The sequence below is a fragment of the Mycetocola sp. genome, from assembly GCF_046716805.1.
In the GTDB taxonomy this organism is placed as follows: Bacteria; Actinomycetota; Actinomycetes; order Actinomycetales; family Microbacteriaceae; genus Mycetocola_A.
The window spans coordinates 1-57487 of record NZ_JBKJWH010000083.1; the positions used below are offsets into that span (position 1 = coordinate 1).

The 57487-nt window shown below is 65.9% G+C and carries 53 protein-coding genes and 2 pseudogenes (1 of these 55 cut by a window edge); 13 read left to right on the top strand and 42 right to left on the bottom strand.

Translation table 11 applies throughout. The annotated features are described in order from the left end of the window. From ACLQ62_RS06500 to ACLQ62_RS06600, 21 genes and pseudogenes are all read right to left on the bottom strand, one after another. Positions 1–1279 (bottom strand): annotated as a pseudogene (locus tag ACLQ62_RS06500) (hypothetical protein); the annotation flags it as partial. A 71-nt stretch (positions 1280–1350) separates the two neighbouring features. Further along, positions 1351–4869: a DNA polymerase III subunit alpha gene (gene dnaE / locus ACLQ62_RS06505; RefSeq protein WP_411720835.1), complete on the bottom strand. Its 3519-nt coding sequence runs from the start codon at positions 4867–4869 to the stop codon at positions 1351–1353. 35 nt (positions 4870–4904) lie between these two features. Beyond that, the gene (locus tag ACLQ62_RS06510; protein WP_411720836.1) at positions 4905–5825 is read right to left on the bottom strand and encodes an RluA family pseudouridine synthase; all 921 of its coding nucleotides are present in this window, start codon (positions 5823–5825) and stop codon (positions 4905–4907) included. Then, positions 5825–6454, bottom strand: a complete 630-nt coding sequence (gene lspA, locus ACLQ62_RS06515) for a signal peptidase II (RefSeq protein WP_411720837.1) — start codon at positions 6452–6454, stop codon at positions 5825–5827. The genes ACLQ62_RS06510 and lspA overlap by 1 nt, the downstream gene beginning before the upstream one ends. A 34-nt stretch (positions 6455–6488) precedes the next feature. Further along, entirely contained in the window at positions 6489–7103 is a 615-nt protein-coding gene (locus ACLQ62_RS06520; protein ID WP_411720838.1) for a DivIVA domain-containing protein, read from the bottom strand. 121 nt (positions 7104–7224) lie between these two features. Next, positions 7225–7527: a YggT family protein gene (locus ACLQ62_RS06525; RefSeq protein WP_411720839.1), complete on the bottom strand. Its 303-nt coding sequence runs from the start codon at positions 7525–7527 to the stop codon at positions 7225–7227. Between the two features lie 7 nt (positions 7528–7534). After that, complete coding sequence (locus tag ACLQ62_RS06530; RefSeq protein WP_411720840.1) at positions 7535–8041, bottom strand: cell division protein SepF; 507 nt, start codon at positions 8039–8041, stop codon at positions 7535–7537. 37 nt (positions 8042–8078) lie between these two features. After that, entirely contained in the window at positions 8079–8786 is a 708-nt protein-coding gene (locus ACLQ62_RS06535; RefSeq protein ID WP_411720841.1) for a YggS family pyridoxal phosphate-dependent enzyme, read from the bottom strand. 2 nt (positions 8787–8788) lie between these two features. Further along, a complete protein-coding gene (ftsZ, locus tag ACLQ62_RS06540) occupies positions 8789–9979 on the bottom strand; it encodes a cell division protein FtsZ (protein WP_411720842.1) in 1191 nt (396 codons plus the stop codon). A gap of 155 nt (positions 9980–10134) precedes the next feature. Continuing rightward, positions 10135–11082 (bottom strand): FtsQ-type POTRA domain-containing protein, encoded by a 948-nt coding sequence (locus ACLQ62_RS06545; RefSeq protein WP_411720843.1) that lies wholly within the window; start codon positions 11080–11082, stop codon positions 10135–10137. A gap of 2 nt (positions 11083–11084) precedes the next feature. Next, a complete protein-coding gene (gene murC / locus ACLQ62_RS06550) occupies positions 11085–12482 on the bottom strand; it encodes a UDP-N-acetylmuramate--L-alanine ligase (RefSeq protein ID WP_411720844.1) in 1398 nt (465 codons plus the stop codon). A gap of 66 nt (positions 12483–12548) precedes the next feature. Beyond that, entirely contained in the window at positions 12549–13625 is a 1077-nt protein-coding gene (murG, locus tag ACLQ62_RS06555; protein ID WP_411720845.1) for an undecaprenyldiphospho-muramoylpentapeptide beta-N-acetylglucosaminyltransferase, read from the bottom strand. After that, on the bottom strand, positions 13622–14833 hold the full coding sequence (ftsW, locus tag ACLQ62_RS06560) for a putative lipid II flippase FtsW (protein ID WP_411720846.1): 1212 nt from the start codon (positions 14831–14833) through the stop codon (positions 13622–13624). Before ftsW ends, murG begins: the two co-directional genes overlap by 4 nt. After that, entirely contained in the window at positions 14802–16322 is a 1521-nt protein-coding gene (gene murD / locus ACLQ62_RS06565) for a UDP-N-acetylmuramoyl-L-alanine--D-glutamate ligase (protein WP_411720847.1), read from the bottom strand. The genes ftsW and murD overlap by 32 nt, the downstream gene beginning before the upstream one ends. Further along, a complete protein-coding gene (gene mraY, locus ACLQ62_RS06570) occupies positions 16322–17416 on the bottom strand; it encodes a phospho-N-acetylmuramoyl-pentapeptide-transferase (protein WP_411720848.1) in 1095 nt (364 codons plus the stop codon). The genes murD and mraY overlap by 1 nt, the downstream gene beginning before the upstream one ends. After that, positions 17410–18825 (bottom strand): UDP-N-acetylmuramoyl-tripeptide--D-alanyl-D-alanine ligase, encoded by a 1416-nt coding sequence (locus tag ACLQ62_RS06575; RefSeq protein ID WP_411720849.1) that lies wholly within the window; start codon positions 18823–18825, stop codon positions 17410–17412. Before ACLQ62_RS06575 ends, mraY begins: the two co-directional genes overlap by 7 nt. Before the next feature lie 72 nt (positions 18826–18897). Further along, entirely contained in the window at positions 18898–20685 is a 1788-nt protein-coding gene (locus tag ACLQ62_RS06580; protein WP_411720850.1) for a peptidoglycan D,D-transpeptidase FtsI family protein, read from the bottom strand. Between the two features lie 40 nt (positions 20686–20725). Then, positions 20726–21313, bottom strand: coding sequence for a hypothetical protein (locus tag ACLQ62_RS06585; RefSeq protein ID WP_411720851.1), 588 nt, complete (start codon positions 21311–21313; stop codon positions 20726–20728). Beyond that, positions 21310–22266 (bottom strand): 16S rRNA (cytosine(1402)-N(4))-methyltransferase RsmH, encoded by a 957-nt coding sequence (gene rsmH / locus ACLQ62_RS06590; RefSeq protein WP_411720852.1) that lies wholly within the window; start codon positions 22264–22266, stop codon positions 21310–21312. The genes ACLQ62_RS06585 and rsmH overlap by 4 nt, the downstream gene beginning before the upstream one ends. A gap of 104 nt (positions 22267–22370) precedes the next feature. Then, positions 22371–22802: a division/cell wall cluster transcriptional repressor MraZ gene (mraZ, locus tag ACLQ62_RS06595; protein ID WP_196832242.1), complete on the bottom strand. Its 432-nt coding sequence runs from the start codon at positions 22800–22802 to the stop codon at positions 22371–22373. 283 nt (positions 22803–23085) lie between these two features. Next, complete coding sequence (locus ACLQ62_RS06600) at positions 23086–23472, bottom strand: DUF3040 domain-containing protein (protein WP_411720853.1); 387 nt, start codon at positions 23470–23472, stop codon at positions 23086–23088. 77 nt (positions 23473–23549) lie between these two features. On the opposite strand from ACLQ62_RS06600, the gene ACLQ62_RS06605 reads away from it, so the two are divergent. Further along, positions 23550–24644 carry a polyprenyl synthetase family protein gene (locus ACLQ62_RS06605; protein WP_411720854.1) on the top strand — a complete coding sequence of 365 codons (1095 nt, stop codon included), beginning with the start codon at positions 23550–23552 and terminating at the stop codon, positions 24642–24644. A gap of 30 nt (positions 24645–24674) precedes the next feature. Here ACLQ62_RS06605 and ACLQ62_RS06610 read toward each other — a convergent pair whose 3' ends face one another. Next, entirely contained in the window at positions 24675–25019 is a 345-nt protein-coding gene (locus ACLQ62_RS06610; protein WP_411720855.1) for an Rv2175c family DNA-binding protein, read from the bottom strand. Positions 25020–25170: 151 nt separating this feature from the next. Here ACLQ62_RS06610 and ACLQ62_RS06615 point away from each other — a divergent pair, with 151 nt between their 5' ends. Next, positions 25171–26205, top strand: coding sequence for a LysM peptidoglycan-binding domain-containing protein (locus tag ACLQ62_RS06615; RefSeq protein ID WP_411720856.1), 1035 nt, complete (start codon positions 25171–25173; stop codon positions 26203–26205). A gap of 129 nt (positions 26206–26334) precedes the next feature. Next, a complete protein-coding gene (pknB, locus tag ACLQ62_RS06620) occupies positions 26335–28275 on the top strand; it encodes a Stk1 family PASTA domain-containing Ser/Thr kinase (RefSeq protein ID WP_411720857.1) in 1941 nt (646 codons plus the stop codon). Between the two features lie 89 nt (positions 28276–28364). On the opposite strand, the gene ACLQ62_RS06625 is transcribed toward pknB, so the two are convergent. Genes ACLQ62_RS06625 through ACLQ62_RS06635 form a run of 3 tightly spaced genes read right to left on the bottom strand, consistent with a single transcriptional unit; the run spans position 28365 to position 31462 of the window. Continuing rightward, entirely contained in the window at positions 28365–29738 is a 1374-nt protein-coding gene (locus ACLQ62_RS06625) for a class II 3-deoxy-7-phosphoheptulonate synthase (protein ID WP_411720858.1), read from the bottom strand. A gap of 51 nt (positions 29739–29789) precedes the next feature. After that, on the bottom strand, positions 29790–30479 hold the full coding sequence (locus ACLQ62_RS06630; RefSeq protein ID WP_411720859.1) for a lysophospholipid acyltransferase family protein: 690 nt from the start codon (positions 30477–30479) through the stop codon (positions 29790–29792). A gap of 17 nt (positions 30480–30496) precedes the next feature. Next, a complete protein-coding gene (locus ACLQ62_RS06635; protein ID WP_411720860.1) occupies positions 30497–31462 on the bottom strand; it encodes an ROK family glucokinase in 966 nt (321 codons plus the stop codon). Positions 31463–31635: 173 nt separating this feature from the next. On the opposite strand from ACLQ62_RS06635, the gene ACLQ62_RS06640 reads away from it, so the two are divergent. Continuing rightward, complete coding sequence (locus ACLQ62_RS06640) at positions 31636–33462, top strand: AMP-dependent synthetase/ligase (RefSeq protein WP_411720861.1); 1827 nt, start codon at positions 31636–31638, stop codon at positions 33460–33462. Positions 33463–33554: 92 nt separating this feature from the next. Here the strand turns inward: ACLQ62_RS06640 and def are convergent, their stop codons facing one another. The 3 genes from def to ACLQ62_RS06655 form a co-directional block, all read right to left on the bottom strand. Further along, positions 33555–34046, bottom strand: coding sequence for a peptide deformylase (gene def, locus ACLQ62_RS06645; RefSeq protein WP_411720862.1), 492 nt, complete (start codon positions 34044–34046; stop codon positions 33555–33557). Between the two features lie 25 nt (positions 34047–34071). Then, positions 34072–35346, bottom strand: a complete 1275-nt coding sequence (locus tag ACLQ62_RS06650) for an AAA family ATPase (protein ID WP_411720863.1) — start codon at positions 35344–35346, stop codon at positions 34072–34074. 78 nt (positions 35347–35424) lie between these two features. Beyond that, positions 35425–38832 (bottom strand): pyruvate carboxylase, encoded by a 3408-nt coding sequence (locus ACLQ62_RS06655; RefSeq protein ID WP_411720864.1) that lies wholly within the window; start codon positions 38830–38832, stop codon positions 35425–35427. Between the two features lie 75 nt (positions 38833–38907). Here ACLQ62_RS06655 and ACLQ62_RS06660 point away from each other — a divergent pair, with 75 nt between their 5' ends. Continuing rightward, the gene (locus ACLQ62_RS06660) at positions 38908–39726 is read left to right on the top strand and encodes a ParA family protein (RefSeq protein ID WP_411720910.1); all 819 of its coding nucleotides are present in this window, start codon (positions 38908–38910) and stop codon (positions 39724–39726) included. A 473-nt stretch (positions 39727–40199) separates the two neighbouring features. Here ACLQ62_RS06660 and ACLQ62_RS06665 read toward each other — a convergent pair whose 3' ends face one another. From ACLQ62_RS06665 to pgsA, 4 genes are all read right to left on the bottom strand, one after another. Then, a complete protein-coding gene (locus tag ACLQ62_RS06665; RefSeq protein ID WP_411720865.1) occupies positions 40200–40745 on the bottom strand; it encodes a MerR family transcriptional regulator in 546 nt (181 codons plus the stop codon). Between the two features lie 153 nt (positions 40746–40898). Then, positions 40899–41633, bottom strand: coding sequence for a MerR family transcriptional regulator (locus ACLQ62_RS06670; protein WP_411720866.1), 735 nt, complete (start codon positions 41631–41633; stop codon positions 40899–40901). Positions 41634–41636: 3 nt separating this feature from the next. Then, positions 41637–42107 carry an FHA domain-containing protein gene (locus tag ACLQ62_RS06675; RefSeq protein ID WP_411720911.1) on the bottom strand — a complete coding sequence of 157 codons (471 nt, stop codon included), beginning with the start codon at positions 42105–42107 and terminating at the stop codon, positions 41637–41639. A gap of 51 nt (positions 42108–42158) precedes the next feature. Beyond that, positions 42159–42776 carry a CDP-diacylglycerol--glycerol-3-phosphate 3-phosphatidyltransferase gene (pgsA, locus tag ACLQ62_RS06680; protein WP_411720867.1) on the bottom strand — a complete coding sequence of 206 codons (618 nt, stop codon included), beginning with the start codon at positions 42774–42776 and terminating at the stop codon, positions 42159–42161. A gap of 130 nt (positions 42777–42906) precedes the next feature. On the opposite strand from pgsA, the gene ACLQ62_RS06685 reads away from it, so the two are divergent. Further along, positions 42907–43776: an SGNH/GDSL hydrolase family protein gene (locus ACLQ62_RS06685; RefSeq protein WP_411720868.1), complete on the top strand. Its 870-nt coding sequence runs from the start codon at positions 42907–42909 to the stop codon at positions 43774–43776. Between the two features lie 29 nt (positions 43777–43805). Here ACLQ62_RS06685 and ACLQ62_RS06690 read toward each other — a convergent pair whose 3' ends face one another. Genes ACLQ62_RS06690 through ACLQ62_RS06700 form a run of 3 tightly spaced genes read right to left on the bottom strand, consistent with a single transcriptional unit; the run spans position 43806 to position 46787 of the window. Then, complete coding sequence (locus ACLQ62_RS06690; protein WP_411720869.1) at positions 43806–44936, bottom strand: FAD-dependent oxidoreductase; 1131 nt, start codon at positions 44934–44936, stop codon at positions 43806–43808. Next, positions 44929–45654, bottom strand: coding sequence for a methyltransferase domain-containing protein (locus ACLQ62_RS06695; protein WP_411720870.1), 726 nt, complete (start codon positions 45652–45654; stop codon positions 44929–44931). Before ACLQ62_RS06695 ends, ACLQ62_RS06690 begins: the two co-directional genes overlap by 8 nt. After that, positions 45651–46787: a type III polyketide synthase gene (locus ACLQ62_RS06700; RefSeq protein WP_411720871.1), complete on the bottom strand. Its 1137-nt coding sequence runs from the start codon at positions 46785–46787 to the stop codon at positions 45651–45653. The genes ACLQ62_RS06695 and ACLQ62_RS06700 overlap by 4 nt, the downstream gene beginning before the upstream one ends. Before the next feature lie 177 nt (positions 46788–46964). On the opposite strand from ACLQ62_RS06700, the gene ACLQ62_RS06705 reads away from it, so the two are divergent. Beyond that, on the top strand, positions 46965–47504 hold the full coding sequence (locus ACLQ62_RS06705; RefSeq protein WP_411720872.1) for a Dps family protein: 540 nt from the start codon (positions 46965–46967) through the stop codon (positions 47502–47504). On the opposite strand, the gene ACLQ62_RS06710 is transcribed toward ACLQ62_RS06705, so the two are convergent. Further along, complete coding sequence (locus tag ACLQ62_RS06710; RefSeq protein WP_411720873.1) at positions 47501–47722, bottom strand: hypothetical protein; 222 nt, start codon at positions 47720–47722, stop codon at positions 47501–47503. The genes ACLQ62_RS06705 and ACLQ62_RS06710 overlap by 4 nt on opposite strands. Then, positions 47719–48048 carry an ATP-dependent DNA ligase gene (locus ACLQ62_RS06715; protein ID WP_411720912.1) on the bottom strand — a complete coding sequence of 110 codons (330 nt, stop codon included), beginning with the start codon at positions 48046–48048 and terminating at the stop codon, positions 47719–47721. The genes ACLQ62_RS06710 and ACLQ62_RS06715 overlap by 4 nt, the downstream gene beginning before the upstream one ends. A 204-nt stretch (positions 48049–48252) precedes the next feature. Here ACLQ62_RS06715 and ACLQ62_RS06720 point away from each other — a divergent pair, with 204 nt between their 5' ends. From ACLQ62_RS06720 to ACLQ62_RS06735, 4 genes are read left to right on the top strand one after another with little or no spacing between them, the layout of a single operon-like run. Then, a complete protein-coding gene (locus tag ACLQ62_RS06720) occupies positions 48253–48582 on the top strand; it encodes a hypothetical protein (RefSeq protein ID WP_411720874.1) in 330 nt (109 codons plus the stop codon). A gap of 31 nt (positions 48583–48613) precedes the next feature. After that, complete coding sequence (locus ACLQ62_RS06725; protein WP_411720875.1) at positions 48614–49450, top strand: MBL fold metallo-hydrolase; 837 nt, start codon at positions 48614–48616, stop codon at positions 49448–49450. A 9-nt stretch (positions 49451–49459) separates the two neighbouring features. Next, the gene (locus ACLQ62_RS06730) at positions 49460–49861 is read left to right on the top strand and encodes an RNA-binding S4 domain-containing protein (protein WP_411720876.1); all 402 of its coding nucleotides are present in this window, start codon (positions 49460–49462) and stop codon (positions 49859–49861) included. Between the two features lie 26 nt (positions 49862–49887). Further along, the gene (locus tag ACLQ62_RS06735) at positions 49888–51012 is read left to right on the top strand and encodes an acyl-CoA dehydrogenase family protein (RefSeq protein WP_411720877.1); all 1125 of its coding nucleotides are present in this window, start codon (positions 49888–49890) and stop codon (positions 51010–51012) included. A 6-nt stretch (positions 51013–51018) separates the two neighbouring features. On the opposite strand, the gene ACLQ62_RS06740 is transcribed toward ACLQ62_RS06735, so the two are convergent. After that, positions 51019–51396 carry a VOC family protein gene (locus tag ACLQ62_RS06740; protein WP_411720878.1) on the bottom strand — a complete coding sequence of 126 codons (378 nt, stop codon included), beginning with the start codon at positions 51394–51396 and terminating at the stop codon, positions 51019–51021. Positions 51397–51466: 70 nt separating this feature from the next. On the opposite strand from ACLQ62_RS06740, the pseudogene ACLQ62_RS06745 reads away from it, so the two are divergent. Next, positions 51467–51670 (top strand): annotated as a pseudogene (locus ACLQ62_RS06745) (glyoxalase); the annotation flags it as partial. A 72-nt stretch (positions 51671–51742) separates the two neighbouring features. Here ACLQ62_RS06745 and ACLQ62_RS06750 read toward each other — a convergent pair. Beyond that, the gene (locus ACLQ62_RS06750; RefSeq protein WP_411720879.1) at positions 51743–52099 is read right to left on the bottom strand and encodes a nuclear transport factor 2 family protein; all 357 of its coding nucleotides are present in this window, start codon (positions 52097–52099) and stop codon (positions 51743–51745) included. Positions 52100–52186: 87 nt separating this feature from the next. Here ACLQ62_RS06750 and ACLQ62_RS06755 point away from each other — a divergent pair, with 87 nt between their 5' ends. Continuing rightward, positions 52187–52693, top strand: a complete 507-nt coding sequence (locus tag ACLQ62_RS06755; protein ID WP_411720880.1) for an O-acetyl-ADP-ribose deacetylase — start codon at positions 52187–52189, stop codon at positions 52691–52693. A gap of 2 nt (positions 52694–52695) precedes the next feature. On the opposite strand, the gene treZ is transcribed toward ACLQ62_RS06755, so the two are convergent. The 3 genes in view from treZ to glgX are tightly spaced (at most 1 nt apart) and all read right to left on the bottom strand, a layout consistent with a single transcriptional unit that may run on beyond the window. After that, entirely contained in the window at positions 52696–54438 is a 1743-nt protein-coding gene (gene treZ, locus ACLQ62_RS06760; protein WP_411720881.1) for a malto-oligosyltrehalose trehalohydrolase, read from the bottom strand. Position 54439: 1 nt separating this feature from the next. Further along, the gene (treY, locus tag ACLQ62_RS06765; protein WP_411720882.1) at positions 54440–56767 is read right to left on the bottom strand and encodes a malto-oligosyltrehalose synthase; all 2328 of its coding nucleotides are present in this window, start codon (positions 56765–56767) and stop codon (positions 54440–54442) included. Next, positions 56764–57487: the end of a glycogen debranching protein GlgX gene (glgX, locus tag ACLQ62_RS06770; RefSeq protein ID WP_411720883.1), read on the bottom strand. Its footprint extends 1487 nt past the window's final position; the window shows 724 of its 2211 coding nt (coding positions 1488–2211); its start codon lies beyond the right edge, outside the window; the stop codon is at positions 56764–56766. The genes treY and glgX overlap by 4 nt, the downstream gene beginning before the upstream one ends.

Sequence of the window (57487 nt, forward strand, 5' to 3'; positions counted from 1 at the left end):
GCACCTCGGTGGCGACGAAACCGGGCGCGACGGCTTGCGATGGGTCGGCCGCATGCGTCGGCAGGGTTCGCGTGGCCCCGCCTGCGGCGACCTCCGCGGACGGCTGTTCGACCGCCTGGTGCTCAGCGGGAATGTCAACAGCATCTGCGGGCCGCTCGACGACGGGCGACTCGGCGTTCGGCTGAGCGGAGGCGTGTGCCTGATGCGCCGCGAATTGATCATTCGTACTCGGCATGGCGGGCGAAGCCGAAGAAGCCGCCTGATCGGGCTGGTAGGCGACCGCCGCGACCGCTGCCCCGGCCGCTGGAGCCGGGAAGAGGGGGGCGGCCCGGTCGTCGACCGGCAGCGGATCCGGCTGGGACCCCTTGCGCCGATAGGCGGCGAACTGGCCTGGCCCTGCCTGTGGCATGGGCATCCCGGGGTGCCCGGGGTGCGGTGCAGGCTGCTGCGGCGCTGCTGCCGGGCGTTCCGCGCGCGGGCGACGAGGCACAGCGGATGCTGGACGAGCGAGCGGGTGGGCGCTGGTTTCGTGCCGGCTCTCGAACTCCGCACCGAAGACGGGAAGTGCTGGGGCGAGCGTTGTGACTGCGACAGCCACGAGGGAGAACACCAGGCCGACGATCACGCCGGCTCCAGGTTCGAGGATGTCGGAGCCCCCGCCGAACCAGGCCGGGAATCCGGCGATGAGGAACAGCGCGCCGAGGTAGAAGCCGGCGGTCACCACGGATGCGGCGGAGGCGAACTGGTCCGCCGACAGGGAACCGACCGCAAGGCGCCTGACCGTGGTGAGCCTGCGGACCACGATCAGAGCAGCAGCGGCGACGAGAACGAGCGCGGCGGGGATGACGAGCCAGCCCGCAGGCGCCCAGGCGTTGGCGTAGCCGAAGACATCGGCGTAGTCCCCGCTGAGGAACGGCAGGAAGGAAGCGATGAGGACGAGTGCAGCCGCCCCGAGGAAGATCACCTCACGCAGCGTGAACGGGCCCACCCCGTACGGCACGCCGTTCGGGTCGGTCCTCGGCCGGGGCTGGCGTGGCTGGCGCTGCTGTGCCGGCAGGGCGGGGGCTGGCTGCGGGGGGTAGGCCGTGGAATACGGCTGCTGGAGCGCCTGCCCCTGAGCCGGATAGACAGGCTGCGGCGGTTGCGCCTCGGCCGGATATGGCTGCTGCGGGTATCCGCCGGGCTGAGCATGCGGCTGTTGCGGCGCGAACGGAGCCTGCTGCGGCTCCCCTGGGACCGGCCCGGTGCCTTGAGGCTCGGGTGTGTTCGGGTTCGACATGGGGAATCCTTCGTTTCTGGCAGTGCTGACGGTCGCCGCGCGGGCGGGAGGTGTCGGGTTAGAGCGTAGTGTCAACCGAGGCAGTTCGGCCCGAGCAGGGATTTCAGCTCGCCGAACAGGTCGGGCGTCACCTTCACCGGGTACGGGATTTCGAAGACGCGTGCGACGTCGCCACGGACCAGCTTCAGCCGCACCTCGGCGTCACCGGAGTGGCGGGTGAGGATGCCGCCCAGTTGCGTCACCAGTTCGGTCGTCGCACGGGCGTCCGGCATGGTGAGCGTCAGCGGGCCTGACACTCCGCCATGGTCGACCTCGGGCGAGAAGATGCTGTAGGCATGCAGATTCATGCCGTCGTCGCGCATGCTGACCCGGCCGCGAACGACGACCACGGAGTCATTGATGAGGGTGGGCGCGAACTCCAGGTAGGCCTTACCCATGAACATGACGGTGATTTCGCCACCGAAGTCCTCGACCTGGATCATCCCGTACTGGTTTCCGGAAGTCTTGGCGACCCGGTGCTGCACACTCGTGACCAGGCCGGCGATGGTGACCGTGTCGCCATCCTGGGTGTGTTCGGAGGTGAGCAGGTCGGTGATCGTCGTCGTGGCGTGCTTGGCTAGCTGCAGTTCGAGGCCCGCGAGCGGGTGGTCCGATACGTACAGCCCGAGCATCTCCCGTTCGAAGGCGAGCTTGTCCTTCTTTGACCACTCGGGTCGGTCGGGTGCGGACTCCGCCGGCGCATCGAGGTCGAAGATGCCTCCGAACAGATCCACCTGGCCGTTGGCCTCGTTGCGTTTGAGGCTGACAGCGCTGTCGACGGCGTCCTCGTGGACCTCGATCAGGCCACGGCGCGTCGCGCCGAGCGAGTCGAACGCCCCGGCCTTGATGAGCGACTCGATGGTGCGTTTGTTGGCCACCTGCAGCGGCACCTTGCGGAGGAAGTCATGGAACGAGGTGAACTCGCCCTCCGCCTCACGGGCGGCGCGGATCGCCTCGACGACGTTGAACCCGACGTTGCGGACAGCGCCGAGTCCGAACCGGATGTCTTCCCCAACGGCCGCAAAGAATCCGATCGACTGGTTCACGTCCGGCGGCAGGACCTGAATGCCCATCCGGCGGCACTCGTTGAGGTAGATGGCGGCTTTGTCCTTGGAGTCGCCGACGCTCGTCAGCAACGCAGCCATGTATTCGGCGGGGTAGTGGGCCTTGAGGTAGGCGGTCCAGTACGACACGACGCCGTAGGCCGCCGAGTGGGCCTTGTTGAAGGCGTAGTCGGAGAACGGCAGCAGGATGTCCCACACGGCCTTGATCGCCGGGTCTGAGTAGCCGCGCTCCCGCATGCCGCCGCTGAAGCCCTCGAACTGCTTGTCGAGTTCGGACTTCTTCTTTTTGCCCATCGCGCGACGGAGGATGTCCGCCTGGCCGAGCGAGAAGCCGGCCAGCTTCTGCGCGACGCTCATGACCTGTTCCTGATAGATGATCAGGCCATGCGTTCCACCGAGGATCTCCTCGAGCGGTTCCTCGAGTTCAGGATGGATCGGCGTGATGGCCTGCAGGCCGTTCTTGCGCAGCGCGTAGTTGGTGTGCGAATCGGCGCCCATGGGGCCCGGGCGGTACAGCGCGATCACCGCGGAGATGTCTTCGAAGTTGTCTGGTTTCATCAGCCGCAGAAGGCTGCGCATCGGTCCGCCGTCGAGCTGGAACACCCCGAGGGTGTCGCCGCGGGCGAGGAGTTCATACGCACCGGGATCATCGAGGGCGAGCTCCTCGAGTTCGATCCGGGTGCCGCGGTTCGACTCGATGTTGTCGAGAGCGTCGCTCACGATCGTGAGGTTGCGCAGTCCGAGGAAGTCCATCTTGATCAGCCCGAGGGCTTCACAGGCCGGGTAGTCGAACTGCGTGACGATCTGGCCGTCCTGCTCACGCTTCATGATCGGGATGATGTCGATCAGCGGGTCGCTCGACATGATGACGCCGGCGGCGTGCACGCCCCATTGACGCTTGAGGTTCTCGATGCCGAGCGCGGTGTCGAAGACGGTCCTCGCTTCGGCATCCGTCTCGACGATCGTGCGGATGTCGACGGCCTCTTTGTAGCGGGGGTGCGTCTTGTCGAAGATCCCGGTGAGCGGGACGTCCTTGCCCATGACGGGCGGCGGCATCGCTTTGGTGAGCTTGTCGCCCATCCCGAAAGGGAACCCGAGCACTCGGGAGGAGTCCTTGAGCGCCTGCTTTGCCTTGATCGTTCCGTAAGTCACGATCTGGGCGACGCGCTCATCGCCGTACTTCCTGGTGACGTAGTTGATCACTTCACCACGTCGCCGATCATCGAAGTCGACGTCGAAGTCGGGCATCGAAACGCGGTCCGGGTTGAGGAACCGCTCGAAGATGAGACCGTGAACGAGCGGATCGAGGTCCGTGATTTTCATCGCGTACGCGACCATCGACCCGGCGCCGGAGCCACGACCGGGGCCGACCCGGATGCCGTTCTCCTTCGACCACTTGATGAAGTCGGAGACGACGAGGAAGTACCCGGGAAAACCCATCTGCACGATGACGCCGGCTTCGTAGTTCGCGCGGGCACGCACGTCGTCTGAAATGCCGTTCGGGTAGCGCGCGACGAGACCGCGTTCGACCTCCTGAATGAACCAGGTCTCTTCGGTCTCCCCGGCCGGCACCGGGAAGCGCGGCATGTAGCTCGCGCTTGTGTTGAATTCGACGTTGCAACGCTCGGCGATCGCGAGCGTGTTGTCGCAGGCCTCAGGGTGATCACGGAAGATCTGGCGCATCTGTTGCGCGGATTTCAGGTAGAACTCGTCGGCGTCGAATTTGAACCGGTTGGGGTCGTCCAGGGTCGACCCTGACTGGACGCAGAGCAAGGCTGCGTGGGCCTTCGCGTCGTGCGCGTGCGTGTAGTGGAGGTCGTTGGTGGCAACGAGCGGCAGGTCCAGTTCTTTCGCCAGCCGGAACAGGTCGGTCATGGTGCGGCGCTCGACGTCGATGCCGTGGTCCATGACTTCGCAGAAGAAGTTTTCCTTGCCGAAGATGTCGCGGAACTCCGCGGCAGCGGCCTTCGCCTCCTCGTACTGCCCCAATCGCAGCCGGGTCTGGATTTCCCCACCGGCACAACCCGTCGTGCCGATGACGCCCTTGGCGTATGTGGCGAGGAGGTCGCGATCCATGCGCGGTTTGAAGTAGTAGCCCTCGATCGACGCGAGCGACGACATCCGGAAGAGATTGTGCATTCCCTCGGTGGTTTCCGAGAGGAGCGTCATGTGGGTGTAAGCACCGCTACCGGAGACGTCATCGCGGCTTTGCGCGCTGGTTCCCCATTTCACGCGCGTCTTGTCGGTGCGGTGGGTACCCGGCGTGATGTACGCCTCGGTGCCAATGATCGGCTTGATTCCCGCCGCCGTCGCGGTGCGCCAGAAGTCGAATGAGCCGAACATGTTGCCGTGGTCGGTGACCGCGACGGCCGGCATCCCTTCCGAAACAGCGGCATCGATCAGGGGTTTGACGCGTGCTGCGCCGTCGAGCATCGAGAACTCGCTGTGAACGTGGAGGTGAACGAATGAGTCGTCAGATGCGGGCAAGACTTCTCCGGAGAACTTTGGGGTGGATATCCAGCCTAATCCTCACGGAGGACATCGAGCGCGTGCTGCAGGTCCGCGGGGTACGCCGCATCGTAAGTGACCCATTCCGCCGAGCCGGGGTGAGTGAAGGAAAGCTGCGCGGCGTGAAGCCACTGCCGGGAGAGCCCGAGGCGGGCCGCGAGCGTCGGGTCGCCGCCGTACAGCGGGTCTCCGACACACGGATGCCTCTGCGCGGCCATGTGGACGCGGATCTGGTGGGTCCTGCCGCTCTCGAGGTGGATCTCGAGCAGAGACGCACTGGGAAAAGCTTCGACCGTCTGGTAATGCGTGACCGACGGTTTCCCCTCGGCGGTGACGGCGAATTTCCAGTCGTGCTTCGGGTGCCGGCCGATCGGCGCGTCGATGGTTCCGGCGAGCGGATCGGGGTGGCCCTGCACGACGGCATGGTAGACCTTGTCGACCTCGCGGTCGTGGAACTGGCGTTTGAGGTGGATGTATGCGCGTTCGCTCTTGGCGACGACCATCAGTCCGGTGGTTCCGACATCCAGCCGGTGCACGACTCCCGCACGCTCGGCCGAACCTGACGTCGACACGGTGTACCCGGCGCCGGCGAGAGCCCCGAGAACCGTGGGACCGGTCCAGCCGACCGAGGGGTGAGCCGCGACGCCGATGGGTTTGTTGACGACGATGATGTCGTCGTCGTCGTGGACTACAGCGAGATCACTCACGAGAACGGGGACGACGACCGGCTCCTGGCGTGGGGCCCAGGTGACCTCGAGCCAGGCTCCGGCGTGGAGTCGATCCGACTTGCCCGCCTGCCGTCCGTCGACGCTCACACCGCCGGCCTCAGCGACCTCGGCAGCGAAACTGCGTGAGAACCCGAGCACTTTGGCCAGGCCGGCGTCGACCCGCGCGCCTTCGAGCCCGTCGGGGACGGGCAGGCTTCTGGTCTCCATCAGGCGTCCGACCGGTGCGGTTCGATCTGAGGTTCAGCCGTTCCGGTACCAGGGACGGGCTGCGACCGAGTCGCGTCCTGCGCCGTGGCATCCGCGTCACGGGACTCCCCTGAAACGGTTCGGGTGCCGTCGAGGTTGATCCCGCGAATGGTGAGGAGGATGAACAGTCCCATGCTTGAGACGATGCAGATGTCGGCGATGTTGTAGATCGCCGGGATCATCCACGGAGTCGAGATGAAGTCGATGACGTGTCCGAGACCGAACGACGGCTCCCGGAACAACCGGTCAGTGAGGTTTCCGAGAACCCCGCCGAGCAGCAGCCCGAACACGACGGCCCACCCGATCGAACGGATGCGCCTGGCCAGGACGATGATCGCGACCGTGACAACGGCGGCGAGGATCGAGAAGATCCAGGTGCTGCCTGCCGCGAGCGAGAACGCCGCCCCCGGGTTCTTGACGAACTGCAGAATGAGCAGTTCGCCAAGAACCTTCACCTGCTCGCCGAGCGGCAGGGTGGAGACGACGAGGTGTTTCGTGAACTGGTCCAGTGCGAGTGCCGAGACCGCAAGGACTGCGAGCAGGACGAGCGCCCGGACGCTGGGAGGACCAGCCGGTGTTTTCTTGGGCAAGAACTTTATTCTGGCGAACTTTATTCTGGCGAGCTCAGGCGTTGGACTTTTCGCTGGTCACGTAGCCGGAGCCCGCACCCTGCGCGCCCGGACCGCCGTTGGCGTCGAGCTCCTTGAGCTGGCTCTCGATGTAGCCGCGCAGCTTCTGGCGATACTCGCGCTCGAAGATGCGCAGTTCGTCGATCTTCTTCTCAAGAGTTGAACGCTCCTCATTGAGGATGTTCATCTGTGCGCGCTGCTTGGCTTCCGCCTCGGCGACGACGCGAGCCGCGGTGGCGTGGCCCTCGGCGACGAGGGAGTCGCGCTTCTCGGCGCCTTCACGGACGTGCTCGTCGTGGAGACGGCGAGCCAGCTGGAGCAGGCTCGAGGACGACTCTGAGTCGTCCTGCGCCGACGCGGCGGGCTCGACAGGCGCTGCGACCACGGGGGCTGCGGCGGGTGCTGCTTCGGCGACGGGCTCGGCCTGGCGGCTCTCACCGGAGTCTGATCCTTCGAGGCGCGCCTTCAACTCCGTGTTTTCCTGCAGCAGACGACGCAGTTCGACGACGACCTCGTCCAGGAAGTCATCGACTTCATCCTGGTCGTAGCCCTCACGGAACTTGGTCTGCTGGAACTGCTTGTTGACTACATCTTCCGGAGTTAGCGCCATGGCTTCCCACCTCTTACTTGTTCGAGCTCGAATGGACGTGCTAACGCTAGCAAACACCGGCAGCGGCTGCTGGCAAAGAATCGGTTGGGCACGTGACTTACAGGATACCCCGCCGTGGGGATCAGCGCAGGAGCGCGTTCACCAGCGTCATCGCGACGATGACACACAGCATGGTGAGACTCCAGCCGAAGTCCAGGGCGAGGGCGCCGATCCGCACGGGGGGCAGGATGCGACGGAAGAACCGGATCGGAGGATCGGTCAGCGAGAAGACGATCTCGGCGGCGACCAGGCCGGTGCCTGTCGGCCGCCAGCGCGGCTTGAACGAGCGAGCCAGGTCAAGACCGAATCTCGCCCACATGACGAAGAAATACAGCAGGAGGGCGAAGTACAGAATGCCTCGGAGAAGCGAAAGAAAGGAGTCCACCCGTCAATTATTGCTGAGCGAAGAAGGTGGACTCTGCATCGGCGGCAGCGCCGCCTGCATCACCGAGCACAGCGACGTGTGCCGGGGACAGCAGGAACACCTTGCTTGTGACCCGTTCGATCTTGCCGTAGAGGCCCTGCGACAGGCCGCTGGCGAAGTCGATGAGCCTCTTGGCGTCGCCTTCGCTCATCTGGGAGAGGTTGATGATGACCGGGACACCGTCACGGAACGTCTCGGCGATGACCTGTGCGTCGCGGTACTGCTTGGGGTGCACGGTGAGAATCTCGTTGAGCTCGACCGGCGCCGCCTGCTTCGTCGCCGTTGGCCGGCGCAGCGGCGTCACAGGCGCACGGTTCTGCACCGCTGCCGGAGGCTGCGTGTTCGCGTTCGACGGGTTGTGCGCGACCGCCGCTGGCGGGGTCGTGGCGGGAGCAGTGGCCTGGTTATCCTCGTACTCGAGATCATCATCTGCGAGGCCAAGGTAGACCATGGTCTTCTTCAGCGGGTTGGACATCGCTACCTCCGTTTGTGCGGTTCCTACTTCTAGAACATTAACCGGGGACGGGCCGGTTACCCGTGATTGCGGTCCCAATGCGAAGGTGTGTCGCACCTTCGGCGATCGCCTCGCGGTAATCGTGAGACATTCCTGCCGAGATGCGGTCGGCATCCGGAGCCAGGGTCGTCACCGTCTCTGACAGTGCCCTGAGCCGGGCGAAAGCCCGCCTCGGTTCTTCGTCGAGCGGGGCGACAGCCATCACACCGAGCAGCCGGAGCGCCGGGGTGTCCAGCACCTGTTCGACGAGGAGCTGAAGCTCGCTCGGTGCGACGCCGCCGCGGGCCGGGTCGCTCGTCAGATTCACCTGGACGAAGCAGTCGAGCGGGTGGTCCCTCGGCGCGCCGAGGACCGTGACGAGCGCTGGGCGGTCGATGGAGTGCACGACGCCGGCGTACCCGGCGACCTGCCTGGCCTTCTTCGACTGGAGCTGGCCGACGAAATGCCACGTCAGGTCCTGAAGGTCAGCGAGCTCCTGAGCTTTCGCTGTTGCCTCCTGGTGCCGGTTCTCTCCGAAGTTCCGGAGGCCGAGCTCGTGCAGTTCGCGCAGCAGAGCAGCCGGGTGGAACTTGGTCACGACGATGGTCGTGATGTCGGATGCCGGCCGGCTGGCGGCTGCAGCGGCATCAGCTATTCCCGCCTGGACACGCGCCAGGCGCTCGGCCAGCGAGAGCTGGTCGAGCGCCTGGTCGTCGCCGTTCGGCATCGCTACTTGAGGAAGTCGGGGATGTCGAGTTCGTCCTCGTCGGCGAAGGCCGGGTCGGCTGACACCGGCGGAGTGGCGAGGGACTGTTCGGTCACCTTCCACGACTGAGCCGTCTCGGTGAGCACGGCGCCGCCCGCAGGCTTGTCGCTTCCACCGGCGGCCGCGGCAGCCACAGGAGCACTCGAGGAGACGCTGGCGGAGCTTGCAACGGCTTCACGGGCTGACTCGTTCTGCCGCGACGGCGGTTCGCCTCCGTCGAAGCCAGCGGCGATAACGGTGACCCGCACTTCATCGCCCAGGGTGTCGTCGATGACGGCACCGAAGATGATGTTGGCCTCGGGGTGCACGGCCTCCTGAACGAGCCGGGCGGCGTCGTTGATCTCGAAGATCCCGAGGTTGGAGCCACCCTGAATCGAGAGCAGCACACCGTGGGCGCCCTCGATCGACGCCTCGAGGAGCGGCGACGCAACAGCAAGTTCGGCCGCCTTGATGGCCCGGTCCGCCCCGCGCGACGAACCGATGCCCATGAGCGCCGATCCTGCGCCCTGCATGACGCTCTTGACGTCGGCGAAGTCGAGGTTGATGAGGCCGGGGGTGGTGATCAGGTCGGTGATGCCCTGGACACCGGCGAGGAGGACCTGGTCAGCCGTTGAGAACGCTTCGAGCATACTGATGCCGCGGTCGCTGATTTCCAACAACCGGTCGTTCGGAACGACGATGAGGGTGTCGACCTCTTCCTTGAGCTTCGCAACGCCGAGCTCGGCCTGCTGCTGGCGGCGGCGGCCTTCGAAGCCGAACGGCTTGGTGACGACACCGATGGTCAGGGCGCCGATCGACTTGGCGATGCGGGCAACGACGGGGGCGCCGCCGGTTCCCGTTCCGCCGCCCTCCCCCGCTGTGACGAAGACCATGTCGGCCCCGGCGAGGGCTTCTTCGATCTCTTCGGCGTGGTCTTCTGCGGCGCGACGGCCGACCTCGGGGTCGGCGCCTGCGCCGAGTCCACGGGTGATCTCCCGCCCGACGTCGAGCTTGACATCAGCGTCGCTCATGAGCAGCGCTTGAGCGTCGGTGTTGATGGCGATGAACTCGACGCCGCGAAGGCCGAGCTCAATCATTCGATTGACAGCATTGACGCCGCCGCCGCCAATGCCGACGACCTTGATCACGGCAAGGTAGTTCTGGTTTGTAGTCACGTCCGGCCTCCGGTAGAAACCCTCAACCTCAGGTTAAGGCTTAAAGTTATGCTCAGTATGCATTTCTTGAACCTGACGTTAGGCGCGACTTCACGCGAAAGCGGGATGAGCATCCGCGTGTCGCGAAGTCGGGAAATATTTCTGGGCGGCCGTCCTCAGCGGACGACGGCGACATCCGGTGATGTGACGTCGTATTCGGCGAAACCGGGTTGCGCTTTCATGAGCGCGGCAAGGGTGTACGCCTTCAGCGGGGCTTCCTCGGCGCTCCCCCAGACAACCGTCGTTTCGGCGTCCCGCAGCGTGAAGCGCACGTCGTCCTTCGTTGTCGCCGTGACCGTGTCGACCCGCGCGAAGAGGTCGCTCGGCAACGAGCGGAGCACGGCAGCGGCCGATGGAAAGCCCTCGGCATCGATTCCCCCGTCGACGGCGATCAGCGGGTATGCCCCCGGTCTGTCCGCTCCTGACTCGACCACCACTCCGGCGGCATCGACGAGAAGGAACCCGTCGCCGGTGTCGACCGCGCCCACCGGTGTGCGCTCGACCAGCCGGATCACGAGGGTGCTCGGCGGGCGGGCTTCGACGGAATAGGACTCGATCAGCGGGTAGCCGACCAATGCGGCCTTGATCGCGCTCTCGTCGACCATCGGAAACGGCGAGCCGAGCTGGCTCGAGAGGTCCGCGACGATCGCGTCGGAGCTGACACGCTCCGCTCCCTGGACCTGGATCGTCCGAACGGACAGGATCGGCGTGTAGGCGAGCAGGCACGCGAGCAACGCCAGGCCGACGATCCCGCCGAGAACCGACAGCCAGGTCCTGCGCCTGCGCCTGGACTCTGCGGTGAATCGTCGGACTTCCGCTCGTTCGATGCGCTTGCGTTGCTTCTGCGCCTCACGAAGATCCGGAGACCTCGGCGGCGTCGGACCCGCAGCCTGGTCGTGCTCGTTGGGCTCGTTGCGGGCAATCGGAGCGAACGGAATAGGGTCGGCGGGTGCGGCCGGCGCCGCAACGCCCTGTCGGGGCGCGCGCCCCGGGCGCGACGAATCCGGTCGGCTCGGCTCGGGTTTCGACGGTCGCTGGGGGGTGAACCCTGAGGGCCGCTTCACGTCTAGCGCCTGGCAGCGGTGAGGGAACCGAGCAGCTGGGGAACGATCCTGTAGACGTCACCGCAGCCGAGGGTGATGACGTAGTCACCGGGCCGGGCGATCGAGGCGACGTAGTCGGCGGCTTCCTGCCAGTCCGGAATGTACGCGACCCGGGAGGCGTCCTCGAACCGGCCGGTGACCAGTTCACCGGTCACACCCGGCTCGGGGTCTTCCCGCGCGCCGTAGACGTCGAGGACAACGGTCTGGTCGGCGTGGGACTCGAGCGTCGCTGCGAACTCACCGGCCATTAGCCGGGTGCGGCTGTAGAGGTGCGGCTGGTGGACCGCGATGATGCGTCCGCTGCCGACGACGGTCCGTGCAGCTGAGAGCGCAGCAGCGACCTCGGTGGGGTGATGGGCGTAGTCGTCGAAGACGCTGACGCCGTCGACAGTGCCGTGGAGCTCGAACCGGCGTTCGGTGCCGCCGAAGTCAGAGATGGCGGCGAGCGACTCGGAGGCGCCGAAACCGAGACCGACGAGCACGGCGAACGCGCCTGCGGCGTTGATGGCGTTGTGCTTGCCGGGGACACGCAGCGTGGCGCCGTTGTCCTGGCCCTCGTAGCTCACGATGAACGACACGGGACCTTCGGTGCTGATCGAGTGCACCCGCACGTCGGCGTCCGGCGCTTCGCCGAACGTGAGTACGCGTTTACCGGCGAGTTTCGTTGTGACGCGGACGGCACCTGGGTCGTCCGACGAGATGACGACCAGTTCGGATGCCTTCTGGGCGAACGTCACGAAGGCGTCGTCGAACGCCTCAAGGGACCCGTAGTGGTCGAGGTGGTCGGCGTCGACGTTGGTGACGAGGGCGACGGCGGTGTCGTAGAACAGGAAAGAGCCGTCCGATTCGTCCGCTTCGACGACGAAGAGGTCTCCGGTGCCCTGTGCGCTGGAGACACCGAGGGATTCGATGACGCCGCCGTTGACGAAGCTGGGGCTTTCAGACAGTCCGAGCAGGCCCGTGACGATCATCCCGGTGGAGGTGGTCTTGCCGTGTGCGCCGGCGACGGCGACGAGGCGTTGCCCACTGACCAGGGCCGCGAGAGCCTGCGACCGGTGGAGGACGGGGATGCCCCGTTCCTTCGCGAGAACGTATTCAGGGTTGGTGGGCCACAGCGCGCTCGTTACCACGACGGTGTCCGCGTCGCCCAGGTTCGCCGCATCATGTCCGATGATCACCGTGGCTCCCAGTTCCCGAAGGGCTCCGATGTTGGCCGAGTCGCGAACATCCGAGCCGGTGACGGTGTGACCGGCGCTGAGGAACAGCCGGGCGATGCCGCTCATCCCGGATCCACCGATCCCGACGAAGTGCACGGTTCCGAGCTCGTCCGGAATCTCGGTGGTGAAGTCGGGTTTGATCACGCTGGGTGTTCTCTTTCGTTCAGTGGGCTGTGCGGGACATTAAGTTATAACGCATCGGGCTGGGCGTCAGCGCCGCGCGAGCGCCTCGGAGATCAGGTCGATCATCCGGCTCGACCCCTCGAGGGTCCCCATCAGCCGGGACTGCACCGCCATGTCCTGTACCCGCATCCGGTCGGTGAGCAGGGGAACGAGCGATCTCTCGATCCACTCCGTGGTGAATCGCGCGTCGAGCACGATCACCGCGCCCCCGGCGTTGACCGCGTCGGCGGCGTTGTACCGCTGTTCGCCGTTTCCGACGGGGTATGGCACGTAAGCAGCGGGGATGCCGAGGGCTGAGAGTTCGGAGACGGTCGCGGCCCCGGCACGGGAAACCGCGAAGTCAGCGACGGCGAGGGCGAGGTCCATCTGATCGCAATACGACACGAGGTGGTAATGCCGAGTGCCTGGGTCGCTGAGTTTCGACTTGTCCCCGGCGATGTGAAGAATCTGGTAGCCGGCATCGACGAGCGTCTGGCGTGCCGCGAAGATCGTTTCGTTGACGCGTCGGGCTCCGAGCGAGCCGCCGGTCACGAGGAGGGTGGGCCGGTCATCCGCGAGGCCGAAGAACTCTCTGCCTGCTTTGCGCGCCGCGTCACGATCGAGTCGTTCGATCTCGCGGCGAAGCGGCATTCCGACGAATCGGGAGTTGCGCAGTCTGGTCCCGTGGAAGGCGACGCCGACGAATGGGGTGTACCGGGCGCCGAGTCGGTTCGCCAGGCCGGGCTTCGCGTTCGCCTCGTGGACGACGATCGGAATGCCGGCGCGCCGTGCCGCCAGGTAAGCGGGCGCAGCGGCGTAGCCGCCGAACCCGACGACGACGTCGATTCCGTGCTCGGTGATCATCGACTGGATGCTCCGAACCGCCGCCGAGAAGCGTGGACCGAAACTGAATGCCTTCCGGTTGATGCGCCGCGGGAACGGCAGCTTCGCGATGGTGAGCAGTTCGTAGCCGCGTTCCGGGACGAGTCGCGCTTCAAGCCCTTCCTTCGTGCCGAGGACATAAACGCTGGCGTCAGGTTCGCGTTCGGTGAGGGCATCCGCGACGGCGAGAAGCGGGTTCACATGGCCGGCAGTTCCGCCACCGGCGAGGAGATAGGTGGTCACGATCGGAACCGCCCCTCAGGAGCGAGGCGCGGGGGCGAGGCCTGCTCCCTGGCGAAGGCGAGCACGATACCGATGGCGGCGAGTGAGGTCAAGAGAGCGGTTCCTCCTGCTGAGATGAATGGGAGGGGGACGCCAAGCACCGGGAGCAGACGGAGGACGACCCCGATGTTCACGAATGCCTGGCCGATGATCCAGACCAGGATGGCGCCGGTTGTGATGCGCACGAACGGGTCTGAGCTTGCACGGATGATGCGGACGAAACCGATGGCGAGCAGCACGAACATGACGAGAACGACGACCGCGCCGATGAGCCCGAGTTCTTCTCCGATGATCGCGAAGATGTAGTCGTTGGACGCGGCGGGCAGCCACGAGTACTTCTCGCGCGAGTTGCCGAGCCCGAGACCGAACACTCCCCCATTGGCGAGTGCCCAGGTGCCGTGCAGCGGCTGCCAGCACAGGTTCTCGTAGTCGAGGCACTCGTCGTCGAGGAACGTCATGATTCGAGCCATGCGGTTGGGGCTGAGGATCGCCATGACGATGAAAAGGAGAAGACCGGCGACGACGGGTACGACGAGGAAACGGAGTTTGACGTTCGCGAAGAACATGGCGCCGATCACGAGTCCGGCCATGATCACCACGGTGCCGAGGTCCTGCCCGGCGAGCACGAGGCCGAGGGCGATCGCTGCCACGGGGAACACAGGGATCAGCGCGTGTTTCCAGTCCGACAGCAGATCCATTTTGCGTCCGAGGACGGCGCCGAGCCAGATCGCAAGGGCGAGTTTGAGCAGTTCGGAGGGCTGGCCGTTGATCGGGCCGAGGGCGATCCAGTTGCGGTTACCGCCACCGTCGAAGCCAAGCGGGGTGAAGACGAGCATCTGCAGGATCAGCCCGGCGGCGAGGACAAGCCAGGCCCAGCGCTTCCAGAAGCTGACCGGGATCCTGCTGATCACAAGCATCAACGGAATGCCGAGAACGGCATACGTCGCCTGCTTCCAGAAGCCGCCGAAGAATCCCTTGTTGTCGAGGAACGAGTCGACCGATGAGGAGGAGAGCACCATCACCAGTCCGACCCCGACGAGGAACAGCGTCGTGCCGAGCACGAGCAGGAAGTTGCGTGACTGCGGTGTGAGGGTTCGCCCCAGAAGGATTCGGGCGGAGGATGCGACGGTGTCGTCGCTACGCGGTCGGCTGGTCGTCGGGGCGCTCATCGGTCAACCCTCCCCATCGTTCCTGCACAGCCTCGCTGAATCGTCGTCCCCGTTCGGCGTAATCGGCGAACTGGTCCATGGATGCCGCGGCGGGGGCGAGGAGAACGACGTCACCTGACGCCGCCACCCCTGACGCCAGCTTCACGGCCTCGGTCATGACATCCCCAGTGTGATCCGCCGTCACCTCGAACACCGGGACTTCTGGCGCGTGTCGTTCGAATGCAGCGAGGACGGCGGCCCGGTCGACGCCGATCACCACGGCCCCGCGGAGCCTTTCGGCGTGGCGGGACACCAGGTCGCCCACGTCCACACCTTTGAGCAGCCCTCCGACGATCCAGACGACCGACGGGTAGGCACGCAGGGAGGCGTCAGCGGCGTGCGGGTTCGTCGCCTTCGAATCATTGATCCAGCCGATGCCGCCTGCGGTGAGCACGAGCTGGATGCGGTGCGCGTCGAGTGCGAAGCCGAGAAGCGCCTGCCTGATCACCGAGGGCGGGACGCCGAAGGATCTGGCGAGGGCTGCCGCGGCGAGGATGTTCGCAACGATGTGCGGTGCCGCCAGTCCGACCGCGGCGAGATCGTCGACCGTGGTCAGCTCGAGCGCGGAGGTGAATCGATCGTCGAGGAACGCTCGGTCGACGAGGATGCCGTCGACGATGCCGAGATCGCTCGGTCCGGGCACGCCCAGTCCGAATCCGATGGCGCGGGCGCCCTCGGCCACGTCGGCCCTGCGGACCATGTCCTCGGTGACCGGGTCTGACCGGTTGTAGACGCAAGCGACGCGGGTGCGCGAGTAGACCTCGGCTTTCGCGTCGATGTACGCCTCGAGGGAGCCGTGCCAGTCGAGGTGATCGTCGGCGATGTTGAGGCAGACGCTGGAGTACGGGGTGACCTTGGCCTGTCCCGCCTGGCCGGCGAGGTAGTGCAGCTGGTAGCTGGAGAGTTCGACGACGAGAACATCGAAGCCCTGCGGGTCGCGGATCGCGTCGAGGACGGGGACGCCGATGTTGCCGCACGGCGCCACTCGCAATCCCGCTTCGGCGAGCATGGCCGCCGTCAACTGAACAGTCGTTGTCTTGCCGTTCGTCCCGGTGACAAGGATCCATTCGGCTGGCCTGCCCACCTTGTCGCGCACGCGCCAGGCGAGTTCGACATCTCCCCAGACCGGGATGCCTGCCTCAGCTGCCCACTCGAGCAGCGGGTGGTCGGGTACGAAACCGGGTGAGACGACGAGCACCTCCGGCCGATGGGCGACAAGCTCAGCCGGCGGGGCGTCGAGGTCACTTCTCACGAGCCGGACGCCGATCACGTCCAGCAGCCCGGAGCGGGCATCCTCCGCTTTCGAAGCGACGACAAGGACGTCTGATCCGAGTTCAGCGAGGGTGTCTGCAACCGAGAAGCCGGTGACACCGAGCCCGAGAACGCCGACTCGAAGGCCGGTCCAGTCGGCGTGCCAGCTGGTCAGGGTGTCCAGTCGGTTCGCCACCACTACCTCAGGATCCACTCGAGGTAGAACGTGCCGACACCGGCGGCCACGAGCAGTCCGCCGACGATCCAGAACCGCACGACGACCGTGACTTCGGCCCAGCCCTTGAGTTCGAAGTGGTGGTGGATGGGACTCATCCGGAAGATCCGTTTGCCCCTGGTCACCTTGAAGTACGCCCGCTGCACGATGACCGAGCCGGTCTCGATGACGAAGAGCCCGCCGATGAGGACGAGGAGCAGTTCGGTCCGGGTGAGGATCGCGAGGGCGGCGATCGCACCGCCGAGGGCGAGGGACCCGGTGTCGCCGAGGAAGATCGACGCGGGCGACGTGTTCCACCACAGGAACCCGATGAGGGCACCGCAGATGGCGGCTGCGACAATGGCGAGGGCCAGCGGATCGCGCACCTCGTAACACTTGTACTTCACGTCGTCGGCAAGGGCAGCGCCGTAGCAGGACTGGTTGTACTGCCAGAAACCGATGATGACGTACGACCCGATGGCGAGGATCGACGCGCCCGTGGCGAGGCCGTCCAGCCCGTCAGTGACGTTCACGCCGTTCGACGCTGCAGTGACGATGAAGCTGGTCCAGATCAGGTACAGCGTGACGCCGATGACGGGGCCGAGGATCATGAGATCGATCGGCAAGTCCCTGGTGAGGGAGATCGCCGTGGATGCCGGTGTCACGGCATCCGCACTCGGGAAGTTGATGGCGAGGATGCCGAACGAAACGGCGACGAGCACCTGGCCGAAGATCTTCGCCCAGCCGGTGAGACCGAGGCTGCGCTGTTTGCGGGTCTTGGTGAAGTCGTCGATGAAGCCGACGGCGCCGAGGCCGACCATCATGAACAGCACGAGAAGGGCGGAGACACTGATGGCGTCGCCGGTGATGAGCATGGCGGTGAAGAACCCGAACAGGGTGGCAGCGATGATGACCAGGCCACCCATCGTCGCGGTGCCTCGCTTGGCGTGGTGGGACTTCGGGCCGTCGTCGCGGATGAACTGGCCCCACTCCAGCTTCTTGAAGAGTTTGACGAACAGCGGGGTGAGGAACAGCGAGAACGCCATCGCGAGTGCGCCGGCGGTGAGAAGTGCTACCACGAGAACAGTTCTCCTAATCGGTCGCCCAGGAATCGCAATTGGGCAGAGTTCGAGGACTTCACGAGAACCGTGTCCCCCGGGGTGATCTCTGCAGCGAGGTAATCGTAGGCTGCATCCATATCGCCAAAGTACACGCTCTCGCCGTCCCAGGAACCTTCGTTGATGGCACTGATGTGCATTCGGCGGGCTTCAGGGCCGACCACGACGAGCCGGGAAATGTTCAGGCGAACAAGCTGCAGCCCGATCCGGTCGTGTTCTTCACCGGAGTATTCGCCGAGCTCGCTCATGGCGCCGAGCACTGCGATGGTGCGCTTGCCCGGCTCGGAGATCTGCGCGAGGGTCTTGATCGCTGCAGACATGGAATCAGGGCTTGCGTTGTAGGCGTCGTTGATGATCGTGACGTCATCCCGGCCACCGAGTACCTCCATCCGCCAGCGTTCGGCGCGGGTGAGGGTTTCCAGGGCGGTGGCGGAGCGGGCCAGCGGCACACCGAGCGTGTGGGCGACCGCGATCGCAGCGAGTGCGTTGGAGACGTGGTGCTCGCCGAGGACACGAAGCTGGATGTGTACCGGATCCTCACCAGGAACGCGTGCTGTGAAAGCCGTTCCGGTCCGGGAGCCGGAGATGCCGCTTGCGCGGACATCCGCCGCGGCGTTCTCCCCGAAGCGGAGCACCCGCGCCTTCGTACGCGCGGCCATCGACGCTACACGCGAGTCGTCGGTGTTCAGAACGGCGACGCCGTCTGCGGCGAGGTCGGTGACCATCTCGGTCTTCGCGGCAAGGGTCGCCTCGATGCCGCCGAACCCGCCGGCGTGGGCCAGCCCGACCTTGAGAACGACGCCGATGTCCGGCCTGGCCATCGCCACGAGCCTCGCGATGTCGCCGACTCCGCTCGCACCCATCTCGACGATCAGGTAGCGGGTGGATTCGGTGGTACGGAGCATTGTGGTCGGGGCGCCGACCGCGTTGTTGAACGAACGGATCGGGGCGACGGTTTCGCCTTCGGCCGAGAGGATCCGCTCGAGCATGTTCTTGGTGGTGGTCTTGCCATTGGACCCGGTGATCCCCACGACGGTCAGGTTGCCATCGGCGCGGACCCGCTCGACGACGAAGCGAGCCAGTTCGCCGAGTGCCATCACGGCATCCGCGACGACGATCTGAGCCACGGCCGCATCGACCTCGTGCTCGACGATGGCGAGGACCGCCCCACGGTCAACCGCCGCATCGACGAACAGGTGACCGTCGGTGTCGTCGCCACGCTTGGCGACGAACACCCCGCCAGGCACGATCTCACGGGAGTCGGTCTCGACCGGGCCGTCCACGATCGTACTCCCGGTGGCATCCGTTCCCGCGGCGTGCAGGGTGCCGGAGAGCCGGTCTGAGATCTCTGACAGCGTCAATCGAATCATGTGAATGTATCTTTCCGGCACGCTCGGTGTCATGCGGCCTGCGCGAGTGGAGCATCGACTCGCGCCCTTGGTTTAGTAGGTCCCCGGGTAGTTCGCGCCGGGGGTCGTCGACGGTGGGATTCCGTACTTCTTGATCACCTGGAGGACCGCTTCTTTGAACACGGGTGCTGCCGCCGCTGACGACCGCTTGTACAGCGGGTCTTTCAGGGTGACGGTGACCACGTATTCAGGATCGTCGGCCGGAACCGCGCCTGCCATCGATGAATAGAACGTGTCTTGAAGTATACCGTCGATGATCTGCTCACCCGTTCCGGACTTCGCGGCGACGCGGTAGCCGGGGATCTCAAGCGACTCGGACCAGAAGCCCTCGGTGACGACCGTCTCCATCATGCCGAGGGTCTCCAGGGCCGCCTTCTCGGAGATCACGCGTTGGGCTTTCGGTTCCTCAGGCACCTCGGTCACGGTGCCGTCGGGGTAGCTGCATCCCTCGACCAGAGTGAGCGGAAGCTTCTCGCCCATGTTGGCGAGGGCCTGGTAGGCGCCGGCGAGTTCGATGCCGGTGACGTCTACGCCCTGTCCGAACATCGTCGTGTAGTACGTCTGGTTGTCCCATTCTCGCCAGGGATGGAGAACGCCCTTCTGCTCGCCAGGGAAGCCGATTGCGCTGCCGTGTCCGAAGCCGAACGCGTCCAGGTAGTTGTAGCGCTTCTCCGGGCTGAGCCGTTCGCCGAGTTGGCTGGTGCCGGTGTTGGACGATGTCTGAAGCACCCCGGCGAGCGTCAGCTGCTGACGCTCGTGGGGGTGTGCGTCCTTGATGCTCGCCCCATTATCGGGCTTGTAGCGGTAATCGGCGACGACCTGCGACGCCGGCGTCGCAACCCCGGCGTCGATGAGGGAGGCTGCCGTGAGCGGCTTGAAGACCGACCCCGGTTCGAAGCGATCCTGAAACACCCGGGATCGCCTGTTCTCTGAGGCGGTCGCGGACACGTCGTTCGGGTCGAGGGAGGGGGCCTCGGCGATGGCGCGGACCTTGCCGGTCTTCGCCTCGGTCACCGTGATAGTGCCCCACTTCGCGCCCTGCGCCTGGACCTGTGACGCGACGAGCTGCTGGAGGTACCAGTTGAGGTCACTGTCGATCGTCAGCTTGAGCTCTCCGCCGGGTTCGGGTTCCTTGGTGATTTCCGTTGTCCCCGGAAGCGCCACGTTGTCTTTGCTTCGCTGGAAGGCCTGCTGGCCGTTCACACCGGTCAGACACGTGTTCTGTGCGAGCTCGAGCCCCCCGAGCCCGGCATTGTCACTTCCGACGTAGCCGACGACGTTGCCGGCGACGGATCCGTTGGGGTACGTCCGGCCGGAGGTCTGCTGGGTGTAGACCCACCAGGTCCCCCGTTTCTTAAGGTCGATGAGCGACTGGTAGGTGGCATAGTCGACGCCCTTCGTCAGGTACGCGAAGTTCGACGACGGGTCGATCTTGAGAGCGTCTTTCACGATTTGTTGCAGATCTTCCGGCTTCTGGCTGGTGACGGCCGCGACCTCGGCCAGCGCTTCGGCCGCCGGTACGGTGACCGTCGTACCGTTCTCGTCCGTGCGGGTGATGTCGTCGACATCCTTCGGCGAAATGGTGACGTCGAACAGGGTAACGCTGCCTGCGAGCAGGACGCCGTTCGTGTCGACGATGTTCCCGCGCGGAGCGTACAGCGTGCCTGCACCCGAGGTCTTCTCGAGCGAGGCCGCGACGAGCTGGTCAGCCCGAACGACCTGGATGTCGACCAGCCGGACGACGAACGCTCCGACGATCATGACCACGCAGATGATCGAAACCGCCACTCGCCGTCGTGTCGAGACTGAGTGCTTCACCACGCGCTGTCCTTTGATCCGAGCCATCCTTCAGATCCGGCGCCTAACGGGTTTGTGGCGCGGGGATGCCATTTTCCAACGATAGAGGCGCGACCGGCTGTGCCGCGTCTGCCACGCCTGTTCCGCTTGCATTCGGGTCGACGGTCGCTCCTGGCACGGTGACGAGAGGAACGCCGTCGATCAACGAGTTCGCTACGAGGGTCGACGGGCCCACCGGGATCTCTGTCTCTTCCATCGCCGCGGCCGGCACGCCGATGACGGCGGCGTCTGAGAGACGGAGGTACGCGGGAGTGCCGTTGATGACCATGCCGAGTGCCTGGGCGTTGGCGGCGATGAACTGGGGCGAGGACACTTCGAGCAGGTCGTCGGAGGCCGCCTGCTGCTGCCAGGTGAGCGTCTGCTGTTGCTGCTGCAATGCTGAGATCTCGTATGCACCGTGGCTCAGCCCGACACTGAGGAGGAGCTGTGCCACCACCATCGCCAGGACACCGCCGATCGCGACGACCGCGTAGGCGAGCTTCGGCCGTGGGCGCGGGGTCGCGGCTGGAACGGCGCGAACCGGCCTCGGTGCGGTCTCGTGAGGGGTGGGAGCGAACGCCCCGCGGGGGAAACTGACTGCTGTGGCGCTCATGGGTTCCTCATTTTCAGTCGTTCAGCCGCGCGCAGCCGGACGGGGGTGGCACGCGGGTTATCTGCTTTCTCAGCGTCTGTGGCGAGCTCCGCTCCCCTGACGAGGAGCTTGAAGCGCGGGGAATGCTCGGGGAGTTCCACGGGCAGCCCAGCCGGCGATGTCGACGCCGCTGCGGCCTGCAGATCCCTCTTCACGATGCGATCCTCGAGCGACTGGTAGGAGAGCACGACGATCCGCCCGCCCACCTCCAGCGTTTCGAGGGCAGCGGGGATCGCCGCCCGGAGAACACTCAATTCGGTGTTCACCTCGATACGGAGGGCCTGGAAGACCCGCTTCGCCGGGTGCCCGGCGCGGGAGACCGCGGCAGGGGTGGCGTCCTGCAGAATCTGGACCAGCTGGCCCGAGCGGGTGATCGGCTCCACTCCGCGAGCCTCGACGATCTTCCGCGCGTAGCGGCCGGCGAGCTTCTCTTCGCCGTAATCCTCGAAGATGCGGCGGAGATCGCCCTCCCGGTAGGTGGCAAGGATCTGCGCCGCGGTGAGGTCGCTCGTGGCATCCATGCGCATGTCGAGTGGGGCGTCCTGAGAGTAAGAGAAGCCTCGCTCCACGCGATCGAGCTGGAGCGAGGAGACACCCAGGTCGAACAGGACGCCGCTGGCGTGGGCGATTCCCAGGGAATCGAGCGCCTCACGGATGCCGTCGTAAACGGTGTGCACGGGGTGGAAGCGGGTGGAGAAACGCTTCAGTCGCTCTTCCGCTATCGCCAGCGCGTCGAGGTCACGGTCCAGCCCGACGAGCGTCAGCTCCGGGAACCGCTCGAGGAACGCTTCCGCGTGACCGCCCATCCCCAGCGTCGCGTCGACGAGGACGGCGCCAGGCTTGCCGATGGCCGGGGCAAGCAGCTCGATGCACCGTTCGAGCATCACCGGGGTGTGGATGTTGTTCAATTCCATGATCATTTCCGGAGGGCCCCTGGATCCTGATCCCCATCCATTCCGACCTGGCACCGGGGAAGTGTGCCAGGGCGCGTGAACGGCTGGGAGTCAGGTTTCAGGGACTAGAAGAGTCCGGGAATCACCTCCTCGGCGGTGTCGGAGAATGCTGCTTCCTGCTCGGCCAGGTAGGCCTCCCAGGCTTCGGTGTCCCAGATCTCGGCGCGGCTCCCCGCACCGATCACGGTGAGGTCGCGGCTGAGGCCTGCGTAGTTGCGGAGCGTGGACGGGACTGTGACGCGGTGTTGCTTGTCCGGGGTCTCTGCGCTGGCACCGGAGAGGAAGACGCGGAGGTAATCGCGCGCCTGCTTGCTGGTGACGGGCGCCTGGCGGATCTTCTCGTGCAGAGACTCGAACTCGCGGTTGCTGAACACGTAGACGCAGTGTTCCTGGCCGCGGGTCATGACCACTCCCCCAGCCAGTTCGTCGCGGAACTTCGCGGGAAGGATGATGCGTCCCTTCTCGTCCAGCTTCGGGGCGTAGGTGCCAAGAAACATCGCTACGCCCCCCCTTTCGCTCCGGCCAACCCCGATGTACTCCACTTTACTCCACTTCGCACCACAAAGTCACGAAAATCGTGATATTGGCGCACTCATCGCCTCGGAGAGCCCGCCGTTTCAACGCGAAGCGAGGTGGAGGGAATTGGAGCACTTTTGCCCCGCCGTGGAGTCCTCCGGCAAGAGCACGCTTCTGTCGGCCGTCTCCCGACCGCTTTCGGGCACAAAAAAGGGCCGACCTGGCGGTCGGCCCTGAGTTCAGGGAAGAAAGTGGAGGATCCGCTTAGCGGTCGCCCTGGCGCTTGTCCCAGCGATCGTTCATGCGATCCATGAAGGTCGTCGAGCCCTTCGGGCGGTTGCCCGTCGAGGCGGATGCGAAACCGCCCTTGTCGCCGGACTCTCGCGCGTTTGCCTTGCCCGGCGAAATCGCCACAAGGACGCCGGCGAGCATTACTCCGAAACCAAGGATGCCAATCAGGGGCTGCTGCAGGACGACACCGAGCACGAGAGCAGCGGCACCCACAATGGTGATGACGCTTCCGAGCGCGATACTTCGATAGGTGGGGCGACCGCGCCGATCTCCGACGGTCGACACGAAGTCGGCGTCGTTCCGGTAGAGGTTGCGCTCCATCTCATCGAGAAGCCGTTGCTCCTGTTCAGACAGTGGCATGATGTTCCCTCCAACTCGGGTGCGACACAGGTCCATCGGGTCAATTCTAGCCATGCTCAGATCGCTAGGCTAGCCGTGTGAGTGAAACTGCCAACCTGCACGATCTGGTCCAGTCCCGAATCGACATTTTCCTGCAATCGCGTGAGCCCATTCTCGCTCAGGTTGGAGCCGATCTCGCGCCGTTTTCTGCCTTCTCTCGGGAGTTTCTCAGCGGTGGCAAGCGCTTCCGGGCAAGCTTCTGCTACTGGGGCTGGAACAGCGTCTCCGGGGCGTCGACAGACCCGGCTGATGACCTCGACGCGGTGGTGTCTGTCGCCGGCGCGCTCGAGATCTTCCACGCCGCCGCGCTCATTCACGACGACATCATCGACAACTCCGACACCCGCCGTGGCGCGCCTGCCGCACATCGACGATTCGAGTTCCTCCACCGTGAGTCCGGTTGGGAGGGCAACGGCGATCCTTACGGCCGCGCTGCAGCGATACTCCTCGGCGATCTGCTCCTCGGCTGGAGCGACGAACTCCTCGACGAAGGCCTGACCTCCCTTTCCCAGGCATCCCGGCTGGCCGCGAGGGCAGAGTTCGTCCGGATGCGCACCGAAGTCACCGCGGGCCAGTACCTCGACATCCTCGAGGAGCGCGCGTGGCGTTCACACCCGGAAGGCGAACAACTCGCCCGAGCCGAACAGGTGCTGACCTATAAGTCGGCAAAATACAGCGTCGAAAGCCCGCTCGTCATCGGTGCATTGCTCGGAGGCGGGTCGGAACAGCAGGTAGCGGCCCTGCGGGCGTTCGGCCTTCCTCTCGGCATAGCCTTCCAACTCCGCGACGACCTGCTCGGCGTCTTCGGGGACGCCGACGTCACCGGCAAGCCGAGCGGCGACGACCTTCTCGAGGGGAAACGCACGGTTCTCGTGGCGCTCGCCCGGACGGCGCTGCCCCCGACCGCCAGGCGCATCTTCGACGAACTTCTCGGAGACCCAGATCTCACAGCTGACCAGGTTTCGTCCCTCCAGGCGACCATCCGGGAATCCGGAGCGGTCGAGAAGGTGGAGTCGATGATCGCAGACAACCTCGGGCGCGCGACGAAGGCGATGCACGGTGCCGGCCTCAGCGAAGAGGCGACAGCCCGCCTGCTTTCGCTCGCGGAAGCCGTAACCCGCCGCAACTATTGAGCTGCCGACAGGCCGGTCGCGCCGAATCGGTCAGGCCAGCGCCTGGGCGACCCTCCGTACCTCGGCCTTACGGCCCGCTCGAAGAGCATCGATCGGGGCGGCGCCGAGGCTCTCCTCGGTGCTGAGCATCCACTCCATTGCTTCCTCATCGGTGAACCGGGCGTCTGCCAGCACGAAGAGGGTGCCTCTCAACTCACTGAGCGGCAGGTCCTCCTCACCGAGGAAGTCGGCAGGAACACTGAGGACACCGTTGCGCTTGATCGCGAGGAGCTGTCGTTCTTCGATCAGTCGGCGAATCCTGCTCGGTGTGAGGTTGAGCTTCTCAACGAGATCCGGAATCGTCAGCCACTGTCGGTCTTCATACACATTCGTCACCGTACGAGTGTGACAGATCGGTCCGCCCAGCCGGACCCTCCCCCATGTTTCGAGCGTGTTACGCCAAACCTCACCGGTCACTGTGATTGACTCCGAGCGCGGCGGTGTGGGAACGTGGGGGCTCGTGACACACGAATGGGGGGCCTTTTTCATGGCGCAGCGAACAGCGACACCGCGGTCAGCGGTCGACCCGCGCCAGCGGGCGCGCAATCTCACACTTCCGATTCTCCTGACCGGTTCACTCGCCGCCGGCATGCACGTCTCGGTTCCGACCGAGGCCGCTGCCGCGCCACAGGGTGTCCCCCGATCGAGCGCGCCGAGCCCGGCGCCGCTTCCGCAGGCGGTGGCGCCGGTCGCGGTCCAGACGCCGCCGGCCCAGTACACGGTGGCATCCGGTGACACGATCAGTTCGATCGCCTCCACCTTCGGCATTGCGACGGCTTCTCTGCTTGCTCTCAACGGTCTGGGCTGGTCGAGCCTCATCTTCCCCGGCCAAGTCCTCGAACTGACCGGGGCAACCGCGACGCCTGCACCGCCGACGGCAGCGACACCGGCATCGAGTTACACGGTTGCCTCGGGGGACACCGTCAGCGGTATCGCGTCCGACCACGGGGTAAGCGTGGCCGCAATCCTCGCCGCGAACGGCCTGGGCGGCGCAAGCATCATCTACCCGGGACAGTCCCTGACTCTTCCGGCGCCGGGCACGACTGCCGCCTCCGCCTCGCTGCCCGCTCCGACGCCGAAACCGTCGCCAGGAGCAACCGACGGCGCTGTCACGCCGCTCAGCGAGGAGATGGCGGCGAACGCGCGCATCATCGTCTCGACGGCGCGATCGCTCGGCGCGAGCGACGAGGCCATCGTCGTCGCCCTCGCCGCGGCCGCACAGGAGTCAAGCCTTCGTAACGTCCAGTTCGGTGACCGGGACTCGCTGGGGCTGTTCCAGCAGCGCCCGAGCCAGGGGTGGGGCACGCCGACACAGCTCCTCGACCCCGTGCGGTCGACGAAGGCGTTTCTCGGCGGCTCAGCGAATCCGAACCCGGGCCTGACGAACGGTCTCCTCGACATCCCGGGGTGGTCCTCGATGTCAGTCACCGAAGCGGCGCAGGCCGTCCAGAAGTCGGCACACCCGGATGCCTACGCCAAGTGGGAGACATCGGCACGGTCCTGGCTCAGCCGGCTCGCCTGACCCCCTGGGTCGCGCACCGAGCCGTGATCGATCCCTTTCCTCACAATCTGGTCACAAATTTGTCGCCATTGCGGTCGCCTGCGGTGTTTTGCCAGCGTGCATTGCACCTCGCTCCATAGACTTCAAACCGTGACAACCAGCCAGCGGACCGACCCCATGATCGGTCGTCTCATCGACGACCGCTATGAGGTTCGATCGCGGATCGCCCGGGGCGGCATGGCCACTGTCTATCTCGCGACCGACCGGCGCCTGGAGCGCCGCGTCGCGATCAAGGTGATGCATGGGCATCTGGCCGACGACAGCAACTTCCGCAACCGGTTCGTTCAGGAGGCGCGGTCAGCCGCTCGACTTGCCGATCCACACGTCGTGAGTGTGTTCGACCAGGGTCAGGATTCCGACCTCGCCTACCTCGTGATGGAGTACCTGCCCGGGATCACCCTGCGCGATTTGCTCCGCGACCACGGCAAGCTGACACCGCGCCAGGTTGTCGACATCATGGATGCCGTCACCAGCGGGCTTGCGGCGGCCCACCGCGCCGGGATCATTCACCGTGACCTGAAACCAGAAAACGTTCTGCTCGCCGACGACGGCCGGATCAAGATCAGTGACTTCGGTCTTGCCCGAGCCGCGAGCGCGAATACGGCGACCGGACAGTCCCTTCTGGGGACGATTGCTTATCTCTCCCCCGAACTTGTCACTCGCGGCGTTGCTGACGCTCGAAGCGACATCTACGCACTCGGCATCATGATGTACGAAATGCTCACTGGGGAGCAGCCGTACAAGGGTGAGCAGCCGATGCAGATCGCCTACCAGCACGCGAATGAGTCCGTTCCCCGGCCCAGTGTCGTCAACCCGTCTGTGCCGGATCCGCTCGACGACCTCGTGCTCTGGGCGACGGAGCGGTCCCCTGACGAACGCCCAAGCGACGCGCGTGAGTTGCTCGAACGCCTCCGCGAAGTCGAGAAGCAGCTCGGCTTCGCAGCGACGGGCGCGCACAACCCGACCATGCTGATGCCAGCCGCCGCACCGATCAGCGACACGGCCGAATTCACCCAAGCGCTGACCTCGGCGAACATGGCAACGGATCCGGTGGCGCCGGTCGACGCGACGTCCGCCCTGAGGACGACCACGGCCCGCCGCCGCCGCAAGGGATGGTGGATCCTCGCCCTCGTCCTGCTGCTCGCCGCCGCATCTGGAGGAACCGGGTGGTACTTCGGCGCGGGCCCCGGTTCTCAGGTCCTTGTTCCCAGCCTCATCAACTCGACGCCCGAAGACGCGAAGGCGACGCTCACCGAGCTCGGCCTCCAGGTCGTGCAGGGTGAGGAGCACAGCTTCGACGTTGCCGCTGGCCTCGTCTCGAGTACTGACCCGGCTTCCGGGACCCAGGTCGACCGTGACACGACGGTCACCGTCAACGTCTCGCTTGGCCGCCAGAGCGTCCAGATTCCGACCCTCACCGGAATGGCACAGAAGGATGTCGAGACCTTCCTCTCCGACAACCGGCTCACACTCGGCACGGTGGACCAGCAATTTCATGCCGACCTGGAATCAGGCGCCGTCATCGCCGCTACCGACCCCGCGACCGAAACGGATTACTCAGGCGGCGGAACGATCCTCCAGGGTGCGACGCTCAACCTGGCCGTCTCGGTCGGCGAGGTTCCCAATGTCGTCGGCCTGACCCCCGAAGCAGCACGTGCCGCCTTCGAGGAACGCGGCCTCGTCGTATCGGACGATGTGACCCAGAAATTCAGCGACGACATCGACAAGGGGCTCGTTCTTTCCGCTTCGGTTCCGAAGGGCACCGTGCGCCCGAACGACACCGTGAGTCTCGTCGTGTCGAAAGGCGTCGATCTCGTAGCGGTACCTGATGTCGTCGGCGACAACGTGGCAGCCGCGAAGAAGACTCTCGAAGATGCTGGATTCACCGTCGAAGTGATCAGCGACATCGCCGAACCGAACTGGGGAAGCCCGCTGCTCAGCGTGGACTCCACTGACCCGGTCGCCGGGGAAACCCTTCGGCGCGGATCGACCGTGACGATCACGGCATACCTCTTCGAGGAAGCCCCATAGGTCCCGATCGACGGCGTTGGCGACGCCACCAGCGTTGAGGCACGACGAAAGGCGCCGAGGGGAAACCCGGGCGCCTTCGTCGATTGTTGCTACTTGCCGAGTTCCTCGGCAACGAGGAACGCCAGCTCGAGGGACTGCATGTGGTTCAGCCGAGGGTCGCACAGCGATTCGTAACGCGTGGCGAGGGAAGCCTCATCCAGCATTTCGGACCCGCCGAGGCACTCGGTCACGTCGTCTCCGGTCAGTTCGACATGGATGCCACCCGGGTGCGTTCCCACAGCCCGGTGCGACTCGAAGAATCCCTTGACCTCGTCAACGACGTCGTCGAAACGCCGCGTCTTGTACCCGTTCGGCGTCGTGATCCCGTTGCCGTGCATCGGGTCCGTCACCCAGAGCGGGTTGGCGTCGGCCGCCTTGATCGCTTCGAGGAGCGGCGGGAGGGCATCCCGAATCTTCCCGGCACCCATCCTGGTGATGAACGTCAGCCGGCCCGGCTCGCGATTCGGGTCGAGCTTGTCGATGAGCTCCTGCATCGCCTGGGGCGTGGTGGACGGGCCGAGCTTCACACCGATCGGGTTCCGCACCCGGGAGAGGAAGTCGACATGGGCGCCGTCGAGGTCGCGCGTGCGTTCCCCGATCCAGATGAAGTGCGCAGACGTGTTGTACGGGGTACCGGTGCGCGAGTCGATCCGCGTCATCGGACGCTCGTAGTCCATCAGGAGGCCTTCGTGGGCCGTGTAGAACTCGACGCGCTTGAGCTCGTCGAAGTCCGCACCGGCGGCCTCCATGAACCGGATGGCCTTGTCGATCTGGCCGGCGAGCTGTTCGTAGCGGTGGTTCGCGGGGTTCGATGCGAAGCCCTTGTTCCAGCTGTGGACCTGACGCAGGTCAGCGAAACCGCCCTGGGTGAACGCGCGGATCAGGTTGAGCGTCGACGCGGCAGTGTGGTAGCCCTGCACGAGCCGATTCGGGTCAGCACGGCGGGATTCGGGAGTGAAGTCATAGCCGTTCACGATGTCGCCGCGGTATGCGGGCAGGGTGACGTCACCGCGCGTCTCGGTGTCGCTCGAGCGCGGTTTGGCGAACTGCCCAGCCATCCTGCCCATCTTGATGACGGGCATCGAGGCGCCGTAGGTGAGAACGACCGCCATCTGGAGGATCGTTTTCACCCGGTTGCGGATCTGGTCGGCGGTCGCGCCGGCGAAGGTCTCGGCACAGTCGCCGCCCTGCAGGAGGAACGCGTCACCGCTCGCGGCGCGAGCGAGACGCTCCCGAAGGATGTCCACCTCACCGGCGAAGACGAGCGGCGGGAACGAAGCGATCTGGGCAGACGCGCGGCCGACGGCATCCGTATCGGGCCATTCGGGCTGTTGCTTGATCGGCAGTTCGCGCCAATAGTCCAAACCGGAAATCACAGAATCATCTGCCAACACCACCGGATCAGTCAAATCTGCCACGAACATGTTCCTGTTTCTCTCTGGGGAAGCGGGCACAAAGAGGCCCATTTGCCAACCCTACCGCGAAAGAGTTGGTGCCTTTTCCTTGACGCTCGTGGCATAGACGTCGACATATTCCTGCTTGCTCAGCCGCTGCATTTCATACATCAGCTCGTCGGTGATCGAGCGAAGGATGAACCGGTCGCCCTCCATACCTTCGAACCGGCTGAAGTCGAGCGGTTCGCCGATGATGATCCCGATCCGCCGGAACCGGGGAAGCCGTGTACCGATGGGCATCATTTTTTCAGTGTCGACCATGGCGATCGGGACGATCGGCACACCGGCCTCGAGCACCATGCGGGCGACGCCGGTCCTGCCCCGGTACATTTTGCCGTCCGGGCTCCGTGTCCCCTCCGGGTAGATGCCGAGCAGGTCGCCGCCGCCGAGCACACGGAGTCCGGTGAGGAGCGATGCCTCTGACGCTTTACCGCCCGAGCGGTCGATCGGCAGCTGCCCGGTCATCTTCATGAAGACCCGGGTGACCCAGCCCTTGATCCCTTTGCCGGTGAAGTACTCGCTTTTCGCGAGGAACGAGATCCGTCGGTCCAGGTAGAGCGGCAGGAACACCGAGTCGATGACCGACAGGTGGTTGGATGCGATGATCGCGCCGCCGGTTTTGGGGATGTTCTCCTGGCCGACCACCCACGGGCGGAACAAGGACTTCAGCAGCGGCCCTGCCACCAGGTACTTCATGAACCAATAGAACATCGTCGTCCCAGTATCCCCTATACCCGGTTCCGCGGGACGGTTCGGCGTGCCGACACCCGTGCCAGGTCGGCCGCGCCGACGACACCGGCGTCGTTGACCAGCTCAGCAATACGGAATTCCGGCTCCGGGTGGTACCCCCGAGCAGGGAGGTGTTCGAGATAGGAGTGGCGGATCGGTTCGAGAAGTAGCTCGCCGACCTGTGCCACTCCCCCGCCGAAGACGAACAGCTGTGGGTCGAGCACGGCGCCGAGGGAGGCGCAGCCCTGTCCGAGCCAGTTGCCGAGCTGGCGGAGCGCGGCGAGTGCTCCACCGTCGCCGTCACCGATCAGCTCAGCCAGGTCGTGACCGGAAAGGACGCCGGTGACGCTGCGGCGTTCGGCGAGTGCCTGGCCGATTCCGCCGGCGTCGGCGAACTCGTTGGCCATCCGCAACAACGCGCGGCCTGAGCCGTACTGCTCGAGGCATCCGTGCTGGCCGCAGCCGCACGGGAGCCCGTCGGGGATGAGCCGCAGGTGACCGAGCTCAGCGCCGGCGCCGAAGCCGCCGCGGAAGAGACGGTCCTCGGTGACGAACGCTCCCCCGACGCCGGTGCCGATCGTGAGCATGACCATGTCGCTGACAAGGCGCCCCGCGCCGAACCGGAACTCAGCCCAGCCGGCCGCGTTGGCGTCGTTCTCGATGATGATGGGCAGATCGATGCGCGCGGACAGCCGTGACTGGAACGGTTCGTTCCGCCAATTGATGTTCGGCGCGTAGTACACCGTCGACTGCGCGGCATCGATGAATCCAGCGGCGGCGACACCGACGCCTTCGACCTGACGACCGGATGCCAGCCTGCTCACCATCTCGACGACGGCATCCTCGATCAACTGCGTGGAACCCGTCGGCGTGGCGACGCGCGACTCGTCGACGATGACCCCGTCATCGTCCACCAGGGCGCCGGCAATCTTCGTTCCGCCGATATCGATGCCAATGGCGTGCACGCGAAAGAACCTCCAGGCAGGGGACGGTGAACTGTCGAAAGCCACAACAACTATCCTCGCGGCCCGGTTCAGCTTAGTGATCCGGCCCAACTGCCGCCATGAAGCATGGGATGGCCATCGACTGCCCCCTAGAGTAGACGTATCATGCCCTTGTAGGTACCAAAGGAGCTACCTTGGAACAGTTTGAAGTCCCCGCCGCCGTCCCCGCCGATCCGACCGCCAATGCGACCGATCTTCTTGTGGAGCGAGTGAAACTCACTCCGAACTCCGCCCTCTTCGCCGTTCCGCGCGGCTCCGGCTGGGAGGATGTTTCCGCTGCCGAATTCCACCGCCAGGTCGTCGCCCTGTCGAAGGGACTCGTCGCGGCAGGCATCGAACCGGGCGACAAAATCGGGCTCATGGCCAAGACCAGCTACCAGTGGACGCTCATCGACTTCGCGACCTGGTTCGCCGGTGCCATCCTGGTCCCGATCTATGAGACCAGCGCCCCGAGCCAGGTGCAGTGGAACATGAGCGACTCCGGCGCGGTCGCCGCCATCCTCGAGACGGCAGACCACTTCGCCCGGTTCGACGAGGTCCACCCGGAGCTCCCGCTCGTCCGAAAGGTCTGGCAGATCGACCTGGGCGACCTCGACAAGCTCGCCGCAAGCGGAACGGCCATTTCGGATGAGGAGATCGAACGCCGCCGTAACCTCGCCGTCGGCTCGGACATGGCGACACTCATCTACACGTCAGGTTCGACCGGCAAACCCAAGGGCTGCGTCATCACGCACTCCAACTTCGTGGAGCTGTCACGAAACTCGGCGGTCGCTCTCTCTGAGGTCGTCGACGGCCCGGGAGGGGCATCCACTCTGCTCTTCATCACGCTGGCGCACATCTTCGCCCGCTTCATCTCGGTGCTGAACGTGCATGCCGGGGTGAAGACCGGTCACCAGCCCGACACCAAGCAGCTGCTTCCGTCCCTCGGGTCGTTCAAACCCAGCTATCTCCTCGCCGTGCCGCGGGTCTTCGAGAAGGTCTACAACTCCGCCGAGCAGAAAGCCGAAGCCGGCGGCAAGGGGAAGATCTTCAGGAAGGCGGCCGACGTCGCCGTCGCTCACTCGATCGCGAAGCAGAAGGGCGGATCGATCCCGCTCGGCATGAAGCTGCAGTTCGCACTCTTCGACAAGCTCGTCTACAGCAAGCTGCGCACCGCGATGGGCGGCAACGTCGAGTACGCCGTTTCAGGTTCCGCCCCCCTCGGCCCACGGCTCGGGCACTTCTTCCACAGCCTCGGAATCGAGATCCTCGAGGGCTACGGCCTCACCGAGACGACCGCCCCGGCGACCGTCGGCCGCCCGGGCAAGACCCCGATCGGAACCGTCGGCCCGGCCATGCCCGGTGTTTCCGTCCGGACTCTGGACGACGGCGAGATCGAGGTAAAGGGGATCAACGTCTTCAAGGAGTACTGGAGGAACCCCGAAGCAACGGCAGAATCATTCCACGGCGAATGGTTCCGCACCGGCGACCTCGGATCGTTCGACCCGGAGGGCAACCTGACGATCACCGGTCGCAAGAAGGAGATCATCGTCACGGCTGCCGGCAAGAACGTCGCGCCAGCCGCCCTCGAGGACCCGATCCGTGCCAACCCGGTGGTCGGACAGGTTGTCGTCGTCGGCGACCAGCGCCCGTTCATCTCCGCGCTGATCACCCTCGACCCGGAGATGCTTCCGACCTGGCTGGGGAACAACGGACAGGAACCGTCGCTTTCGCTGGAGGACGCGGCAAAGAACCCCGCTGTCCTGGCGGAGATCCAGCGGGCCATCGATGCGGCGAACAGCAAGGTCTCCCGCGCCGAGTCGATCCGCAAGTTCGCGATCCTCCCGATGGAGTTCACCGAAGCCAGCGGGCACCTGACGCCGAAAATGAGCATCAAGCGTCACGTCATCCTGCAGGACTTCGCGAGCAAGATCGACGACCTGTACGCGGACGCGCCGACCCAGGGCATCCCACTGGGTTAAGGCTCAACTCGGGTTCAGGCACAACGAAACGGCCGGCTCCGTTCCCCGCAGGGGAAGGAACCGGCCGTTTCGTGTCGCCGGCAGGTCGCCGACTAGAACCAGGCGCTCTCGCGAACTTCCTTCATCGCCGCCTTGCGGTTGTCCGTGTCCAGACGGTCGAGGTAGAGCAAACCGTCCAGATGATCGACTTCGTGCTGCAGCGCCTGCGCAAGCAGCCCCGTGCCGCTCAGCTCGACCGGATTCCCGTCGAGGTCACTTCCGACGACGCGCACGAACGGGTAACGCGGGGTCGGGTACCAGAGCCCGGGGACCGAAAGGCACCCCTCATCGACCGGCTCCTTCTCGCCCTCGGTTTCGACGATGACCGGGTTGAGGATGTAACCGATGTCACCGTCGATGTTGTAGCTGAACGCCCGAAGGTTCACCCCGATCTGACTGGCTGCAACGCCGGCCCGGCCAGGGGGGCGAACACTGTCGAGCAGGTCATCGACAAGCCCCCGGATGCCTTCATCGATGGTGTCGATCGGTGCGGACGCGGTCTTGAGGACCGGATCGCCGAAAATGCGGATCTGTCGTTCTGTCACTGGTGTCTTTCGGTCGGTGCGGGAGTCAGGATCGCCGCGAGGGCAGGCCCTCGACGACGTGTGCGGCAAGTGTTCGGGCAGCGTGCCTGGTCACCGGCCGGAGGTTCCGGAAACTGATGGCGGCACCCGCTGCGAGTTGCGGATCGTACGGGATGCGGATTATTTCGCGCACGCGGGACTGGAAGTGGCTTTCGATCTCGTCGAGTCGCACCATGTGGGCTCCCTGGGTCGCCGTGTTGAGCGCGACGATGGCGTTGGACACGAGACGCTCGTACCCGTTCTGCTCGAGCCATGAGAGCGTCTCGGATGCCAGTCGCGCTTCGTCGACGCTGGACCCGGAGACGACGACGATGGAATCGGCGCGGGAGAGGGTTGCCCGCATGACGGAGTGCACGATCCCTGTACCGCAGTCGGTCAGCACGAAGGAGTAATACTGGGCGGCCAGTTCCGCGACCGTGTTGTAATCGTCCTCGTTGAACGCCTCAGCAAGGTGCGGGTCGCTGTCGGACGCGAGAACGTCGAGGCGGGTTTCGTCACGGGCGACCCGCTCCGAGAACTCGGTGTATCCGGTGATCTGGTCGGCGTCGCGGATGAGGTCCCGGACGGTGAAGCCGGTGTGCTGGGCGATCCGCTCTGAGAGGGTCCCCCGGTCAGGGTTGGCGTCGATCGCGATCGTGCGGTCGTCGCGGGCGTCGGCGAGAGCCATTCCGAGCAGCGCGGTGACGGTGGTCTTGCCGACACCGCCCTTGCGCGTCAGGACCGGCACGAAGCGTGCCCCTCCCTCCAGCGGGCGACGGATGCGACGGTCGAGCTCCTTGCGCGCAGACACGGCCGCCGAGTCCCCCAGGTTCACACGGCGGAAGGTGGCGTCGTACACGAGCCGCTGCCAGCGACCCTCCGGCGGGATGCGGGTCGACGGCATCCCCTCGAGGAGGCGGTCGCTCGTCAGCAGGGCCGACGATTCGGGCGCGCCTTTCTGGTACCGCGTGGCGCTGATCGCCGACGGTCCCGGCTGGGCCGCCGGAACGGTGACGACGGTCGCGACGACCTCGACGGAGTGGGTGGTGGGTTGCACAGCGTCGAGGTTTTCCGGATTCACGGCAACGTCGTCGATGGCGACGGCGCGTTCGTCCTCAGGGATGTCGTGGATCGGCGAAGCGGGCAGCTGCACAGATACCGTTGGCGATGATCCGACGATGTCGATCTCCGCTGTGTCGACGTTGACGTTCTCGAGCGTGGGCGCGACGACCTCGTCACTGGTATGACGAGCGCTGCCGCCGCCTGGTCTGGTGGAAGTCATGGGACTACCCCCTTCCTTCGGGTTCGACGTCAAGCTTAGGCGGCAGTCGCACAATCGCGAGCTTTCCTCGAGTTTGCCCTAATCCTCCGGGTGCACCACAACGATGAGGTCCCCTGCTTCGACCTGCTGGGTGACGGGAATGGCGAGCCGCTGGACGCGACCGGCGACGGCCGTGGTGATGGCCGCCTCCATTTTCATCGCCTCGATCGATGCGACAGCGTCCCCTGCGGCGACCATGTCGCCTTCCTGGACCTTGAGGGTCACGACACCGGAGAACGGCGCCGCCACCTGCCCGGGCTTCGAAGTGTCGGCCTTCTCGACGGCCTTCGTCTCCACGGAGATGCTCGTGTCGCGGATGAACACCGGCCTCAGCTGTCCGTTGAGGGTCGTCATGACCGTCCGCATGCCCTTGTCGTCCGGCTCGCCGATGGCTTCGAGTCCCGCGTACAGGCGAACGCCCTTGGCGATCTCGATGACATGCTCTGCACCCGGTTCGAGGCCGTACAGGTAGTCGATCGTGTCGACGACGGAGAGGTCCCCGTAGGTCTCCCGGACGGACTCGAATTGCTTCGTCGGCGCGGCGAAGAGCAACCGGTTCAACGTTGCCCGACGCTCGAGCGAGCTGCCGTCAAGCAATTTCTGGTCGTCGTCGCTGAGCGGCGCGACGTCGATGTTGATGTTCTTTCCGGCGAGCACCTTACTGCGGAACGGTTCCGGCCAGCCGCCAGGCAGGTCCCCGAGTTCTCCCGCCATGAATCCAACGACGGAGTCAGGGACGTCGTACTTGTCGGGGTTCTCGGCGAAGTCGGCAGGGTCGGCCCTCACCGCGGCGAGGTACAGGGCGAGGTCGCCGACGACCTTCGATGATGGAGTGACCTTCGGCACCCGTCCGAGGATGTTGTTCGCCGCGGCGTACATGTCCTCGATCAGTTCGAAGTGGTCGGCAAGGCCGAGTGCGATGGCCTGCTGGCGCAGGTTGGAGAGCTGGCCGCCCGGGATCTCGTGGCGATAGACCCGGCCGGTGGGGCCGGGCAGTCCGGACTCGAACGGTTTGTAGATGTGGCGGACGGCTTCCCAGTAGGGCTCGAGGTCGGTGACGGCCTCGAGCGACAGGCCGGTGTCGCGTTCGGTGTGCGCGAGCGCGGCGACGAGGGCGGATGCCGACGGCTGGCTGGTCGTGCCGGACATCGGTGCGCTGGCCACGTCGACGGCGTCGGCGCCGGCCTGGGAGGCGGCGAGAAGCGTGGCGAGCTGGCCACCGGCGGTGTCGTGCGTGTGGACGTGCACAGGCACGTCGAAGCGGTCGCGGAACGCCGAGACCAGTCGGGCAGCAGCAGCCGGGCGCAACAGCCCAGCCATGTCCTTGATCGCGAGGATGTGAGCTCCCGCCGACACGATCTCATCGGCCAGTCGCAGGTAGTAGTCGAGCGTGTAGAGGTTCTCGTTCGGGTCGAGCAGATCCCCGGTATAGCAGACGGCCACTTCCGCCACGGTGGTGCCGGTGGCGAGCACGGCGTCGATGGCCGGGCGCATCTGGCTGACGTCGTTGAGCGCGTCGAAGATGCGGAAGATGTCCACGCCGCTGTCCGCAGCCTCGCGGACGAAAGCATCCGTCACCGCCGTCGGGTACGGCGTGTATCCGACCGTGTTCCGCCCGCGGAGCAGCATCTGGATGTTGATGTTCGGCAGCGCTTCGCGGAGGCTCGACAGACGCTCCCACGGGTCTTCGCCGAGGAAACGGAGAGCGACGTCGTACGTCGCGCCACCCCAGGCCTCAACTGAGAGGAGCTGGGGGGTCATCCGGGCGACGTACGGTGCCACGGCGAGCAGGTCACGGGTACGCACCCGGGTGGCGAGGAGCGACTGATGCGCATCGCGGAACGTGGTGTCGGTGACGGCGAGGGCGGTCTGTTCTCGCAGCGAACGGGCGAATCCCTGCGGACCGAGCTCGAGCAGACGCTGGCGCGCGCCGGCGGGCGCCGGCTGGCTCAGGTCGATCTCCGGCAGCTTTTCGGCCGGGTGGAAGTTGGTGGGGCGCGGACCGTTCGGCTGGTTCACGGTGACGTCGGCGAGCCAGTTCATGATCTTCGTGCCGCGGTCCTTGGAGACCCGCCCGCGGACCAGCTCGGGGCGTTCATCGATGAAGGAGGTGCTGAGGTCGCCGGCGACGAACGACGGGTCTTCGAGCACGGCCTGAAGGAAGGAGATGTTGGTGGAGACGCCGCGGATGCGGAACTCGGCAAGCCCCCGCTTGGCCCGGGCGACGGCGGCGGGGAAGTCCCGGCCGCGGCAGGTCATCTTGGCGAGCATGGAGTCGAAGTGCGGGCTGATCTGGGCGCCGGGGTTGATGGTTCCACCATCGAGGCGGATGCCGCCGCCACCCGGGGAACGGTATGTCGTGATCTTGCCGGTGTCCGGGCGGAAGTTCTGGGAGGGGTCCTCGGTAGTGATGCGGCACTGCAACGCGGCACCGTGCAGCTGGATCTGGTCCTGGGTGAGCCGGAGGTCGGCCAGGCTCTCCCCCGCCGCGATGCGGATCTGCGCCTGCACGAGATCGACGTCGGTGACTTCTTCGGTCACGGTGTGCTCGACCTGGATGCGCGGGTTCATCTCGATGAAGACGTGCTTGCCCTTGTTCGCCCCTGCGGTGTCCAGCAGGAATTCAACGGTCCCGGCGTTGACGTAACCGATCGACCGGGCGAACGCGATGGCGTCGCGGTACAGGTTGGCACGGAGCTCATCGCTGATGTTGGGCGCCGGCGCGATCTCGACGACCTTCTGGTTGCGGCGCTGGACGGAACAATCCCGCTCGAACAGGTGGACGGTTTCGCCGCCGGCGTCCGCGAGGATCTGCACCTCGATGTGGCGGGGACGGATCACGGCCTGCTCGAGGAACATGGTCGGGTCGCCGAAAGCGCTGTCCGCTTCCCGCATGGCCTCTGCCAGTGCGGGGGCGAGTTCCTCTTTAGTGGCGACGCGTCGCATCCCTCGACCGCCGCCGCCGGCGACTGCCTTGGCGAAGAGCGGGAATCCGACCGCGTCCGCACCGGCGAGGAGTTCGTCGATGTCTCGGGACGCCGGAGTGGAGGCGAGCACCGGAACGCCGGCCTCGATCGCATGGGTTTTTGCGGTGACCTTGTTGCCGGCCATCTCGAGCACGTCGGAGGTGGGTCCGATGAAGGTGATGCCGTTCGCCGCGGCCTGCTCGGCGAGGTCGGGATTCTCGGAAAGGAACCCGTAACCGGGGTAGATGGCGTCCGCGCCGGACTCGAGGGCCACACGGATGATCTCCGAGACATCGAGGTACGCGCGAACCGGGTGGCCGGGTTCACCGATCTGGTACGCCTCGTCGGCTTTCAGCCTGTGCATGGAGTTGCGGTCCTCGTAGGGGAAGACCGCAACGGTGTTCGCCCCGAGTTCGTACGCGGCGCGGAAGGCGCGGATGGCGATTTCGCCTCGGTTGGCAACAAGAATTTTTTTGAACATGCAGACCTCTCTGGCAGGACAGCGCACAGGGAACAGTTAGGTTCTGCCAGCTTAGTGAAGGTAACGTATCTACTTGTGCACGTACTCAGCGTCTCGAGCCTCAAGGGAGGCGTCGGGAAAACTACAGTCAGCCTTGGCCTGGCGTCCGCCGCGTTCGCCAAAGGCGTCCGCACCCTCGTCGTCGACCTCGACCCGCAGTCGGACGTCTCGACCGGCATGGACATCTCCCTCGCCGGCCGACTCAATGTCGCGGATGTGCTCGCTTCTCCCAAGGAGAAGACCGTCAGGCAGGCGATCGCGCCGAGCGGCTGGACCAAGTCCCACGCCGGGACCATCGACGTACTCATCGGCAGCCCGTCCGCGATCAACTTCGACGGGCCGCACCCGTCGATCCGCGACATCTGGAAACTGGAAGAGGCGCTCGCGCACGTCGAGGACGATTACGACCTCGTCCTGATCGACTGTGCTCCGTCACTCAACGCGCTCACCCGCACGGCGTGGGCCGCCAGTGACCGGGTCGTCGTCGTCACCGAGCCCGGACTGTTCTCCGTCGCCGCTGCCGACCGCGCGCTGCGCGCCATCGAGGAGATCCGCCGGGGTCTGAGCCCGCGCCTGCAGCCCCTCGGCATCGTCGTCAACCGGGTCCGATCGCAGTCCATGGAGCACCAGTTCCGGATCAAGGAACTCCGCGACATGTTCGGCCCCCTCGTGCTCAGCCCCCAGTTGCCGGAGCGCACCTCGCTCCAGCAGGCACAGGGCGCAGCCAAACCGCTGCACATCTGGCCAGGTGACAGCGCCCAGGAGATGGCGGCGAACTTCGACCAGCTGCTCGATCGCGTGCTCCGCACCGGTCGTGTCGGCGAGTACGCCGAGACGGCGAACGCCGCGCGCTAGCGTCGCCGGTCAGGCCGGGCTCGCGTATTCACGCGTTCCGGACCGGTACCCCCGGCGTACCGGGTGTTCCTGTCCGCGCCGAGTGATTCTGCACTGAGTGATTCGTGCGGATTGTGGCCGCCCCGGGCCGCGCGGATTCACCCACTTCGGACCACTTCACCCGGTGCAGCGGATGGTTCCGTCCGCAGCGAGTGATCTGATGACCCTGGCCGCGCTGCCCCGGCGGCTCCGCCACATCGTCTCGCACCGGAGCGTTGGGAGTGGGCCAGCACGCCACTTCACCCGGTTCGGACGGATTCACCCCCGGCGTATCGGGTGCTCCTGTCCGCAGTGAGTGATCCGGCGAGCATTGCGTCCGCCGCTCCCCCACGCGTCCCGGTGCGCTACCGAGCCGCGGATTCACTCACTTCGGACCGTTTCACCCGGCGTACCGGGTGTTCCTGTCCGCAGCGGGTGAACGGGCGGAGTCGAGCTCAGGCCGTACGAGCGGCGCGACGCGCGGCGAGTTCGTCCATCGGGTCAGCCGCCTGCGAGCCGAACTCGATGAGAGTGGTCTCGACCTCGCGGAGGACCTTGCCGACGGCAATGCCGAAGACTCCCTGGCCCCGGCTGACGAGGTCGATGACCTCATCATCTGACGTGCACAGGTACACGCTCGCTCCGTCGCTCATCAACGTAGTCTGGGCGAGGTCGTTGATACCGGATTCGCGGAGCTGAGTGACGGCCGTGCGGATCTGCTGGAGGGAGATCCCGGTGTCGAGCAGCCGTTTGACGAGCTTGAGAACGAGGATGTCACGGAACCCGTACAGTCGCTGCGACCCGGATCCTGCTGCGCCGCGCACGGTCGGCTCGACGAGCCCCGTGCGTGCCCAATAGTCGAGCTGACGGTAGCTGATGCCTGCGGCGCGGGCGGCGACGGCGCCGCGGTAGCCGGCCTGGTCGTCCATCTCGGGCAGCCCGTCGGTGAAGAGCAGGCCGAGGTCATAGCGAGGACTGTCGTTGGCGGGAATCTCGCTCATCCGTGTGCTCCTCTATGTTCGACTGCGGCGGTACCGCACAGTCCACGGTACCGAGGGCTGCGGTCTTCTTCAACGACATCCGCGCTGGGGTGGTCGGCGTGTCGGTTGGCTGTGATCATTCTGTGACAATCACGGCCAAACTTCAGTCTAATCTCACGACGTCAATCGGCCCAGTGCACTTCGGACGAGGCTGGCACGGATGACGTCGAGCTGTCCGGCGATTTCGCCGGAGAGCTCGGCGGCGCGGGCGCGGCTGGCGGCATCCTTGCGCCGAGCGATCGGGAGCAGCGCGCTCTCGATCATGCTGACTTCCCGCTCGGCCGTCGCACGGTAGCCGCGGAGGTGGCGTGGTTCGATGCCGCACTTCTTCAGGGCAACGAGCGACCGAAGTACCGCAACCGCGTCCTCGCCGTAGCTTTCCGCAGGGGTGAGGATGGATGCCGAGATCGCCTCGGAGAAGAGGGTGGCCGACGCCCCGGACTCGCGGAGAACGTCTTCGCGCGGGTAGCGGCGGCCGGCCGGAATGATCGTCGAGATCTGGCCGCCGGCTGGAGCTCCGGGGAGGGTCGGGGTTCGCCCGGCGTCGATCTCAGCCAGGTGGCCGCGGATGACCTTGAGCGGAAGATAGTGGTCGCGTTGCATGGAGAGGATCAGCCTCAGCCGCTCCACGTCCTGCGGCGAGAACTTGCGGTACCCAGACTTCGTCCGTGAGGGAGAAACCAGTCCTTGCTCCTCGAGGAAGCGCAGCTTCGAGTTGCTGAGCTCAGGGAATTCCTTCGCCAGTCGCGCCAGGACCTGGCCGATGCTGAGGAGTTGAGGAGCCGGTGTGGTCCTTGCTTTGCCGGGGTCGCGCTGGTCGTAGCTGCGGTGCGCTGCCTGGCCAGTCACGGGCTAGGCGCCCGCTGGCGGGTGCAGGTCGAGTCGTGACGGGTAGAAGGTCAAACGGAACTTGCCGATCTGAACTTCGGCTCCGTCGCTCAACAGCGCGCTGTCAATACGGACTCCGTCGAAATAGGTGCCGTTGAGAGAATTGAGGTCCTTGATCTCGAACGCCACTCCATGCCGGATGAATTCGGCATGACGGCGCGAAACGGTGACGTCATCGAGGAAAATTTCGGCGTCCGGGTGCCTGCCGGCCAGCGTGACATCCGCATCGAGGAGGAATCGGGCGCCGCTGTTCGGACCGCGACGAACGATCAGCAGCGCTGACCCGCTCGGCAGTGCCGCGATCGCCTGGTGCTCTTCAGCACTAACGAGGCTGTCGACGTTCGACAGGCTTGCGCCGAACTCCCGGCTGAAACTTGCGGTTGTATCGTTTGCGGCACCGCCGGCTGCATCGTTCTGCGCCGCTGGCTCGCGCAGAAACGCCCTGGTACGGGGAGTCTGCTCGTGGGGATATGACACCTGAACCTCCTAGGGTTCCAGCGTATCGGATTGAGGCTCCGTCTGTCCCTTGCGTTTTCCACTCGCTCGCACGGTTTGGAGAAGGTACAGCCCGCCGGCCCACCAGTACAGGACGGCACCGAGGATGGTGACGATCAGTCCGGCCGGCTGGGTGAAAACCGCGGTCGCCGGGAATGCTGCCGCGAGCATGAGCAGCGGAAGACCGATGAACAGGAATGCTGTCGCCCATTTGCCCACCCAGTTCACCGGGAAAGCGCCATGGCCGATCTTCGCCAGCCAGGCGGCAAGGGCGATGAGCATGACGTCCCTGGCCACAATCACCACGACGACCCAGAGCGGGATGAGATCTCGCCAGCCCAAACCGAGCAATGCGGCGAGGATGTAGAGGCGGTCAGCCGCCGGGTCGAGCAGCTGGCCGAGCTTCGAGACCTGATTGAGGCGCCTCGCAAGGTATCCGTCAAGGAAATCGGTGAAGCCCGACACGGCCAGCACAACGAGGGCGATGAGGTCCTCTCCCTCGACAAGGAGGACGAGAAACACCGGTACGAGCGCGAGGCGGAGAAAGCTCAGGATGTTCGGGACCGTCAGGATACGGTCACTCGCTTCTGGTTGCTCCCTTTGTGCCACGGGCCCAGTCTAAGGACCGCCCGGAGAGATGGAGGAGTCGCCGCGCGGTCGCCGGTCGGGAACACCGCTCCCCTCCCCCAGAGCGAGGGGCATGGCGGGGAAGAGCCCCTGAACGACGTACTGTTTACGCATGAACCCGTGGCCCCGGCCGACCCCGTTGAATCCTCGCCGGTACGGTCGTCGCTACTTTTCGATGCTGCTCTTCCGCGTCGGCATCCCGGTGGTGGTAGCCGGAGTGACCCTCAGCGTCGCGTTGGCCACGGTACCTCGGCCGGCGGCAGGAACCTCCGCCGGTACGGAGAGCGGGCCGGCCATCGCTGCTGAGCCACGGTTACAGTTGGTGTCCTTCGCCGACGCACGGGATCGGCTCGCCGACGAGGGCCGGCCGTTCGTCGTCACCGTCATTGGCGACTCGACCGGGAACGAGTCTGGCGAATGGGTCGATCTGGCGTTCCGGGTCCTGGCCGAGGACCTCGACCGGCCGCTGATCCAGCACCCCTGGGACATTCTCACCGATTCGTACCTGCCGGAGATCCGGTCGAACGTCGACGCGGCGTCCGCTCCGATCGTCGTCTGGAACGGCTCGGCGAGCGGAAAGACCGGCCAGTACTCGCTGGCGCACTTCGACACGCTCGTGCCGGCTCAGCCCGACCTCGTCATTTTCAATCACGGCCTGAACAACGTGTCGAAGCCCGAGACGGTCGCCCCGCAGCTGACCGCCCTGGTTGCGGAGGTCGAACGATACTGGCCGCACGCCGTCGGCTATGCCGCCATCCTCGAGAACCCACGTCTCGACGAATGGGCGAGCGCACACGACACTGTGATCGACAACGTCAGCTCATGGCTTGCCGAGAACCAGGCCGTTCGACCGATCGACGTCTACTCGGCGTACCGTGCCGCCGCGTCGCCCGAGCTGCTTCTCCTGCCCGACCTCCTGCACCCGAGCCCGACCGGTTCCGCGGTCACCGCCACGACCGTGCTCGAGGCGTTGCTCCGCTGACCGTCGAAGCGTTAGAGAGCGTCAGTGCGTCATAGCGTCGCCATCGTGAACACGCGTGCGACCTTCCGGCCGACTGGCTGGTGTGCGATCGCCTTCGCGAGCAGCGCCCGTACCGGCTGGAGCACCGCAGGTGCGGGCCTTCCCAACAGCATGTTGAGTTCCGCCTGCCGGGCGGCCCGTCGGGCGACCGCGAGACGGCGGCGACCGAACTCCTCCAGCTCGCGCCGATCGCTCCCGGGAGTCAGGAAACGTGGGAGGACCCGGCCGAGCTCGGCGGCGTCTGCCCAGCCCAGGTTCATGCCCTGCCCGCCGATCGGGCTCAGCTCGTGGGCAGCGTCGCCAACGAGGGCGAGACCATTCCCCACCATTCCGAAGGCGATCGCCCGGTGCGGAACGAAGCTGCTGAACATGGACGACGAACCGGGGTCAGGCCGGCACCCGGTTCGTCCTTCGATGAGGTCGGCCAGGGCGGCCGGCCCGTCGACGAGCCGGGAGGCACCCTCATGCACCACCCAGCGCCGCACGCCGCCGGGTAACGGGAAAGACTCCACGATCCCACCCCGCTCGAGATGAAGGACGGCGAGCGACCCGTCACCGGTGTCGTCACGGAAGTCCCCCATCAGGTAACGATCCGGATAGCGAACGCGTCGCCCGGCTGTGTGGAGGAGGGACCGCATCGATCCGCTCGCGCCGTCGGCCCCGACGACGAATCGGGCCTGCGTTTCCCAGTGGCTGCCGCGTTCTTTCCCCGTCAGCACGAACCCCGCCTGCGTTCGGTGCACGGCCTCAACGCGAATACCGCGGCGGATGCCATCGGGTCGCCGGGACTGAACCGCGGCGTCGAGGATCGACTGGGTCACCGGCTGAGGAACCGACACGATCGGCGGCGCGCCTGGCTCCGTCAGGCGGAGCTCCGCGAGCAGCACTCCCCCTGAGCGGGCGACACCCCGCGAAATCTGCACGCCGGAGTCCCGGATCTGGCTGGCGACGCCGATCGCGTCGAGTAAGCGAAGGGACGGTGGATGGATGCCGATGGCACGGGAGGAGCCGGACGTCCCCGTCCTGGCATCCACGGCGACGGCGTCGAGACCGGCGTCGATCAGCACCGCGGCGAGGAACGTACCGACCGGTCCCGCCCCGACGATCGCGACGTCATGCACCGGACGGGTCCGGCTCGAAGAGCAGCAGCAGTCGGTGCGGCGCCTGCTCTTTCACCGTCCAGCCTGGCGGCACGATGGCGGCCAGTTCGTCGAAGCGGTAGCTGCGCCGGATCGACAGCAGCCCGTCCTCGCGGATGAAGGAGCCGCGGAACCGGGCTGCGGTGAACGCCGAGAACAGCAGGTATGCCGCAGCCGACCGGCGGATGTCACTGTGCACCGCCGCTCGACGGGCGAGCCGTTCCGAGTCGGCGAGCACCCCGCCGAGTTCGGCAGCTGCGAGGTGGTGCAGCACGTGGTTCGAGATGACGAAGTCGAAACGGGCCCCCTCGTCCGCGAGGTCGGTACTTGAGCACCGGCGCGAGGAGAAACCGTCGACCGGCGGCAGGGTCTGCATGTAGTCGAAAGCCCGGGGATCGGGGTCGACGGCCGTGACGTCGAGCCTCACGCCATCACGGCGCGCCCAGCCGAGAAGTGCCCTGGCGACATCGCCGCCGCCGGAACCGATGTCGACGAGACTGTGCGCCGGACCGGTGAATCGGGGTCGGATTTGCGAGAGGTAGGTGCTGCGCCATCCGGACACCACACGATTCACGCGCGGGAATGCGGCGTAGGTTCGGAACAGGGTCTGCTGGTCGCACGACGGATCGTCCATCCGTTCGACGAGTGCGCCGTCTCGCATCACGAGAGACGAGGTGAGACCCTGCTGAAGCGCCATCATGGTGCGGCAACCACGCGCGTGAACAGCCCGGTCTCGACGGTGAGCCCAGGCCCGAACGCGATCGCACAGACGCGGTCATCTCCCTCGACGGCCTCCTGCTCGAGGATTTCCTTGAGCACGAACAAGACAGTGGCGCTCGACATGTTGCCGTAGTCGCGGAGGATCCGCCTCGACGGCGCAAGCTGGCTCTCGCTGAGGCCGAGCTTCGCTTCGACCTTGTCGAGGATGCTTCGTCCACCGGGATGGATCGCCCAGGAGCGGATGCCGGCGGCCGGGTCCGCGGCCAGGTCCGGTTCCTCGGACAGCAGCGGTTGAATCGCCCCTTCGATGTACACGTCGATGATCTTCGGGACGGCCGCACTGAGCACCATTTCGAATCCGGTGTCCCCGATGGTCCAGGCCATGTCCTTCTCACCCACCGGGGTGAGGTCACTGGCGAGCCGGTCGATTGTCAGCGATGGAGCATCCGTACGGGGCGGCCGGTTGGTGACGATCGCGGCAGCCGCGCCGTCTCCGAAGACCGAGGAGGCGACGATCTGGTCCGGATCGTTCGATGACCGCACGTGGATGGTGCACAGCTCGCAACAGACGACAAGCACAACGGCGTCGGGGTCGGCCCGGCAGAACGCGGCGGCGGCCCGCAGGGCGGGGAAGGCGGCGTAGCAGCCCATGAACCCGATGTTGTACCGCTGGGTTGTCGTGGACAGGCCCAGCTGCCGCACGAGCTCGTAATCCGGGCCGGGGGCGTAGAAACCGGTGCAGGACACGGTCACGACGTGAGTGATGTCCGAGGCGGTGATCTCCGGGCATGCGGCCAGTGCCGCCTCCGCTGCCGCGGTGAACAGCGGGCCGGCCTCGCGGATGTACACGTCGTTCCTGACGCGAGTCGACGGGGACAGCAGGGCTCCCGTCGCCGAGTCGAAGAACACCGGCACGCTGGTGCGGGAGCCCGCGTCGAAATCTGCGATCACGCTGCGTCGGGTTTCGATCCCGGACCCGTCGAACGACGTGCGCACCAACCGCTGCCCCAACCGGGTCAGCCCGGGCTGCGACGAGAACACTTCGCGCGCGTCCGCCTGCACCAGCACGGTCGGCGGCAGTGCGGTCTGAATGGTCCGGATGTACGCGGGCATAGTTCACCTTAGGCAGAGGAGACGCCGGCAGCCCGGCGCTTGACTATTCCACTGAGAACCCACAGGAATCCCGGCACCCGATATCAGCTTCGGCAGCTATTGCAAGGCCCTTGAGGGCCTCGCGGTGAGCCCCTAGCCTTTCGAGTGTCCCAACTCCATTCTCGAAAGGACTTCTCCATGTCGACAGCAACCCGCGAACGTACCACCACCTCCGAATCAGGGGCGAAGACAACCAGGCGGCAGAAACCTGAGCGTGGATTCCTGGCGTCGAAGGAGCTCGCGGACTGCATGCAGAAAGTCCTCGTCGACCTCATCGAGCTTCACATCCAGGGCAAGCAGGCCCACTGGAACGTCGTTGGTAAAAACTTCCGCGACCTTCACCTGCAGCTCGACGAGGTCGTCGAAGCAGCCAGGGAGTTCTCGGACGAGGTCGCAGAGCGGATGCGTGCTCTTCACGCCACCCCTGACGGCCGCAGCGACACCGTCGCCGAGAACACGACGTTGCCCGAGTACCCAGCAGGCGAGGTGGACACGGCCAGAACGGTCGATCTCGTCACCGTTCGTATCGAAGCAGCGGTGTCCACAATGCGGGAGGTTCACGATCAGGTCGACGAAGAGGACCCCACCAGTGCGGACATCCTGCACGCGATCATCGCGAAGCTCGAACAGTATGCCTGGATGATCAGCGCGGAGAACCGCACCATCGGCAAGAACTAGTCGGAGGAGACGGTCGCCATCACATCCACGACGGCGACCGGGATCCCCGTCGTGATCAGAAGGAACGCGGGTTCGAGGATGCCCTCGCCGCTGTTGGCTTCGAGCCAGTGCGGTGAACCGCTCGCCATGGCATCGGTGATCTCCTTCTGCACATCGGCGAGTTCACGGTTCGGGATCGTGTACTTCCCACCGCCGTAGAGAACCTCGAGGCGCTTCACAGCTGAGTCGTTTCAGCAGGTCCTGAGCCAGCGGGCGGCTCAGGGACGATCTGGAGACCACCAGCGGAGTTCGACGACGCGCTCAGCGCGATGATCCAGTCGCGGTTCAGTGCCGGCAGGCGGGACCCGAAGTACTTGTAGTGCAGGGGAATGTTCGGGGCGAGCCAGATGGTGCTCCGACCGTCTCCGACCGCCGGGTCGTCCTTCCAGCTGAAGTAGAACGATTCACCGCGCCGCAATTTCGCACCGATCACGATTTGAAGGTGAGCGAGCACCCGGTCGTCGAAGTCGACTGTAAGCGTCGAGTCGTAGAAGAGCTTGCCCATCGGGACCTTTCGGAGTTTCCAGAATCGGCGGGGGAACCGATCCATTCTGTACCCTAGTCGCCGGAGTACGGCAGAGCGAGGGTTGACAACACGAATCGACGGGCGTGCCGCGCATGACGCGACGACCCGAACGTCGCATAATCGTCCGCCCGCTGCTGCACAAGTCCCTTGAGTGCACATCACGACCGGAGGACAGTCGACGGAATGAGACGACTTTACTATTCCAGTGGATCCCTCCTGACAGGCGACGAGGTATGCAAAGCCGTCCTCCGATACGCTCGCGCCCTCGCCGAGACCGATGACGCCGACATCATCGCCGTCCCGGTCCTCACCGACGACGGAATCCTCGGGCTCGCCCACCTGCTCGTCGGACCCGCCAGTCAGCTCTTCTCGATGCCGGCCCCGAGCCAGGGAGACGACCCGTTCGACGCCGACATCATCGACAAGCTCAACGCGATGACACGGGCTCTCCAGCCCAGCCGCCCGGAGGCCGAAGCGCCGAGGACGGACGTGCTCGACCTCGACATGCCCTGACCCGGCACGTGTGAAACCGTAGAATCGGGCAATGTCCGCCTGGAACGAAGTCTCCGACCGCGTCTATCACCGCCGCTACGACCCCCTCGACATTTCGGTTTCCGTGGTCGCCGGCGACCACGGCCTCCTCCTCGTCGACACCCGCTGCAACCCGCGCGAAGCTGACGAGATTCGCGCCGATGTCGCCGAGCTGGGCTCCCTCCCGATCCGATGGGTGGCGAATACGCATGCTCACTACGACCACAGCTTCGGCAACCAGCAATTCGCGGACGCCGAGATTTTCGGGCACCACCTCATCCCGAGGCATTTCGCCGAATATGAGCAGCCTCGACTCGCCGCCTGGACCGCGAACCCGGCGGCGCAGCCGCAGTACGACTGGGCGGAGGTTCGACTGACGCCGCCTACGACGCTGGTGTCGTCCGTGGAGGAACTCGACCTCGGCAACCGGCGGGTGCGTTTACACCCGCTTCCTCCCGGCCACACCGACACTGATCTCGTGGTTGAGATCCCGGATGCCGCCACCTGGCTCGTCGGCGACGTTCTGGAACAGTCCGGACCTCCGATGTACGGCTCCGGCAGTTTCCCGCTGGACTGGCCTGACGTGCTCGACACGCTCGCCGGGTCGATCTCCCTGGGCGACATCCTCGTTCCGGGACACGGGCACCCGGTCGACCTGGGGTTCCTCCTCGACCAGGCCGCCGTCCTCCGTATCGTGGCGAACGGCATCCGCTCGTCGTTCGATCAGTCGGAACCGGTCGAGTCCGCCAGTGAACGAGTCGCATCGGCGTCGCGGCTCCCCCTGGAGATCGTCGAATCCGCGGTTCTGCGCGGGTACACGCTTTTGGCCGCCGGTTCGGCGCGGTCGTAGGCTCGGAGGATGAACACCCCCGTTCCGAGCGCGCGCGTCGACAGCTGGTTGTGGGCGGTTCGCATCTACAAGACCAGGTCGATGGCGACGACGGCCTGCCGGGCCGGACACGTCCGGGTCGGGGGCGAACGAGTCAAGGCGTCGCACACCGTGAAGATCGGCGATGAGATCCGTGTCCGAGAAGGCGGTTTCGACCGCATCGTCGAGGTATCCCGCATCGTGGTCAAACGCGTCGGAGCGAGCGTCGCCGCCGAGTGCCTGATCGACAGGACTCCCCCACCCCCGCCCCGCGAAGAGGTCGCCCTCCTGCCGATGCGCGATCGTGGTGCGGGGCGCCCGACGAAGCGCGAACGACGTGATCTCGAGAAACTGCGCGGCCGGGATGCCGTCAGCTACGACCCGGAGGACTGACCGGGCGGTTCGGTAGTCTGGGAATCGTGACGAACCTGGACATCGACCTGCTCGAACGGATCCGAACGAGGGCTGCCGGCTACGACCGCGACAACCGCTTCTTCACCGAGGACCTGGACGAGCTCCGGGATGCCGGCTACCTCGCCCCGCAATCGCTCGCCGACGGCGTGAGGAATCAACGGCTCCTGGCACGGTACGCACCCGCGACGGCGCTGGGGATCAACATGCACCATGTCGTCGTCGGCGTCGCCCGGGTCCTGCACGACCGGGGCGATTGGGGTCTCGACTGGATCCTCGACGATGCCAGCGACGGCGAACTGTTCGCCTTCGGGGTCAGCGAGGCCGGCAATGACGAAGTGCTGTTCGACTCCCGCACCAGGGCGACGCCCGGCGAAGACGGAGCGTTTTCGTTCACCGGGCGCAAGATCTTCACCTCCCTCTCTCCGGCGTGGACCCGGCTGGGCATCTTCGGCCGCGACGACTCCGACCCGGCGAACCCGTCCCTGGTGCACGGGTACCTGACCCGGGACACCGACGGCCACCATCCGGTCGGAAGCTGGAACCCGCTCGGGATGCGGGCGACGCAGAGCTTCTCGACCCAGCTCGACGGCGCGGTCATCCCGGCTGATCGGATCGCCCGGATACTTCCCGTCGGCCCGAGCCCCGACCCGTACATCTTCGGAATCTTCAGCAATTTCCTGCTGCTCATCGGGTCGGTCTATGCCGGCATCGCCGACCGGGCGCTCGAGCTGGGCGTCGAAGCAGCCGGCCACCGCACCTCCCTGAAGAACGCCGGGCGGCGGTACTCCGACGACCCGGACATCCGCTGGCAGCTCGCCGACGCCGCCATCACCCTGGATTCGCTCGGACCGCAGCTCGAGTCCCTCGCCACCGACGTCGATTCCGTCGCCGACCACGGTTCGGCCTGGTTCCGGCTGCTCGTCGGAGCCAAAACCCGTGCGGTCGATGTCAGCCGCAGCGTCGTCGAGACCGCCATCCGTGTCTCCGGTGGCAGCGCCTATGACGCCGACAACGAACTGTCGAGGCTCTACCGTGACGCTCTCGCCGGGCTTTTCCACCCGAGCGACCCGGAATCGGCGCACTCCACAGTCGCAACGAACCTGCTCGGCCCCCCGACCGAGCAGGCCTGACGCTTGTTATTCTGCGATCACCGACAGCACATTGCCTGCGGGGTCGCGGAACCACGCGATCGTCGGGCCGTTGTCACGCATGATGCCCTTGTCGTCGGTGGGAAGGTCCGAGTTCTCGTAGATCTTGGTCTGAACCCCTCTGCCGTTGAGCTCATCCACAGCGGAATCGACGTCTGAGACGACGAAGTTGAGGATTGTGAAGGTGGCCGGCGTGTGGTCAGGTTTCGGGTAGGCCAGGACGTCGGCGCCGCCAGGCAGGACGATCCGGAGAAAACCCATGTCGTCGTCGGTGACGGTGAGACCGAGCTTGTCCGAGTAGAACGACCGCGCCGCGTCGATGTCGTCGACGCTGAATCCGCTGAAGGCGTGAACAGGTGTGAACATGACTCTCCCTTCGCTTGAGAACACGCTTCACGATGACACAGCCCGTGGGGGAACCGCGAGGGGGCTACGGCTGATCGCCGTTCCCGTCACAGACGTCGACAGGGCGAAGGCGTTCTCTGTGGACCAGGTCGGTTTTCACGCCGACCAGGACAACCGTGTTTCGGAGAACCTGCGGTTCGTGCAGTTGACCCCGCCGGGGTCCGCCTGCTCTATCGCGATCGGTGAGGGAATCACCGAGATGGCGCCAGGCTCGCAGACCGGCATCCAGATCGTGCGATCGCCGAGGCACACGAGCAGTTCCGTCGGTTCGCCGGTCGGTGGGCGCTGAGACGGCACGCGATGTGTGTCAGGACGGCCTCGACTGATCCATCCACCACTCGGTGAACTCGGCCGCCCGGCCATCCGGACCAGGGCGGATGGCCCAGAGATTGCTGTACGTCCGGCCGCCGGTGTACGCGGTCGTTCCCTGGATGACCCAGACCTCGTCCGTGGCGACGAGCGTGAACCATTCGAAGGTGTGGTTGCCTGGCTCGTCCTTTCGTTCGAGCCAGCCCTCGACGATCGCATCGACTCCTCGCCACGGTTCAATCCACGGCTCGGTGTAATACGAGGCGTCGTCGGTGAACAGGGCACGGATGTCGGCCGGTTCGTTCGATTCCCAGGCCCGCTCGTATGCCTGCATCCATGTCGTGGGATCGTCCATGGTTCCGGTCTACCGCTCCCGGGGAACGGAGGCAACGGGTGGTTCACCGAGACCCCCGCGGCTAGTCTGACCGGACGAAGGAGAACCGTGGAACTCGAACTGGTCGAAGGCGACATCACGACGCAGGAGGTGGACGCCATCGTCAACGCCGCCAACAGTTCGCTGCTCGGCGGCGGAGGCGTCGACGGCGCCATCCACCGGGCAGGCGGCCCGGAGATCCTCGCCGCCTGCCGCGCGTTGCGCGCAACGACCCTGCCGAACGGCCTCCCGACCGGCGACGCGATCGCGACCCCGGCGGGGAGGCTGAACGCCCGATACGTCATCCACACGGTGGGTCCCGTCTGGGATCCGGCGGACGACCGGTCAGCACTGCTCGCCGCCGCCTACCGGAACAGTCTCCGCGTCGCTGCCTCCCTCGACGTCGACTCGATCGCGTTCCCGGCCATCTCGGCCGGGGTCTACGGCTGGCCGCTGGCGGACGCTGCGACCATCGCGGTTCGGACGGTTCGCGCCGAGGCCCCGTCATTCCCGGTTCGGTTCGTCGTCTTCAATCGACCGGCGGCCGAAGCGTTCCGCATCGCGCTGGCGTCCTGATCTCAGCCGAGCACGACCACCGAGTGCGCTGGGACGCTCAGTCTTCCGTTCAGAGGAGCAGAGACGTTCTCGCCGGACGCCGTGAAGCCCAGCAGCACCGAACCTGCCGGCACGGGAACCGACCGCTCGGAGGAACTGAAGTTCAGCACCACCGCACTGTCGCCGCGGTGCAGGACGAGCCAGCGATCGGCCTCGTCGACGTCGACCCGAATGGAACCGAACCGCGGATCCGTGAACTCGGGCCGCTCCCTGCGCAACACGCCAAGGGCGCGGTAGAACGCCAGAATTCGCTCGTGGTCCGAGCCGTCGGTTTCACTCCAGTCCAGCTTCGAGTTCTGAAAAGTGGCGGGGTCCTGCGGGTCGGGGACGATGTCAGGGTCCCAGCCCATCCGGGCGAACTCCGCGATGCGACCTTCCGCTGTGGCCTTGCCGAGTTCTGGTTCCGGATGGGAGGTGAAGAACTGCCACGGAGTCGACGCCCCCCACTCCTCCCCCTGAAACAGCATCGGGGTGAACGGTCCGAGAAGGGTGACCGCTGCGGCGATCGCGAGCTGGCCGGCATCCAGCTGGGCGGAGAGCCGGTCACCGATGGCGCGGTTGCCGATCTGGTCGTGGTTCTGGTTGGCGACCACGAGTCGCCAGGTCGGCATCCGGTCGGTGTCGATCCGACGACCGTGGATCCGTTCCCGAAAACTTGAGAACGTCCCGTCGTGGAAGAAGCCGCCGGTGAGCACCTTCTCAAGCGCGGCGAGCGGTTCGAAGTCGGCGTAATATCCGGTGGTTTCCCCGGTGAGGGCGACGTGGACAGCATGGTGGAAATCGTCGCTCCACTGCGCATCGAGGCCGAAACCGTTCGCCTCACGCGGGGTGACGAGGGTCGGGTCGTTGAGGTCCGATTCGGCGATCAGGGTGAGCGGGCGACCGACGGCCGCGCTCAACGCCGCTACCTCACCGGCCATCTCCTCGAGCAGGTGGGTCGCCCGTGAGTCGACGAGCGCATGCACCGCATCAAGACGGAGCCCGTCGACGTGGTACTCGCCCAGCCACATCAGAGCATTGTCGAGGATGTAGCGGCGGACAGTGTCGGAGTCGGGGCCGTCGAGGTTGACCGAGGAGCCCCAGGTGTTGCCTGGCCCGTCGGTGAGGTATGGGCCGAACTTCGGCAGGTAGTTGCCGCTCGGTCCGAGGTGGTTGTACACCACGTCCTGGATCACACCGAGCCCGGCCACATGGCAGGCGTCGACGAAGCGCTGGTACCCGGCCGGCCCTCCGTAACCCTCGTGCACGGCGTACCAGAGCACCCCGTCGTAACCCCAGTTGTGTGTTCCGTTGAATGCGTTCACCGGGAGGATCTCGACGAAGTCCACGCCGATCGACACCAGGTGGTCCAGCCGTGCCGCTGCGGCGTCGAAAGTGCCCTCCGCAGTGAACGTGCCGATGTGGAGTTCGTAGATCACCGAGCCGGCCAGTTGGCGGCCGGTCCACCGGGCATCCGCCCACTGGTGCGCGCTCGCGTCGACGGTACGGGACAGCCCGTGTACCCCGGAGGGCTGGCGCCTCGACCGCGGGTCAGGGAACGGCCCCTCACCGTCGACGAGGTATCCGTAGTCGGTGCCGGGCTCAACGACGAGGCCCGGCCGGTCCCACCAGCCGTCCTCCGTCCGGGTCATCGCGAGCGTGTCTTCGCCGAGTCTCAGTTCGACGTGTGCGGCGCGAGGCGCCCAGACGCGGATGCCGTCGGTCATGTCAGTCCCCCATCGCTCGGTGATCGTCGAAATCGTCGGCGACCAGCAGTGCCACCGGATACTGCCGGAGCAGCTCTTCCAGTCGCACCGTGCCGCCCGGATAGCGTTCGCCGGTGAGGGCGTCCAGCCAGGGGCGGCCGGCGAGCTCGAGCGTCGTGTCGCCCCAGCCTCCAGCAGCCTCCAGCCCGAGCGGCAACCTCGTGGCCACCGTCACGGTGTCACCCCGGTCGAAGGCGACGACGTGGTCGGCTGCGCTCCCGTAGGCCGGAACAGGGAGGTACCGGGAGAACCACTCCGGCTTGTCCCGGCGCAGTCGAAGCGCGCGCGACGTGACGAGCAGTTTGGCGGCTCCGGTCTGGTCGACCTCCGGCAGCCAGCCCCGATCGACCCGGGCCAGGTAGTCGCGGCGGATGCCGAAGTCGACCTGGCGGCGGTTGTCCGGGTCGACCAGCGACGTCTCCCACAGTTCACTGCCCTGGTACACGTCCGGGACGCCTGGGGCGGTGAGCTGCACCAGCTTCGCACTGAGCGAGTTGGACCAGCCCGCCCGGGCCACTCGCTCCACAAAGCCGGTGACAATAGCGTTCACTCGCTCGTCGTCGAAGACGGCGGCGACCAGCGCGTGCATCTTCTCCTCGAACGCCTCGTTCGGTTTCGTCCAGGTGGTCGATGTCCCGGCTTCCCGAGCCGCTTTCTCGGCGTACGCGTCGAGTCGTTCCCGGGTGATCGGCCAGGAACCGATCACGGCTTCCCACAGAAGTTTCTCGAACGGCCCGTCGTCGAGCGGCGCGATCGAGCGCAGCTCGTCGAGTACCGTCTCCCATTCGGCGGGAATCTCCGCCAGCACGGAAATGCGGGCGCGGACATCCTCACCACGCTTCGTGTCGTGCGTCGACAGAGTGGTCATCGACGCCGGGAGCACCGCCTGCCGGTGTTGTTGCCGGGTGTGGAACTCGCCGACGTCGATCGAGAACTCACCGGGCTCCGCTCCGACCTCGTTGAGGGATGTGAGCCTCGAAAAGCGGTAGAACGCGGTGTCCTCGACGCCTTTGGCCATCACCATTCCCGATGTCTGCTGGAATCGCACGGCGGCGGGATGCTCCGGGTCGGCGAGGACGGACACGAGGGCATCGACACGGGAAGCCAGGTCGGGGCGCCGGGCCGCCGCCGTTCGCGCGGCGTAGTGCAGGTGTTCTGCGCCGAACGGGAGGTACGACCGGTAGACGGGAAAGGCGGCGAGGAGTTCTGCGAGGGCATCGTCTGCTCCCGGAACTTCGGGAATCAGCCGGGCCAGGCGAAGCACCTCGGAGCGCAGGATCCCGTCGGCGATGTGCCGTTTGCTCTCGTAGATCAGTTCGGGCCACACCGCGTCGATGTCGGCAGGCGTGCCCTGAAGCCGCCCCTCGAGCGCGTCGAGCGCGAGTTTGCCTGCAGGGTCGACGAGAACCCGGTCGATGTCGCCGAGCGCGTCATATCCAGTGGTGCCGGCGGCGGCCCAACTCGGCGGAAGCTGTTCCTTTCCTTCCAGGATCTTCTCCACAAGAACGTAGGTCCCGCCGGTTGCTGCCTGCAACGCATCGAGGTATCCGCCCGGGTCAGCGAGGCCATCCGGGTGATCGACCCGTATTCCGTCGACCAGTCCCTCACGCACCCAGCGGACGATCTCTGCATGGGATTCGGCGAAGACCCAGGGCACTTCGACCCGGATGCCTGCGAGCGAGTTCACCGCGAAGAACCGGCGGTAATTGAGGTCCGCGTCTGCCCGCCGCCAGTTCACCAGCTCGTAGTTTTGCCGGTCGTGCACGGTTCGGGCATCGGCACCGTCGTCCGCGGTCCCCGGTGCCAGCGGGAAGGCGTTGTCGTAGTAGCGCAACTGCCCGTCCACGAGCTCGAGGGCATCCAGCTCGGTGTCACCATCGCCGAGCACGGGGATGCGGAGTTTTCCCCTCGCAGCCACCCAGTCGACGTCGAAGGCCCCGGCGTACCGGGAGCTCTGCCCATGGGTGAGCAGGTCCCACCACCAGGCGTTGGCTGACGGGGTCGCGACGCCCATGTGGTTGGGCACGATGTCGACGAGGATGCCGCGCCCGGCCGAGCGGGCGACATCCGCGAGCTTCGCCAGCCCCCGGGCACCGCCGCGAACCGGGTCGATCTGGGAGTGGTCGATGACGTCGTAGCCGTGGTCGGAGCCGGGTTCCGCGACAAGGAGCGGTGACAGGTAGAGCCAGTCGGCGCCAAGTGAGGTCACGTAGTCGGTGACCACACCGGCGTCGTTCAGGTCGAAGCTCTCGCGGATCTGCAGTCGATAGGTCGAGAGGGGAAGTCTCATGCAAGCGCTCCCGGTTTGACTTCGGTCGAACTCGTGAGCTGTGACCCGCTGAGGACGGCGAGCGATGCCGCGACGGAGTGGTCGGGTTCGGCTTCAGGCGCGCTGTACGCCCGCATCACGATGAGCGATCGTGCTGCGACGGGCTGTTGAGCTCCGGCCGGGCGAGGCACGGAGTCCGCCCCCTCCCCGGCCGTGTCGACGACGATCTCCCACGCCGGTGAGTATTCCTCTGGCGGCAGTGTGAACTCCGCGTCTTCGGCACCCGCGTTGAAGAACAGCAGGAAATTCACGTCGGTGATGGCCTGGCCCCGGGCGTCACGCTCTCGGATGCCCTGCCCGTTGAAGAACACGCCGACGGTGCGAGCGAGATTCTCGTCCCAGTCCTCCGGCTGCATTTCCTCGCCATCCTGGTTGAGCCAGACGATGTCGGGGAGCGGCTCCCCCTCGCCTCGGCGGACCGGGCGTCCGTCGAAGAAGCGGCTGCGCCGGAACACCGGGTGTTCCTTCCGCAGCCGCACAACGGCGGAGGTGAATTCGACGAGCGGCGCGTCAGCCTGGTCCCAGTGCACCCAGGTCAGTTCGTTGTCCTGCGCGTAGCCGTTGTTGTTGCCCTTCTGGGTCCGGCCGAGCTCGTCGCCGTGCAGGAGCATCGGGACTCCTTGCGACAACAGCATCGTCGCGATGAAGTTCCGCTGCTGGCGGGCGCGGAGCCCGAGCACC

Coding starts and splice junctions, on each gene's coding strand:
- ACLQ62_RS06510 (WP_411720836.1), bottom strand. CDS start 5,825: ATGGAGACCAGAAGCCTGCCCGTCCCCGACGGGCTCGAAGGCGCGCGG.
- ACLQ62_RS06520 (WP_411720838.1), bottom strand. CDS start 7,103: ATGGCGCTAACTCCGGAAGATGTAGTCAACAAGCAGTTCCAGCAGACC.
- ACLQ62_RS06530 (WP_411720840.1), bottom strand. CDS start 8,041: ATGTCCAACCCGCTGAAGAAGACCATGGTCTACCTTGGCCTCGCAGAT.
- ACLQ62_RS06535 (WP_411720841.1), bottom strand. CDS start 8,786: ATGCCGAACGGCGACGACCAGGCGCTCGACCAGCTCTCGCTGGCCGAG.
- ftsW (WP_411720846.1), bottom strand. CDS start 14,833: ATGAGCGCCCCGACGACCAGCCGACCGCGTAGCGACGACACCGTCGCA.
- ACLQ62_RS06575 (WP_411720849.1), bottom strand. CDS start 18,825: ATGATTCGATTGACGCTGTCAGAGATCTCAGACCGGCTCTCCGGCACC.
- ACLQ62_RS06585 (WP_411720851.1), bottom strand. CDS start 21,313: ATGAGCGCCACAGCAGTCAGTTTCCCCCGCGGGGCGTTCGCTCCCACC.
- rsmH (WP_411720852.1), bottom strand. CDS start 22,266: ATGGAATTGAACAACATCCACACCCCGGTGATGCTCGAACGGTGCATC.
- mraZ (WP_196832242.1), bottom strand. CDS start 22,802: ATGTTTCTTGGCACCTACGCCCCGAAGCTGGACGAGAAGGGACGCATC.
- ACLQ62_RS06600 (WP_411720853.1), bottom strand. CDS start 23,472: ATGCCACTGTCTGAACAGGAGCAACGGCTTCTCGATGAGATGGAGCGC.
- ACLQ62_RS06615 (WP_411720856.1), top strand. CDS start 25,171: ATGGCGCAGCGAACAGCGACACCGCGGTCAGCGGTCGACCCGCGCCAG.
- ACLQ62_RS06625 (WP_411720858.1), bottom strand. CDS start 29,738: ATGTTCGTGGCAGATTTGACTGATCCGGTGGTGTTGGCAGATGATTCT.
- ACLQ62_RS06630 (WP_411720859.1), bottom strand. CDS start 30,479: ATGTTCTATTGGTTCATGAAGTACCTGGTGGCAGGGCCGCTGCTGAAG.
- ACLQ62_RS06650 (WP_411720863.1), bottom strand. CDS start 35,346: ATGACTTCCACCAGACCAGGCGGCGGCAGCGCTCGTCATACCAGTGAC.
- ACLQ62_RS06655 (WP_411720864.1), bottom strand. CDS start 38,832: ATGTTCAAAAAAATTCTTGTTGCCAACCGAGGCGAAATCGCCATCCGC.
- ACLQ62_RS06665 (WP_411720865.1), bottom strand. CDS start 40,745: ATGAGCGAGATTCCCGCCAACGACAGTCCTCGCTATGACCTCGGCCTG.
- ACLQ62_RS06685 (WP_411720868.1), top strand. CDS start 42,907: ATGAACCCGTGGCCCCGGCCGACCCCGTTGAATCCTCGCCGGTACGGT.
- ACLQ62_RS06695 (WP_411720870.1), bottom strand. CDS start 45,654: ATGATGGCGCTTCAGCAGGGTCTCACCTCGTCTCTCGTGATGCGAGAC.
- ACLQ62_RS06700 (WP_411720871.1), bottom strand. CDS start 46,787: ATGCCCGCGTACATCCGGACCATTCAGACCGCACTGCCGCCGACCGTG.
- ACLQ62_RS06705 (WP_411720872.1), top strand. CDS start 46,965: ATGTCGACAGCAACCCGCGAACGTACCACCACCTCCGAATCAGGGGCG.
- ACLQ62_RS06715 (WP_411720912.1), bottom strand. CDS start 48,048: ATGGGCAAGCTCTTCTACGACTCGACGCTTACAGTCGACTTCGACGAC.
- ACLQ62_RS06720 (WP_411720874.1), top strand. CDS start 48,253: ATGAGACGACTTTACTATTCCAGTGGATCCCTCCTGACAGGCGACGAG.
- ACLQ62_RS06725 (WP_411720875.1), top strand. CDS start 48,614: ATGTCCGCCTGGAACGAAGTCTCCGACCGCGTCTATCACCGCCGCTAC.
- ACLQ62_RS06730 (WP_411720876.1), top strand. CDS start 49,460: ATGAACACCCCCGTTCCGAGCGCGCGCGTCGACAGCTGGTTGTGGGCG.
- ACLQ62_RS06740 (WP_411720878.1), bottom strand. CDS start 51,396: ATGTTCACACCTGTTCACGCCTTCAGCGGATTCAGCGTCGACGACATC.
- ACLQ62_RS06750 (WP_411720879.1), bottom strand. CDS start 52,099: ATGGACGATCCCACGACATGGATGCAGGCATACGAGCGGGCCTGGGAA.
- treZ (WP_411720881.1), bottom strand. CDS start 54,438: ATGACCGACGGCATCCGCGTCTGGGCGCCTCGCGCCGCACACGTCGAA.
- treY (WP_411720882.1), bottom strand. CDS start 56,767: ATGAGACTTCCCCTCTCGACCTATCGACTGCAGATCCGCGAGAGCTTC.